This window comes from Streptomyces sp. NPDC021020 (assembly GCF_044333285.1).
Taxonomy (GTDB): Bacteria; Actinomycetota; Actinomycetes; order Streptomycetales; family Streptomycetaceae; genus Actinacidiphila.
This window is the reverse complement of sequence record NZ_JBIRQQ010000002.1, coordinates 57,672-115,342: the sequence shown is the minus strand read 5'-3', so window position 1 is coordinate 115,342 and position 57,671 is coordinate 57,672. Positions and strand designations below refer to the sequence as shown.

Sequence of the window (57,671 nt, the reverse complement as noted above, 5' to 3'; positions counted from 1 at the left end):
CCGGAGGAACCGCGGCGGTCCGGCGCGAACGACCTGTCGGGCCTGGAAGCGGGCCTGGACGCGCTGGACGCGGTCGTCGTCGAGCGGACGACCGCGCGCCAGGTGTTCGTCAAGAAGGTGCTGCCGCCGATCCTCGCGGTGGCGCTGGTGCTCGTGGTGTGGCAGCTCGCGGTGTGGGGGCACGTCGCCGACCAGACCAAGCTGCCGAGCCCCTCCGCGGTGGCCGACGAGCTGAAGGCGCGGTGGGAGGCGGGCGACCTCTTCGACATCATCTGGACCAGCGTGTCGCACGGCCTGCTCGGCTTCGCGGCCGCGCTGGTCATCGGCACCCCGCTGGGCCTGGTGGTGGCGCGGGTGCCGTTCGTGCGGGCGGCGATCGGGCCGATCCTGTCCGGGCTCCAGTCGCTGCCGTCGGTGGCGTGGGTGCCGGCCGCGGTGATCTGGCTGGGCCTGAACAACTCCACGATGTACGCGGTGATCCTGCTCGGCGCGGTGCCGTCCATCGCCAACGGGCTGGTGGCCGGCATCGACCAGGTGCCGCCGCTGTACCTGCGGGCCGGCCGCACCATCGGCGCGACCGGGGTGCGCGGGGCGTGGTACATCCTGCTGCCCGCCGCGCTGCCGGGCTACGTGGCCGGGCTCAAGCAGGGCTGGGCCTTCTCCTGGCGCTCGCTGATGGCCGCCGAGCTGATCGCGTCCTCCCCGGACCTCGGGGTCGGGCTCGGCCGCTACCTGGAGAACATGCGGGAGGCCTCCGACATGGCGGGCGTCTTCCTCGGCATCCTGATGATCCTGGTCGTCGGCATCGCGATCGACCTGATCGTCTTCAGCCCGCTGGAGCGCTGGGTGCTGCGCTCGCGCGGTCTGACCGCACGGAGCCAGTGACCGTGCTCCCCGGCCCGGACCAGCCGCCGCTGCTCGTCATCGCCCACGGCTCGCGCGACCCGCGGCACGCCGCGACGGTGCACGCCCTGACGCGACGGGTGGCGGCGGCCCGGCCGGGGCTGCGGGTGGACACCGCCTTCCTGGACTTCAACGCCCCGTCCGTCCCGCAGGCCGTCAGCCGGCTCGCGGCCGACGGCGTACGGGACGCGGTGGCGCTGCCGCTGCTGCTGACCCGGGCCTTCCACGCCAAGACCGACATCCCCGCGGTGCTGCGCGAGTCCACCGCCGCGCTGCCGTCCCTGCGGCTGCGCACCGCGGACGTGCTGGGGCCGTCGCCGCTGCTGACCGCCGCCCTGGAGCGGCGGCTGTCCGAGGCGGGACTCGATCCCGCCGACCGCCCGTCGACCGGCCTGGTGCTGGCGTCGGCGGGCTCCACCGATCCGGAGGCGGGCGCGGTGATCGCAGCCGTCGCGCGGGAGTGGCGGCACACCGGATGGTGCGCCGTGCGGCCCGCGTTCGCCTCCGCCGCCCTGCCCCGCACCGAGGACGCCGTGCGGGCGCTGCGGGCGCTGCCCGGGGTGCGGCGGGTCGCGGTCGCGCCGTACGTCATCGCGCCGGGCTTCCTGCCGGACCGCATCGCCCGCGGGGCGCGGGAGGCGGGCGCCGACCTGCTGGCGCCGGTGCTGGGCGACGCCCCCGAGCTGGCCGCGCTGCTGCTGCGCCGCTACGACCGGGCGCGGCGGCCGGCCGCCGCCGGGCAGCTGCTGTCGGCCTGAGGGCCGCGCTCCCCCGCCCCGCGACCCGAGCCTCGCGCCGTCCGGTGTCCGGCGTTTGATGTAAGGGCCACATATGAGGCGGGGGTGGGGTTAGCCCCACCCTCAAGGGGGAGATCGCCCTCCCCGAAGTCACCGGTCAGCCGGATGGGTGGGCCCCTCGCAGGCCCGTAGCGTCATTCGTGGACGGAGCGGCACCCGCCGCCACCCGCCACGGACCTACGAACCTGACACCTGACAAGGGGGACACCGTGAGTCGCGGACGCGCACACGGCAGCAGGATGGGAATAGCGGCGGCCATGGGCGCCTGGAGCGCTCGGCACCGCTGGACGGCGGTGGGCGCCTGGCTGCTCCTGGTCGTCCTCGCGGTCTTCGCGGGCCAGGCGGCGGGCCGGGTCGACGTGGACCAGGACAAGTCGATGGCCGGCGAGGTCAACCAGGCCGCCACGATCAACGACGACGCGGGCCTGAAGTCGCCGGCCGGCGAGATGGTGATCGTCCAGGCCAAGGGCGGCACGGTCAAGGCCACCGACCCGGCCTTCCGGACGGCGGTCGGCGACGTCGTCACCGCGGTCAAGGGCACCGGCAAGGTCACCGCGGTCACCTCGCCGTACGACACGAAGTCGATCTCCGCGGACGGGCGTTCGGCGCTCGTGCGGTTCGACATGCTCGGGGACGAGAAGACCGCGGGCGACCGGGTCGAGCCCGTCATGGACGCGGTGAAGAAGGTGCAGGCGCAGCACTCCGACCTGCGCATCGAGGAGTTCGGCGACGCCAGCGCCAACAAGGTGCTGGACGACGCCTTCGGCACGGACTTCAAGACGGCCGAGTATTCGGCCGTGCCGCTCGCGCTGGGCATCCTGCTGATCGCCTTCGGCGCGCTGGTCGCCGCGCTGCTGCCGGTGCTGCTCGCCATGACGGCCTTCATCGCGGCCGGCGGGGTGGTGGCGCTGGTCAGCCACTCGGTGCCGATGAGCGACACCGCCAACTCGGTGATGCTGCTGGTCGGCCTCGCGGTGGGCGTCGACTACTGCCTGTTCTACCTGCGCCGGGAGCGCGAGGAGCGGGCCGCGGGGCACGACGCCGAGACCGCGCTGAAGATCGCCGCGGCCACGTCCGGCCGGGCGGTGCTGATCTCCGGCATCACCGTGATCGTGGCCATGGCGGGCATGCTCTTCACCGGCATCGGCGACTTCAAGGCCATGGGCGTCGCCACCATGATCGTGGTCGCCCTCGCGATGGTCGGCTCCGTCACCGTGCTGCCCGCGCTGATGTCGCTGCTCGGCCACCGTGTCGAGAAGGGCCGTATCCCGTTCCTGAACCGCGGCCGGAAGCAGGCCGCCGGCCGTCCGGCGGCCCCCCGCACCAGCCGCGTGTGGCGGACCGTGCTGCGCCCGGTGCTGCGGCACCCCAAGGCCGCGACCGTCATCGCCGGCAGCGCGCTGCTGGTCGTCGCACTGCCCGCGTTCGGCATGAAGACCGCGAATCTGTCGATGCAGCAGGAGCTGGGCGACGGGCTGCCGATCATCCAGACCTACGAGCACATCGACGCCGCCTTCCCCGGCGGCCCGGCGCCCGCCCAGGTCGTGGTCAAGGCCGCCGACATCGACGCGCCCGCCGTCAAGAAGGCCATCGCCGCCTTCCAGGCCGAGGCCGTGTCCTCCGGCGCCAGCAAGGGCCCGGTGACGGTCACCGTGCACGGCCCGCAGAACATCGCCCGGATCGACGTGCCGCTGGCCGGCGGGAGCGACCGCGCCAAGGCCGAGGCGAACGTTAAGACGCTGCGCGACCACGTCCGGCCCGACACCCTCGGCAAGATCCCCGGGGTCCAGGCGCCGATCACCGGTGAGACGGCCGGCTCGATGGACTTCACCCACAAGATCACCAGCAGTGTGCCGCCGGTCTTCGCCTTCGTGACCGTCTTCGCCTTCCTGCTGATGCTGCTGTCCTTCCGGTCGCTGACCATCGCCGTCACCTCGATCGTGCTCAACCTGCTGTCGGTGGGCGCCGCGTACGGCATCCTCACCGCGGTCTTCCAGCACGGCTGGGGCGCCTCGCTGGTCGGCGCGCACGGCACCGGCGCGGTCGTGGCCTGGCTGCCGCTCTTCCTCTTCGTGATCCTCTTCGGGCTGAGCATGGACTACCACGTCTTCGTGGTCTCCCGGATCCGCGAGGCCCGCACCCGCGGCCTGTCCACCAAGGCCGCGATCGAGCACGGCATCACCACCACCGCGGGCGTCGTCACCAGCGCCGCCGTCATCATGGTCGCGGTCTTCGCGATCTTCGGGACGCTGTCGATGCAGAGCATGAAGCAGATGGGTGTCGGCCTGGCCTTCGCGGTGCTGATCGACGCCACGGTGATCCGCGGGGTGCTGCTGCCGGCCGTCATGACGCTGCTGGGCGACCGCAACTGGTACCTGCCCCGCTGGATGAACCGGCTGCCGGACATGACCCACGACGAGTCCGCGCTGCCGCAGCCGCCCGCCGCCGAGCCGCACCCGGTGCCGGAGCTGGCCGGCGCCGACGGCCGCCGCTGACCTGCGCTCCCGCACCGCGACGGCGGTGCGGGAGCCCCCGCCTCAAGCGCCGACGCGCCCCCGTACCGGCGCCGACGGCCGCCGCTGACCTGCGCTCCCGCACCGCGACGGCGGTGCGGGAGCCCCCGCCTCAAGCGCCGACGCGCCCCCGTACCGAGCCGGTACGGGGGCGCTGTCAGTGGTCGCGGTTACGGTGGGAGACATGACCGTACGGGAGAGCAGCGCAAGCGGAACGGCCGGCGCGGCAGCGGCAGGGCCGGCGGCGGCACCCGGCGCCGCGGAGGTCGAGCGCGGCCTCGAGCAGCACCGGGTGGAGCTGACCGGATACTGCTACCGGATGCTGGGCTCGGCCTTCGAGGCCGAGGACGCGGTGCAGGAGACGCTGGTACGGGCCTGGCGGGGCGCCGACCGCTTCGAGGGCCGCTCGTCGCTGCGGTCCTGGCTGTACCGCATCGCGACCAACGTGTGCCTGGACAGCCTCAACGCGGGCAAGCGCCGCGCCCGCCCGATGGACCTGTCGCCCGCCTCGCGCGCCGACGCGGTGCTGCCCGACCCGACGTCCGAGGGGATGTGGGTCGAGCCCGCCCCGGACGGCCGGGTGGTGCCCGAGGGCGGCGACCCGGCGGACGTGGTGGTCAGCCGGGAGAGCGTGCGGCTGGCGTTCGTCGCCGCGCTCCAGCTGCTGCCGCCGCGGCAGCGCGCGGTGCTGATCCTGCGCGAGGTGCTGGCCTGGAAGGCCGCCGAGACCGCCGAGCTGCTCGGCACGAGCGTGCCGTCGGTCAACAGCGCGCTCCAGCGCGCCCGCGCCACCCTCGCCGAGGCCGGCGCCTCCACGGAGGCGGGCGCCCGCGGGGCCGGGCTCGACGAGCAGCACGAGGCCCTGCTGGAGCGCTACGTCGACGCCTTCGAGCGCTACGACCTCAAGGCCCTGACCACGCTGCTGCACGAGGACGCGGTCCTCAACATGCCGCCCTTCCCGATCTGGGTCCAGGGCCACGACGACATACGGGAGTTCATGGGCACGGTCGGCGCGGGATGCGCGGGCTCGCGCCTGGTGCCGGTCGCGGCCAGCGGCCTGCCCGGCTTCGCGCAGTACCGCCCCACACCGGAGGGCGTTTTCCGGGCGTTCTCGCTCCAGGTCATCGAGACGTCGGACGGCCGGATCACCACGATGACGTCCTACCACGACGCCGACCGCCTCTTCCCGCTCTTCGGCCTCCCGCTGGAGCTGCCGGGCGATTCGCGCGGCTGAGGGCCGCCGAGGGTGGTTTCCGGTCGCCGCCGGGTACGTATTCACAGCAGTTCGGCGGCAAAGGGGCGCGAAGTGCGGGCGCCGGAGTGCAAGACTTGCCCTGGGCCGTAACACCGGTGATGCCGGTGGCATATGCGGCGGGCGGCCGGCGGTGGCTGCCCGCGGGGCGGAGCACGGAGGGTCGGGGCATGGCGGACGCGGTGTTCTCGCAGGATCGGGCACGGGCGGTACTGGACGCCGCGGGGCACCGGAACGCCGACTTGATCTCCTTCGGCGAGAACGCGGTCTTCGCCGCCGGGCGGCTGGTCATCAAGGTCGGCCGCGGCGCCGACCTGCTGGACCGCGCCCGCCGCGAGGTGCGCACCGCCGACTGGCTGGCCAAGCACGACGTACCCGCGGTGCGCTCGGCGGAGTCCGAGGTGCGGCTCGTCGAGGGCCACCCGATCACGTACTGGCAGCGGCTGCCCGAGTCGCTGCGCCCCGCCGAGCCCGCGGACGTCGCACCGCTGCTGCGCCGCGTCCACGCCCTGCCCGAGCCGGACTTCGGCCTGCCGCCGCGCGATCTGCTCGGCGGCGTCGAACGCTGGCTGCGGCTCGCGGGCGACGCAATCGACCCCGCCGACGCGGCCTTCCTGCGCGCCCGCCGCGACCGCCACGCCGCCGAGATCGCCGAGCTGGTGCCGATGCTGCCGCGCGGCCCGATCCACGGCGACGCGCTGCCGCGCAACGTCCACATCGGGCCGGACGGCCCGGTCCTGGTCGACCTGGAGACCTTCTCCTCCGACCTGCGCGAGCACGACCTGGTCGTGCACACCCTCGACCGCGACCGCTACGGCGTCTCCCCCGCCGCCTACGCCGCCTTCACCGCCGCCTACGGCTGGGACGTCGCCGAATGGGACGGCAGCGAGGCGCTCCGCGGGGCGCGCGAGACCGCGGGGTGCGCGTGGGTCGCGCAGCACGCCACCGCGAACGCTGCCGCGGGCATCGAATTCCGCCGCCGCGTCGCCTCCCTCCGCGCCGGCGACCCGACCGTCCGCTGGTTCTCCTTCTGAGCGGTTGCCGCTATCGCGCCGGGTGAGCGTTTTTAGGGGCGCGGGGAACTGCGCGCTCAGCCCACCACCGGCCGGTGGTCCGGTACGAACCGCACTGCCCCTTTCGGTCGGTGACGACCCGCGCCCCGGTGGGGCTGAGCGCGCAGTTCTCCCCCAGGCTTCGCCTGGGAGGTGCCCCCACGCACCCCTAAAACGCTCACCCCGCGCGGAAAGCGCATCCTCATGGACCTAACCTTATCAGCGGTGTAAAGATTAAGGCGGGGCCCGCCCCCGGGCCGACCGGGGGACACCGGGAGAGGGGATCCGTCATGCCCAAAAAGCCCGCCGCACAGCTCTTGCTGCTGACCAGCGTCGAGCTGATCGTCTTTCTGGACGCGTCCGTCACCAACCTCGCGATGCCGAGCATCGCCACCGCGCTCACCCTGAGTGTGGCCACCCTCGTCTGGGTCAGCAGCGCCTACCAGGTGACCTTCGGCGGCTTCCAGTTGGGCGCCGGCCGCGCCACCGACCGGCTCGGGCGGCGGCTGATGTTCCGCACCGGGCTCGCGGTCTTCACCGCGGCCTCGCTGCTCGCGGGCCTCGCCGGCAGCGGCACCGTGCTGATCGCCGCGCGTGCGGTGCAGGGGATCGGCGCCGCGATCCTGATCCCCGCCGAACTCGCCCTGCTCACCGCGGTGTTCACCGAGCCGGAGGCGTACCGGCGGGCGTTCGGGGTGTGGAGCGCGATGGGCGCGGTCGGCGCGGCGGCCGGGGTCGCGGTCGGCGGGGTGATCGTCTCGGGGCTCGGCTGGCGCTGGGTCTTCCTGGTCAACGTGCCGATCGGGGTGCTGGGCCTGCTGGCGAGCGGCCCGCTGCTGCCGCGCGACGGTATCGCCCTGCGGGGAGTGCGGCGCCGCGAACTCGACCTGCCCGGCATGCTCACCGGCACCGCGAGCCTGCTGCTGGTGGTGTACGTGGCGACCAAGGGCGCCGAGAGCTCGCTGGACACCGAGCACTGGCTGCTGGCCGGGCTCGCGGTGCTGCTCGGCGCGGTCTTCGTGGCCGTGGAGCGGCGTGCGAGGACTCCGGTGCTGCCCTTCCGGATCTTCCGGGTGCGCGACATCACCGGCTCGGTGCTGGCCAACTTCCTGATCGGCGCGGCGCATGTGCCGGTCTTCGTCTTCCTGTCGCTGTACTTCCAGGAGGTGCACGGCTATTCGGCCGCCGCCTCGGGCCTCGCGGTGCTGCCGCTGGCGCTCGCGGCCATCCCGGTGGCCCGGCTGGTGCTGCCGCGGGTCCTGAAGGCCGCCGGTCCGCGGGCGGTGCTCGCCGGCGGGACGGCGCTGCTGACGGTGGCGCTGCTGCTGCTCTCCCGGATCCCGGCGCACGCCGACTACGTGACGGACTTCCTGCCCGCCGCGCTGGTCTTCGCCGTCGCGCTGCCCGCGTGCTTCGTGGGCTCCACGCTGCCCGCGATGCGCGCGGCGAGCCCCGCCGAGACCGGTGTCGTCTCGGGCGTGGTCAACACCGCGCAGCGGCTCGGCGCCGGCCTGGGCGTGGCGGTGCTGGCGGCGGTAGCCAATTCGCGGGCCTCCCGCCATCGCGGCGGCGGCCCCGCGGACGCGCTCAACGCGGGCTTCCACAGCGCCTTCCTGGGCGCCGCGGGCCTGGCCGCGCTGGGCGTGGTGGTGGCGCTGCTGGCCCTCGGCCCGCTCCCGGAGCCGGACGCGGCGGCCGGCGACGGCGCCGAGGACGTACCGGCGGGACATCCCGGACCGCGCCCCACCACCGACCCGGCCGACGACGCGGCCCCCACCACCGACTGACTGCCCCAAGTCCAGCGGCGGACAGCCTCCGCGGGAATCCGCCGCAAGGCCCGGAGTGCGGGCGCGGGGAGTCCGACCGGCTCCCCCCGGTCACCCGGCGCGCCGCGCGGACCCCGGCGCCAGGTCACCCGGACCGGCGCCGGGCGTGCCCCTCAGGCCGCCAGGTGCAGCGGCCACTCCCGCGGGATCGCGGCGGCCGCGGCGTCGCGGCGGCGCAGCCAGGCCGTGAAGTCCTCGGCCCACGTGGCGTACCAGCCGCTCTGCGCGTGCTGGAGCTCCCACAGGTCGGCGTCGGCGGCCTCCGGGAAGCGGACGGCGAGGGCGCGGGCGACCCGGACGGCGGCGAGGGCGTCGGCGCCCGCGTCGTGCGCGTCGTCCAGCGTCACCCCGTAGACCGCGCAGGCGGCCTCCAGGGTGCGCTTGCCGCGGCGGTAGCGGTCCAGGGCGCGGTCGATGACGAGCGGATCCACCACCGGGCCCGGCCGCCCGCCCGGCGCGACCAGCGGCGGCAGCGCGTACCGCCGCAACTCCGCGTCCAGCAGGGTGAGGTCGAAGGGCGCGTTGTAGACGACCACCGGGACCTGCGCGGCCCAGTAGCCCCGGATCGCGTCGGCGACCTCGGCGGCCACCTCCGGTGCGGGGCGGCCCTCGGCGGTGGCGCGGGCGGTGCTCACCCCGTGGATGGCGGTGGTCTCCGGTGGTATCGGCACCCCGGGGTCGGCGAGCCAGGCGCGGTGCCGCACCGGCTGGCCGTCCTTCACCTCGGTGAGCGCCGCGGTGACGATACGCGCCTGCCGCGGATCCGTCCCCGTGGTCTCCAGGTCGAAGCCGACCAGCAGATCCTCATGCCAAGCCATGGCGAAAGTCCCCTTCCCGCCCGTTGTCCCCCGGTGTGTGCTCTGCCATCATCGCCTGCCCCACTGACACTCCCCCGCCCGCCCGCACCGGACGGCGCCGATCGGGCGTGGTACGGGCGGGGTTCAGGAGACGGGCCGGGCGTCGGCCCAGATGCCCTCGAACTCCTCGCGGTAGACGTCGAAGAGCCCGGCCTCGGAGTGCCGGTCGTCGGCGACCACCCGGCGCGACCGGCCGCGCAGCACCATCACCGGCACCTCCATGCCGCGGGCCCGCCGCAGGTAGGACTGCACGACGGCGAGGCCGTCGCCGCTGTCCCCGTCGACGAGGTAGGCGGTGAAGCGCGGGGTCTCGTCGAAGACCTGGATCTCGAAGGCGCCCGGGTCGCGCAGCCGGGAGCGCACCCGGCGCATGTGCATGATGTTCATCTCGACCGAGCGGGCCATCTCGCCGCGGCCGAGCCCGAGTTCGCGCTCCCGACGGCGCACCGCGCTGCTCGCGGGGTTGAGGAAGAGCAGCCGCACCCGGCAGCCGTCCTCGGCGAGCCGGATGAGCCGCCGTCCGGAGTAGTTCTGCACCAGCAGGTTGAGGCCGATGCCCACCGCGTCCAGCCGCCGGGCCCCGGCGAAGAGGTCCTCGACGGGCAGCTGCCGCTGCAGGCGCACCCGGTCGGCGTAGACCCCGACGACGTCCGAGAAGCGGTCGGCGACCAGCTCCTCCACCGCGTCCACCGGCAGCCGCTGCGCGGCGGCGCGCCCCGCTCCGGCGCCGAGCAGTTCCAGCAGCCGCGCGCACGCCCGCTCGGCCTGGTCCAGCACGGTGCGCGACAGGGCCCGGTTGCGGGAGACGACGTGCCGGGCCACCTCCAGCTCGTCCAGGGCGAGTTCGAGGTCGCGGCGGTCGTCGAAGTAGGGCTCGAAGCACGGCCAGTGCTGGACGACCAGTTCGCGCAGCTGCGGCAGGGTCAGAAAGCTCAGGACATTGTCGTCGGCCGGGTCGAGCAGGTAGCCCTTGCGGCGGCTCACCTCGTGGACGGCCACGGCCCGCTGCACCCATTCGTGCCCGGCGGGGCCCGCGGCGGCGACGACCCACTCCTCGCCGTGCACGGGCTCGTAGATCGGCCGCAGCACCGCGTTGACGACGGCCCGCAGCCGCTGCTCGACCAGATTCAGCCACACGTAGGCGCGCCCGGCGCGCCGGGCGCGGGTGCGGACCTCCGCCCAGGCGTCGGCGCCCCAGGCGAGTTCCGCCCCGATCTCCATGGGCTGGGCGAGGGTGACCGCGGTCGGCCCGTCCTCCACAGTGGTGTCCTGCCGGTCACCCTGCTCACCGCCTCCCGGGAGCATCAGACCTCCGGACGTCACCACTTCACCGCCTCCCACCCCCGTCCACGATCAAGGAAGGGTACTGCGGTGCGGGGGGCGTCGCAGCAGTATCGACCCTACTTGACTACTACCGGACAACCCCATCACTCGTACGGTCGCAGCCCGTTGTGGCTGTGTCACCCTCAGATGGGAGGGGATGCGAAGATGACGCTTCGTCACCGCACCGCACACAGTCAACCGCATCGCCACCGCCACCGCAGCCGGGAAGGACCGCGGGGTACGAGGACCACGTGGCCGGGCGCACCGCGCGACCGGGAAAACGGACAGAACGGAAGAGTCTCGACATGCAAGTCTGGCCGGGTCAGTCCTATCCCCTCGGAGCGACCTTCGACGGGGCGGGCACCAACTTCGCCGTCTTCTCCGAGGTGGCCTCGCGTATCGAGCTGTGCCTGCTGCACGACGACGGCTCGGAGACCGCCGTGGAGCTGCGCGAGGCGGACGCCTTCGTCCGGCACGCGTACCTCCCCGGGGTGATGCCGGGCCAGCGGTACGGCTTCCGGGTGCACGGCCCGTACGAGCCCGCCGTCGGCAACCGCTGCAACTCCGCGAAGCTGCTGCTCGACCCCTACGCCAAGGCGATGAGCGGCGAGATCGACTGGGACGAGGCGGTGTACGGCTACCGCTTCGGCCAGCCCGACTCGCGCAACGACCTCGACTCCGCCCCGCACACCATGTCCTCGGTCGTGGTGAACCCGTACTTCGACTGGGCCGACGACCGGGCGCCGCGTATCGACTACCACCGCACCGTCATCTACGAGGCCCACGTCAAGGGCCTGACGATGACCCACCCGGGCCTGCCGGAGGAGATCCGCGGCACCTACGCGGCCCTCGCGCACCCGGCGGTGATCGGCCATCTGGTGGAACTCGGCGTGACGACGCTGGAGCTGATGCCGGTGCACCAGTTCATCCAGGACCACCGGCTGGTCGACGCGGGGCTGGCGAACTACTGGGGCTACAACACCATCGGGTTCTTCGCACCGCACCACGCGTACTGCTCGCTGGGCGACCGCGGGCAGCAGGTGCTGGAGTTCAAGACCGCGGTGCGCGCGCTGCACCGGGCGGGCATCGAGGTCATCCTCGACGTGGTCTACAACCACACCGCCGAGGGCAGCCACCTGGGGCCCACGCTGTCGCTGCGCGGCCTGGACAACGCCTCCTACTACCGGCTCGCCGACAACCGGCGCTACTACATGGACACCACCGGCACCGGGAATTCGCTGCTGATGCGCAGCCCACACGTGCTCCAGCTGATCATGGACTCGCTGCGCTACTGGGTCACCGAGATGCACGTCGACGGCTTCCGCTTCGACCTCGCCGCCACGCTGGCCCGGCAGTTCCACGAGGTCGACCGGCTGTCGTCGTTCTTCGACCTGGTCCAGCAGGACCCGGTGGTCTCGCAGGTCAAGCTGATCGCGGAGCCGTGGGACGTCGGCGAGGGCGGCTACCAGGTGGGCAACTTCCCGCCGCTGTGGACGGAGTGGAACGGCAAATTCCGCGACACGGTACGCGACCTGTGGCGCGGCGAGAGCGCGGCACTCGCCGAGTTCGGCTCCCGGCTCACCGGCTCCTCCGACCTCTACCAGGACGACGGGCGCCGCCCGCTGGCCTCCATCAACTTCGTCACCTGCCACGACGGATTCACGCTGCGCGACCTGGTCTCGTACGACGAGAAGCACAACGAGGCCAACGGCGAGAACAACCGCGACGGCGAGAGCTTCAACCGCTCGTGGAACTGCGGCGCCGAGGGGCCCACCGACGACCGCCGCATCAACGCGCTGCGGCAGCGGCAGATGCGCAACTTCGTCGCGACGCTCATGCTCTCGCAAGGCGTGCCGATGCTCTCGCACGGCGACGAGTTCGGCCGCACCCAGCGCGGCAACAACAACGCCTACTGCCAGGACAACGAGCTGGCCTGGATCGCCTGGCCCGGCAAGGCCGGCAGCGCCGCCGGCGACAAGGAGACGGACGAGGCGCACCGGATGCACGAGTTCGTGCGGCGGATGGTGTGGCTGCGCCGCGACCACGCCGTCTTCCGCCGCCGCCGCTTCTTCCACGGGCACCCCGTGGAGGGCACCCACGACGAGCTCTCCGACATCGCGTGGTTCACCGCGGAGGGCACCCAGATGACCCAGCGCGAGTGGCAGGCCGCGCACGCCCGCTCGCTGGTCGTCTTCCTCAACGGCAACGCGATCTCCGAGCCGGGCCCGCGTGGCGAACGGGTGACCGACGACTCCTTCCTGCTGATGTTCAACGCGGCCCCCCGCGCCCAGGAATTCCTCGTCCCCGCCCACCACGGCAAGGAGTGGCAGCTCATCGTCGACACGGAGCGCCCGGACGGCGTCGCGCCGGGCACGGGTGAGCGGGTCGCCGCGGGCGACCGGCTGCTGCTCGCCGACCGCAGCCTCGTCGTCCTCCAGCGCCCGGCGGACTGACCCGGCGGCCTGCGCGCCGCCGCGAGCGGCAGCTCAAGGGGCAGGACGGGCGGATCCCGGGTAGAAGGGTGAGCATGACCCACACCGCGGCGGCGCCGCCGAGCGCCACGTACCGGCTCCAGGTACAGCCCGGCTTCACCTTCGCGCAGGCCGCGCGGGCCGTCCCGTACCTGAAGGACCTCGGCGTCAGCCATCTGCACCTCTCGCCCGTGCTGGAGGCGGTGCCGGGGTCCGGGCACGGCTACGACGTCGTCGACCACACCCGGGTACGCGCCGAGCTGGGCGGCGAGCAGGGCCTGCGGGAGCTGTCCCGCACGGCCCGCGAGCACGGCCTCGGCCTGGTCCTGGACATCGTCCCGAACCACATGGCCGTCCCGGCCCCCGAGCATCTGAACAGCCCGCTGTGGGCGGTGCTGCGCGACGGCCCGCAGTCGCCGTACGCGGACTGGTTCGACATCGACTGGGCCGCGCTCGGCGGCCGGCTGCTGCTGCCGGTGCTCGGCGAGCCGCTGCCCGACGCGGCGGACAAGCTGTCGGTGGTCGAGGACAAGACCGCGGGCGGCACCGTCCTGGCCTACTACGACCACCGCTTCCCGCTGCGCCCCGGCACGCAGGCGCTGCCGCTGCCGGAGCTGCTGGACGCCCAGTGGTATCGGCTGGCCTACTGGCGCACCGCCCGCACCCAGCTGAACTACCGCCGCTTCTTCACCGTCTCCGACCTGATCGCCGTACGGGTCGAGCGGCCCGAGGTCTTCGCGGCCACGCACGCCACGGTGCTGCGGCTGCTGCGCGACGGCGTCGTGGACGGGCTGCGCGTCGACCACCCGGACGGCCTGGCCGACCCGGCGGGCTATCTGCGGCGGCTCGCGGAGGCGAGCGGCGGGCACTGGACGGTCGTGGAGAAGATCCTGCGGCGCGACGAGCCGCTGCCCGCGGACTGGGCCTGCGCCGGGACCACCGGCTACGACGCGCTCGACCGGATCGACGGGCTGTTCACCGACCCGGCGGGCGTCGAACGCCTCGCCGACTTCCACCGCTCCTACACCGGCGCCGACGACGACCGCGGCGGCCGCTGGGAGCCGACCGTGCGCCGGGCGGCCCGGCGGGTCGTCACCCACGACCTGGCCGCCGAGGTCGCCCGGCTGCGCCGCGCCGCGGAGCGCGCCCGCGCGGCCGTCCCCGGCGCGCCGCCCTACCGGCGCGAGGTGCTGGACGACGCGATCCGCGAGCTGCTCGTGCGGGTGCCGGTCTACCGCCCGTACGTGCCGCCCGGCGGCCCCGCCCCGGCGCGCGACGAGGCGATGCTGGAGCGGGCGGCGCGCGAGGCCGCCGAGGCGGCGCCGGGCCTGCGCGGCGCGGTGGATTTCGTCCGCGACCTCGCGCTGGCCCGCCCCGCGCCGGGCGGCGAGGGCGCGGACGCCGCGGACTTCGCGGCACGCTTCGCGCAGGTCGCCTCCGCGCTGCACGCCAAGTCCGTGGAGGACACCGCCTTCTACCGCTACACCCCGCTGCTGCCGCTGTGCGAGGTCGGCCGCGACCCCGCCGCCCCCGCGACGACGCCCGCCGAATTCCACGCCTTCTGCGCGGCCCTGCTGCGCGAGCGGCCCGCGACCGGCACCGCGCTGTCCACGCACGACACCAAGCGCAGCGCCGACCTGCGGCTGCGGCTCGCGGTGCTCTCCGAGATGCCGGAGGCGTGGGCCTCGTGGATGGCGGAGCGCGACGCCCGCGAGGCGCAGCTGTCCTGCCCGCCCGCGCCCGACCGGCAGGTGCAGTACACCGCCTACCAGACCGGCCTGGGCCTCGGCTTCTGCCCTCCCGACCGCATGGGGCCCGCGCTGCTGAAGGCCGTCCGCGAGGCGGGCCTGCACACCACGTGGACCGAGCAGGACGCGTCCTACGAGCGGGCGGTCACCGACTTCGTCGCGCACGGCCCGTGCGGACCGCAGGTCTACGACATCGGCGAGTTCGCCGGGCGCCTGCACCCGTACGCCGGGGCCAACACGCTGGGCGCGACGCTGCTGCACCTGACGATGCCCGGGGTGCCCGACGTCTACCAGGGCACCGAACTGCCGGTGCACACCCTCGTCGACCCCGACAACCGGGCCCCGGCGGCGGGGCTGTCCGGCACCGGCGGCGCCCTCGCCGAACTGCTGGACGGCCGCCCGCCGCGCGACGGCGACGAGGCCAAGCTGCGCCTGACCGCGGTGGCGCTGCGGCTGCGCCGCGACAACCCGCGGTGGTACGGCCCGCAGGCCGCCTACGACCCGCTCGCCGCCGACGGCCCCGCCGCCGCGCACTGCGTGGCCTTCGTCCGCGGCGGCGGCGCGCTCACCGCGGTGACCCGGCTGTCGCGCCGCCTGGAGGAGGCGCACGGCTGGCGCGGGACGGTGCTGCCGCTGCCGCCCGGCCGCTGGCGCAGCCGGCTGAGCGGGGCCGCCTTCGAGGGCCGGGTGCCGCTCGCGAAGCTGCTGGCGCAGTCGCCCGTGGAGCTGCTGACCCGCGAGTGAGCGCGCGGGCGGGGGCCCGTCACGCCTGGACGGTCGGCAGGACGACGAGCTGCCGCAGGTTGACGTGCCGCGGGCGGCTGGTGGTGTACGCGATCAGGTCCGCGACGTCGTCGGCCGTCAGCGCCTGCCCGAAGGCCTCGAACATGCCGTCGAGCGCCTGCGACAGCTCCGGGTTGTCGATGTGGCTGCCCAGCTCGGTGTCGGTCAGGCCCGGCTCGATGTTGCTGACCCGCACCCCGCGCGGTCCGAACTCCGTGCGCAGCGACGCCGACAGCTGGGTCAGCGCGGCCTTCGTGGCGCCGTAGACGGCGTAGTTGGGGAAGACCACGTGCGCGCCGATCGAGGAGACGTTGACCAGGTCGGCGGGGCGGCCGTCGGCCGCGGCGGCGAGCAGGTCGGCGCGGAAGGCGTCGATGACGTGCAGCGCGCCGCCCAGGTTGGTGTCGATCATGCGCGCCCACTCGTCGGTGCGGCCGGCGTCGACCGGGTTGGGCAGCATGACCCCGGCGGAGTTCACCACCAGGTCGGCCGCCCCGTACGCGTCCCGTACCCGCTCGGCCGCGGCCCGCACCGACGCCGGGTCGGTGACGTCGGCGGCGACGGCGAGCGCCTGGCCGCCGTCCGCGGCGATCTTCCCGGCGAGCGTGTCGAGCCGCTCGGCGCGCCGGGCCAGCAGCGCGACCCGCGCCCCGTGCGCGGCGAGCCGCCGCGCGGTGGCCTCCCCCATCCCGCTGGCGGCGCCGGTGACGACGGCGGTGCGGCCGGTGAGGCGTTCGAAACCGAAGGTGCTCATATGAGGTGACTCCCCGAAAGTGACCCGTGTGCCGGGTGCTTGCCGTGCTGACGGATCCACTGTGCGGGGAGCCGCACGGGCCACCCAGGGCTGCGCTGTACCTGGGTCCGGCAGTACCAGGATCGGGCGCGGGGGTGGGATTAGGGTTCGGGCATGGACAACACGCTCGGGGATTTCCTGCAGTCCAGGCGCGCCGCGATCCAGCCGGAGGACGTCGGCCTGCCGCCGTACGGGCGGCGCCGCGTGCCGGGGCTGCGCCGGGAGGAGGTCGCGCAGCTCGCGGGGGTGAGCGTCGACTACTACATACGGCTCGAACAGGGGCGCGGCAAGAACGTGTCGGACGCAGTCCTGGACGCGGTCGCCCGCGTGCTGATGCTCGACGCGACGGAGCACGCGCACCTGCTGGCGCTGGCCCGCCCGTGCCGGGGCCCGGCCCCGGCGCCCGCCTCCGGCGCGGTACGCCCGGGCGTGCAGCTGCTGCTGGACCGGATGGCCGACTGCCCCGCCATGGTGCTCGACCACCGCATGGACGTCCTGGCGTGGAACGCCCTCGGCGACGCGCTGCACGGCTTCACCGCGGATCCGCTGCCGCGGAACATGCCGCGGCTGGTCTTCCTGGACCCGCAGGCCCCCGAACTCTTCCCGGAGTGGCCCGCGGTCGCCGCGGAAACGGTCCGCTACCTCCGGCTCGGCGCCGGCCGCCGCCCCGGCGACGAGGCGCTCGCCGCGCTGGTGTGCGAGCTCTCCCTCAGGAGCGAGGCCTTCCGCCGGCTGTGGGCCGACCACCTCGTGCAGGAGAAGACGCACGGCGTCAAGCGCATCAACCACCCCGTGGCCGGGGAGCTGCGCCTGTCCTACGAGACCCTCGCGCTTCCGGGCGAGCCCGACCACACGCTCGTGGCCTACACCGCCGAGCCCGGCTCCCCCACGGCCGACCGCCTCGCCCTCCTGGCCAGCTGGACGGCTCCGCCGCGGGGTATCCACTCCTGAGCCCCGCGGGGCCCTGCGCTCCGGGGTGCCCGTTGCGGTGTCCCGCGCGACTTCCCCCGGCGGGGGCTTGCCCGGGTGACTGCCGCTTGGCGTGGCATGTCGCCTTCCCTTGGCGGGGGCTGAGCGCGCGGTTCCCCGCGCCCCTGAAAACGCTCGCCCTCACCCGTGAGACCCGCCCCCGCCGGGGGAAGCGCCTGTCAAGGGCTCGCGCATGCGGCGCAGGGCAACACACCAGGGGCGCGGGGAACTGCGCGACAAGCCCCCACCGGCGGACGGTCGCGGCACCCACCGCAAGGGGCAGCCCGGCGCGTCACCGGGCCGGAGCCACCTCGCCGAGGTAGGAGATCAGCTCGGCCACCGGCGCGGAGAAAGCGGCGCGGCCCCACGCGTGGAGGGGGCGGCGCCAGGGCGGGGTGAGGGACACCGCGGGGGTGCCGGGCGGGACCGCGTAGGAGGGGACCGCCACCACGCCCGCCCCCGCCGCGGCCATCGCGACCGCCGTCGTCGTGTGCTCGGTCCGCACCGCGCCCCGGGGTGCGAACCCCGCGCGTTCGCAGGCCAGGTCGATGAAGGGCCGCCCGTCCACGACGGGCTCCATCGCGCACCGGACCCAGTCCCGCCCGGCCAGCGCGGCGAGCCGTACGGGTCCGCCGCCCGCGAGCGGGTCCCCCGGCGGGAGCACGACGACGACCTCCTCCTCGCCGATCACCGCCCGCGCCGCGGCGTCGGCGCCGTCCCCGCCGTGCCCGACGGCGAGATCCGCGACGCCCCGCTCCATCGCGTCGTCGAGATCCTCGTCCCGCGCGTATTCGCGCAGTACGAGCTGGACGCCCGGGTGGTCGCGCCGCCAGCGGGCGAAGGCGGGCGGGAGCAGCCCGGCGGCGACGGAGTGGACCGCGGCGACGTGGATCTCGCCGCCCTCCGCCCCCGCCGCGGCGCGCGCCGCCCGCTCCGCCTGCGCGGCGCCGCGCACGGCCAGCTCGGCGTGCGGCAGGAACGCCCGGCCCATCGCGGTGAGCCGCACCCCGCGCGGGAGCCGCTCCAGCAGCGGCCCGCCGACGCGCCGTTCGAGCGCCTTGATCTGGTGCGACAGCGCGGGCTGCGTGACGTGCAGCCGCTCCGCGGCGCGCGTGAAGGAGTCGGCTTCGACGACGGTGACGAAATACTCCATCTGCCGCAGGCTCACTGCGGGGCCTCCTCATAAACATCCTGCATGGACAATGCGCTGATTATGCCTTGGACTCATGATGCGCGGCCGCCGGAGACTGGCCGCATGACGAGCGAGAACACCCCGGACGCCGCCCCCGCGGAAACGGCGGACGTCATCGTGATCGGCGGCGGCACGGGCGGCTACAGCACGGCCCTGCGCGCCGCGAACCTCGGCCTCGACGTGGTGCTGGCCGAGCGGGACCTGGTCGGCGGCACCTGCCTGCACCGCGGCTGCATCCCCAGCAAGGCGATGCTGCACGCGGCGGAACTGGTCGACGGCATCGCCGAGGCGCGCGAGCGGTGGGGCGTCAAGGCGACGCTGGACGCGGTGGACTGGCCCGCGCTGACCGCGACCCGCGACGACATCGTGGCCCGCAACCACCGCGGCGTGGAGGGGCATCTCGCGCACGCCGGGGTGCGCGTGGTGCGGGCCGAGGCGCGGCTGACCGGGCCGCGCACGGTGGCCGCGGGCGGGCGGACGTACACCGCGCGGCGCGGCATCGTCCTGGCGACGGGCTCGCGTCCGCGGCTGCTGCCGGGGCTCGTCCCCGACGGGCGGCGGGTCGTGACGAGTGACGACGCGCTGTTCGCGCCGGGCCTGCCGGAGTCCGTGCTGGTACTGGGCGGCGGTGCGATCGGCGTCGAGTACGCGTCGCTGCACCGCTCGATGGGCGCCCGGGTGGTGCTGGTCGAGGCGGCCGGCCGGCTGCTGCCGCTGGAGGACGAGGAGGTGTCGCGGCAGCTCGAAAGGGGCCTGCGCAGGCGCGGCGTGGAGATCCTGACCGGCGCGCGGACGACGGGCGCGGAGCCGTACGACCGCGGGGTGCGGGTCACGGTGCTGTCCGCGCGCGGTGAGTCGCGCGTCCACGACGTGGACAGGCTGCTGGTGGCGGTGGGCCGCGAGCCGGTCACGGACGGGCTCGGCCTGGCGGCGGCGGGCCTGGCCGCGGACGCGCGCGGCTTCGTCCCGCCCGCCGGCTGGGCGCGGCTGGAGACGGCGGTGCCCGGCATCCATGTGGTGGGCGACCTGCTGCCGCCGCCCTCGCCGGGCCTGGCGCACGCGTCCTTCGCGGAGGGCCTGCTGGTGGCGGAGGTGCTGGCCGGGCGCAATCCGCGGCCGGTGGACTACGCGGCGGTGCCGCGGGTGACGTACTCCAGCCCGCAGACGGCCTCGGTCGGGCTGACCGAGCGGCAGGCCCGGGAGGCCGGCCACGAGGTGGTGGTGAACGCGATGCCGCTGACCGCGGTGGCCAAGGGCATGGTGCACGGCCGGGGCGGCAGCGTGAAGGTGGTCGCGGCGGCGGGCGGCCCCGTCCTCGGTGTCCACCTGGTGGGACCGCACGTCTCGGAGATGATCGCCGAGAGCCAGCTGATCGTGGGCTGGGAGGCCGATCCCGCGGACGTCGCCGCGCATGTCCACCCGCACCCGACGCTCTCGGAGGCGGTCGGCGAGGTCTTCCTGATGCTCGGCGGCCGCGCCCTGCACCAGACCGCCTGACACCTGCCCGCCGCCGGGCCCTGGGGTGAATCGGGTCTAGCCGGTCCTGCCCGCGGGCATGCATCCTGCGCGGGACGCAGTGGCCGGCGGCGGACGGGAGATGTGCGTGCTGTTCGAAGTGTGGGCGCCCCAGGCCCAGCGGGTGGAGGTGGCGACCGGCGGGCGCACGCACCGGCTCGGCCCCGACCCGGCGCGCGAGGGGTGGTGGCGGGCCGACCTGTCGGCACCGGCGGGCACCCGCTACGCGTACGTCCTGGACGGCGGTCCGCCGCTGCCCGACCCGCGGTCTCGGCGGCAGCCGGACGGGCCCGACGGGCCGAGCGCGGTCGTGGACCACGACGCCTTCACCTGGTCGGCGCCCTGGCCGGGGCGCGGCCTGCCCGGCGCGGTGCTCTACGAGCTGCACGTCGGCACCTTCACCCCCGAGGGCACCTTCGACGCCGCGATCGAGCGGCTGCCGCACCTGGCCCGGCTGGGCGTCACGCACCTCCAGCTGATGCCGGTGTGCTCCTTCCCCGGTACCAACGGCTGGGGCTACGAGGGGGTGTCGCTGTGGTCGGTGCACGAGCCGTACGGCGGGCCCGAGGCGATGAAGCGCTTTGTCGACGCGGCGCACCGGCACGGCCTCGGCGTCGTGCTGGACGTCGTGCACAACCACCTCGGCCCCTCCGGCAACTACCTGCCCGCCTTCGGCCCGTACTTCACCGACCGCCACCACACGCCGTGGGGCGACGCGGTGAACCTGGACGCGCCCGGTTCCGACGAGGTGCGCGCCTTCCTCGTCGGCAGCGCCCTGGCCTGGCTGCGCGACTACCGGCTCGACGGGCTGCGGCTGGACGCGGTGCACGCGCTCGTCGACACCCGCGCGCTGCACTTCCTGGAGGAGCTGTCGACCGCGGTCGACGGGCTGTCGGCGGCGGTCGGCCGCCCGCTCTTCCTGATCGCCGAGTCCGATCTGAACGACCCGCGCACCACCGCCCCGCGGGAGGCGGGCGGCCTGGGCCTGCACGCGCAGTGGAACGACGACTTCCACCACGCCCTGCACGCCGCCGTGACGGGCGAGGCGCAGGGCTACTACGCCGACTTCGCCGCCGCGGGCCCCGCCGCTGTGGCCAGGACGCTGACCCGCGGCTTCTTCCACGACGGCACCTGGTCCTCCTTCCGCGGCCGCCACCACGGCCGCCCGATCGACCCGACGACGCTGCCCGGGCACCGGCTGCTCGGCTACGCCCAGACGCACGACCAGGTCGGCAACCGCGCCACCGGCGACCGGCTGGCGCCGCAGGCGCTCGGCGTCGCCGCGGCGCTCGTGCTGACCTCGCCCTTCACCCCGATGCTCTTCATGGGCGAGGAGTGGGGTGCGGCCACCCCGTGGCAGTTCTTCACCGACCACCACGACGCGGAGCTGGGCGCGGCCATCACCGCGGGCAGGCGCCGGGAGTTCGCCGCGCACGGCTGGGCCGAGCAGGACGTGCCCGACCCGCAGGACCCGGCCACCCGGGACCGCTCGTGCCTGGACTGGGCGGAGCCGGAGAAGGACGGGCACCGCGAGCTGCTGGAGTGGTACCGCGCGCTGATCGCGCTGCGCCGCGCCGAGCCCGCCCTGACCGACCCGCAGCTGGACGCCGTCGCGGCGACGGCGGGCGGCCGTACGCTGCGGGTCGCGCGCGGCCCCTTCCGCGTCCTCGTCAACTTCTCCGACGCGCCCGCGCGGGTACCGCTGAACGCGCCCTGCGAGGTCGTGCTCGCCCGCCCGGCGTGCAAGCTGCTGCCGGGCCCCGCCGTGCAGCTGCCCGCCCGGGGGGCCGCGGTGCTGCGGACGACGGGCGCTACCGTGGACGTATGACCCACGACCGGCAGGACCGGCCCCAGGACGACACGGCCGACGAGCCGCGCGCGGACTGCGTGCTGTGCGGCGAGCCGACCGAGCACCCCGCGAGCACCCGCGGCGCGACGCACTGCCCGGTGTGCGAGTGGCAGGAGGCCCAGCGCACGGCCTGCTCGGGCTGACCGGCTCGCGGCTACGTCGTCAGGAGCGCGGTGCGGGCCGCCTCGACGTCGAAGTCCGCGGGCGGGTAGTGCGGATCCATCAGCTCCAGATGCTCCAGGAGGAGCTGGGCGACCGCCCAGTTGCGGTACCACTTGCGGTCGGCGGGCACCAGGTACCAGGGCGCGGTCTCGGTGGCGCAGCGCTCCAGCGCCGCCTCGTACGCCTCCCGGTAGGCGGGCCACAGCGCGCGGTCGGCGATGTCACCGGCGGTGAACTTCCAGTGCTTGGCCGGGTCGTCGAGCCGGGCGAGCAGCCGGCTGCGCTGCTCACCGGGGCCGATGTGCAGGAAGACCTTCAGCACGGTGACGCCGTCGTCGGCGAGCGACTGCTCGAAGCGGTTGATGACGCCGTAGCGGCGGGACCAGGTGGCGCGTGGGACGAGGTCGCGGACCCGGGCGGCCAGCACGTCCTCGTAGTGCGAGCGGTCGAAGACGCCGATCTCGCCGGGCCCGGGCACCGCCTGCCGGATGCGCCACAGGAAGGGGTGCCGCCGCTCCTCGGGGGTCGGCGCCTTGAAGGCGGTGACCCGGACGCCCGCCGGATTCAGGCCGGAGGCGACGTGCTTGACGGTGCCGCCCTTGCCCGAGGTGTCCATGCCCTGGAGGACGAGCAGCAGGCAGCGCGGGTCGCCCGCGGTGCTCTGGGCGAAGAGCCGGTCCTGCCACCGGGCGAGCAGCGGCCGTACGCGCGCGGTCTCGGCCCGCGCTCCCGCCTTGCCGCCCGCGGGGGCGCCGGGGGTCTGCCGGGTGCCGTACCCGGCCAGGTCGACCGGGCCGGGCGGGACCCGCAGCAGCGACCGCAGGTCGGGGGCCGTCGCACGGCTGCTCTTGGGGGCCATGCACCGATCGTGCGCCGGGCCGCCCCGTCCCGCCAGCGCGGGGCGGGTCAGTCCGCCCGGGCGCCGTCCGGACGCGCGGCGTCGCGGGCCAGCGCGGTGAGCCGGGAGACGGCCCGGAAGTACTTCTTGCGGTAGCCGCCGGACAGCAGCTCCGCCGAGAAGAGCCGGTCGAAGGGCACACCGGAGGCCATGACCGGGACCTCGCGGTCGTAGAGCCGGTCGGCGAGCACCACCAGACGCAGCGCGGTCGCCTGGTCGGTGACCTCGGTGACCCCGCGCAGGAAGACCGCTTCCACGCCGTCGCACAGCGCCCCGTAGCGGCTCGGGTGGACGGTCGCGAGGTGCGCGGACAGCTCCGCGAAGTCGTCGAGGGCCGCGCCGGGGGTGCCGAGGGCGGCGCGCGTCACCTGCTCGTCGGCGTAGGGCTCGGGCGCCTGCGGCAGGCCGCGGTGCCGGTAGTCCTCGCCGTCGATCCTGATGCTGGTGAAGCGCGCGGACAGGCCCTGTATCTCGCGCATGAAGTCGGCCGCGGCGAAGCGCCCCTCGCCGAGCCTGCCCGGCAGCGTGTTGGAGGTCGCCGCGAGTGTGACGCCGGCGTCCGCGAGCTTGCCGAGCAGCGTGGAGACCAGCACGGTGTCGCCGGGGTCGTCGAGCTCGAACTCGTCGATGCACAGCAGCCGGTGGTCCTTGAGGGCCGCCACGGCGGGCTGGAAGCCCAGCGCGCCGACCAGGTTCGTCAGCTCGACGAAGGTGCCGAAGGCCTTGCGTTCGCGGGGCGCCGGGGTGGCGTGCCAGAGCGAGGCCAGCAGATGGGTCTTGCCGACGCCGTAGCCGCCGTCGAGATACACCCCGCCCGCGGCGGGTGCGGGCGGGGCGGCGCGGAACCAGCGGCGGCGGGCCTGCGGGGCGTCCTGCCGGGCGAACGCGCGGAGCTTCGCGACGGCCTCGGCCTGGCTCGGCCGGTCGGGGTCCGCGACGTAGGTCTCGAAGCGGACGCCGTCGAAGCGCGGCGGGGGCACCATCTCGGCGACCAGCCGCCCCGTCTCGACATGCGGTGTGCGGCCGCTCAGGGCGACCGGGCCGAGCAGCGCGGATTCGTACGACGGCAGTGCTGTCACGACTGTCCAGCGTAGTCCCTTCGGGGGACGCCCACGCGCCGGGACACCGTGGGGCGCGCCACTTCGGGACGTGGGAGGATCGCGGGTATGCGGCGTCTGTACCCACCCGCCGAGGCGGCGGAGACCGTCGGCCCGGCGGACGCACTCGACACCCCGGGCGGCCTCGCGGAGGTCTACGCCTACCCGGCCTCGGTGGCGGAGGGACGCCCCTGGCTGCGGGCGAACATGGTCGGCTCGCTGGACGGGGCCGCGGTCGCCGACGGCAAGTCCGCGCCGCTGTCCTCCCCCGCCGACATGCGGATCTTCGGGGTGCTGCGGGCGCTGGCCGACGTGGTCGTGGTGGGCGCCGAGACCGCGCGCCGCGAGGGCTACCGGCCGGCCAGGGCGCGCAAGGAGTTCGCCGGACGGCGGGCGGCCGCGGGCCAGGCGCCGGCCCCGGCGATCGCGGTGGTCACCCGCAGTCTCGACCTGGATTTCGACAGCCCGCTCTTCCGCGAGCCGGTCGTCCCGACGCTGGTCGTGACGGGGGCGGCGGCGCCCCGCGAGCGGCTGGTGGCAGCGCGGGCGGCGGATGTCGAGGTGGTCGTCGCGGCGCAGGACGCGGAGGACGGGGCGGGGGTGGACCCTGTTCGCGTGGTCGCCGAGCTGGCCGCGCGCGGCTACCCGCGGCTGCTGCACGAGGGCGGTCCGCGGCTGCTGGCGCAGTTCGCGGCGGCCGGCGCCGTCGACGAGCTGTGCCTGACGGTGGCGCCGCTGCTCACGGGCGGCGGGGCGCCGCGCATCATGAACGGCCCCGCCGTCCCCGGCCCGGCCCGCTACGCGCCGCGGTCGGTCCTGGAGGAGGACGGCTTCCTCTTCACGCGGTACGTCCGCGCGTAGCACGCACACCTCACGCCTGTCCGCCCGCCGCCCCGGGTCCCGCACGCCGGGCGGGCCGGCAGGCGACTCGCGTAAACCCCGCGCCGCGTCGTACGCCCCCCGGGGCAAGGGTGAGCCGTAAAAAGCGGATTCGTACGTTCCGCTTGGTGTCGCTCGGGAAGACTCATAGCGGTGCCCTGTGAAGATCGGGGCAGGATGGTTTGCAGGGCGGCCGAGTGGCCCCTGAGAAAGAAGGACGCGTCCGTGTTCACGACCGTACTCATGATCGAGAAGGCGCTCGCCCCCGCCGACGTGGAGCTCGTCACCACCCTGCACGGCGACGAGCCGGTCTCGTTCGTGGTGCTGATGCAGCCCCGCGGCGACCAGGACCGGCTGCTGCGGGCGGTGGACGACGTGGCGCTCGGCCACCTGGAGGAAGCCGCGCGGGAGAACGACGTGCCGGAGGGCGAGCAGGCCCACGGGCCCGCCGAGCTGGCGCTCGCCGCCTCCGTCGACCAGCTGCACACCGCCGGGGCCGAGGCCGTCGGCGAGATCATCCAGAAGCATCCGCTGGACGTCCTCAAGGCGGTGGTCGAGCGCACCCACGCCGACGAGGTGATCGTGCTGACGGCGCCGCATTTCGTCGAGGAGTTCTTCCACCGCGACTGGACGTCCAGGGCCCGCCACAAGGTGGGCGTGCCGGTGCTGAAGCTCTTCGCCCAGCAGGACGACGACGAGTGACGGACGGGGCGGCGGCGCCCGCCCCTCGCCGGATCCCGCGGGTGCGCGGAGCGGCGTGCCCGGCAGTGCGAGAATCGGCTGACCCGTCCCGTGGACGACCCGGCCACCTCTTGGAGATGCGCGTATGAGCCCGACCGTTCCGCCCACCCTGGACCGACCGCACTTCATCGGGATCGGCGGCGCAGGGATGTCGGGCATCGCGAAGATCCTCGCGCAGCGCGGCGCGGCGGTGGCGGGCAGCGACGCGCGCGAGTCGGAGACGGCGGCCGCGCTGCGAGCGCTCGGCGCGACCGTGCACATCGGCCACGCCGCGGGGAATCTCGCGCCGGACGCCACCGCGGTGGTCGTCTCCAGCGCGATCCGCGCGGAGAACCCGGAGCTGGCGGCGGCCCGCGAGCGCGGCCTGCCGGTCGTGCACCGCAGCGACGCGCTGGCCGCGCTGATGGCCGGCACCCGCCCGGTCGCGGTGGCCGGCACGCACGGCAAGACGACGACGACCTCGATGCTGGCCGTCGCCCTCGGCACGCTGGGCCTGGCCCCCTCCTACGCGATCGGCGGCGACCTCGACGCCCCCGGCTCCAACGCCCACCACGGCGCCGGCGACCTCTTCGTGGCCGAGGCCGACGAGAGCGACCGCAGCTTCCACGCCTACGACCCCGAGGTCGCGGTGGTGCTCAACGTGGAGTTGGACCACCACGCGAACTACGCGTCGATGGAGGAGATCTACGACTCCTTCGTGACCTTCGCCGGCAAGATCCGCCCCGGCGGCACCCTGGTCGTCTCCGCCGACCAGGCGGGCGCCGTGGAGCTGACCCGGCGGCTGGCCGGCGCCGAGGGCCTGCGCGTCCTCACGTTCGGCGAGGCGCCCTCCAGCGACCTGCGGGTCACGTCCCTCACCCCGCGCGGCCTGACCAGCGAGGTCACCGCCGTCCTGCCGGACGGCCGGGAGCTGGCCTTCACCGTCTCGGTGCCCGGCCGGCACTACGCGCTCAACGCCGCCGCCGCGCTCGCCGCCGGCATCGCCCTCGGCGTGCCCGCCGAGGAGCTGGCGCCCGCGCTCGCGTCGTACACCGGCGTCAAGCGCCGCCTCCAGCTCAAGGGCGAGGCCGCGGGCGTGCAGGTCATCGACTCCTACGCGCACCACCCGACCGAGATGGCCGCCGACCTGGAGGCGATCCGCGCGGCCGCGGACGGCGGCCGGGTGCTCGTGGTCTTCCAGCCGCACCTCTTCAGCCGCACCCGCGAGCTGGGCAAGGAGATGGGCGGTGCGCTCGCGCTCGCCGACGCCTCGGTGGTGCTGGACATCTACCCGGCGCGCGAGGACCCGATCCCCGGGGTGACCAGCGCACTCATCGTCGATGCCGCGCGCGCCGCGGGCGCCGACGTGACCCCGGAACCGGACCGCGAGGCGGTCGCGGAGCTGGTGGCAGGAATGGCGAAGCCCGGCGATCTCGTTCTCACCATGGGGGCGGGCGACGTGACCGACCTCGGACCGCGGATTCTGGCCCGCCTCGGCAGCTGAGAGGACCTCCATGCCGTACGAAGTGAACAAGTCCGACGAGCAGTGGCGCGAGGAGCTGTCCCCGCAGGAGTACGCGGTTCTGCGGCAGGCCGGCACCGAGCGTCCCTTCACCGGTGAGTACACCGACACCAAGACCGAGGGCGTGTACGCGTGCCGCGCGTGCGGCGCCGAGCTCTTCCGCTCCGCCACGAAGTTCGAGTCGCACTGCGGGTGGCCGTCGTTCTACGACCCGGCCGACAGCGACGCGGTCGAGCTGATCGAGGACCGCGCCATGGGCATGGTCCGCACCGAGGTGCGCTGCGCGCGCTGCGGATCGCACCTGGGCCACGTCTTCGCGGGCGAGGGCTACCCCACCCCGACGGACCAGCGCTACTGCATCAACTCGATCTCGCTGCGGCTGGCCCCCGCCGGGGAGTGACGCGCGCGGGGGGCGGGCACCGGAGGAGTCCGGTGCCCGCCCCTTCGCGTGTGCGGGTGGTCAGCTCGTGGTGCAGGAGACGGTCGGGGCGCCGTTGCTGCCCGAGTAGTTGGCGTTGAAGCCGAAGGACGTGCTCGCGCCGCCGCCCAGATTCCCGTTGAAGCTCGCGTTCGTCACGGTCACCGTGTTGCCGGACTGGGTGTAGCTGCCGTTCCACAGGTTGGTGACGGTCTGGTTGCCCGGGAAGGTCAGCTTCACGGTCCAGCCGTTGATGGCCGAGGAGCCGTTGTTCTTGACGTTCACCGCTCCGGTGAAGCCGGCGCCCCAGTCGGAGGAGTTGGTGAAGGCCGCCGAGCAGCCGCTGCCGCCCGAGCCGCCGGTGGTGCTCCCGCCGGTGGTGCTGCCCCCGGTCGTCGTCCCGCCGGTGGTGGTCCCGCCGGTGGTGGTCCCGCCGGTGGTGGTGCCACCCGTGGTGCTGCCGCCGGTGGTGCTGCCGCCCGTGGTGGTCCCGCCGGTGGTGCTGCCGCCGCTGGAGCCGACGGTGATGTTGGAGCTGCCGGAGGAGCCGTAGCCCTCGGTCGCCAGGATCTCGTAGTTCGGGGTGCCGAGGTTCAGGCCCGCCTGCGACCACGCGTTGAAGAAGTTGGAGACCGTGATGGTGCCGCCGGTGCGCTTGGCCTGGCGGATCGCCCAGTACTGGTAGAACGTCGCGGTGCCCTCGATGGACGGCTGGTTGACGCGCTGCGTGCGGTACAGGTCGTACGTGCTGCCGTCACTGGTCACCGAGCCCAGCTTGGTCGAACCGGAACTCGGGTTGTAGTTCCCGTAGTTGTCGACGATGTAGTACTCGATGAGCGGGTTCGTCGTCCAGCCGTACAGCGACAGGTAGCAGTTGCCGTTGCAGTTCCACGTGCCCGAGTACGTCACCGGGGCGGTCGTGCCCGGGTTCCAGCCCTTGCCCGCCACGAAGTTGGTGACGTTGTTCCACGTGGTGCTGTACTGGCCGCCGGAGCCCATCGTCATCGAGGCCTGGCCGCTGTTCTGGCTCCAGAACGAGTAGAAGTACCCGTTGTTGGTGCCGGTGCTGTTCGAGTTGACGGTCGTGTCGGCGTGGGCCGCGCCGGGGAGCGCGAAAGCGACCATGACCGACGCCGCCACGGCGATGAGACCTCGGACGGCGGCCATGACGGGGCGTCTGGGGCGCATGACGCGGGTCAGCAGACTCACTGGGTTTCCTCCTAGCACGGATGTGGGGGGCGGTCGCGTGCCGTCCCCCGGCCACCGCGGGCCGGTGGGCCTCGGGCAGCAGGGACATGGCACGCACCCCGACCGCCGAGCGTGCCGCGGCCGGAGTCCCGGGCCCGAAGGGGTGCGGCCCGGATCGCCGGCAACTCGTCACCGGTGACGCGGAACAGTCTGGACCGCGCCCTCCGGGTGTCAACACTTTCGGTAGAGATTTCGAAATCTTTCTGTCCACAGGGATGCCATAGACAGGTAATTCCCGCAGGTCAGCGGGCACTTGTGGTGATCGGGCGGACTTGGACGGCCAACTCCCGCGATGACCAGGGCATGTGACGGCCGGAACAGCACGCACCGCTTCGAAAGTTTCGAGGATCGTTGCCGCAGCGCAGGACCGGTTCGCCGGGCATGGCCGGAATCGTTCGGTACGGGGGCCGCGGCGGCCGCGAGGAGGCTGTTCCGCTACTCCGCGCCGAGGCGGGAGACGGCCGCGCAGGAGAGCAGGCCCGCGGCGGCCGCGGCCGCCGCGGCGAGCGCGAGCGGCAGCAGGGGGTAGTGGACCGCGCCCGTGCGCGAGCCGGTGACCAGGCCGGTGACCGCGGCCTGCGCGGGCGACCCGGACACCAGCAGCACCGCGCCCGCGCCCAGCGCCGTGACCAGCAGCGACCAGCCCGCGCCGCGCACCAGCGGCGGATTGGTCAGCGCCCCCACCGCGCCCCCGAGCAGCACCGCCACCGCCGCGGCCATCAGCCCGGCCAGCGCCGCGGGCCCCACCGCGACGGCGGTGCTCAGATCGTCGGAATGCGCCCCGCTCACGACGGCGACCAGCGCGGTCCCGGCCGCGCCCAGCAGCGCGGCGGCGCCCACCCCGACGGCCAGCGCCCCGGCGTGCGCCCGCCCCGGCCCGACCGCGGAGGCCGTGCAGGCCCGCGCGGCGGCGGGCTCGTTCCGCACGCACACCCGCACCAGCCACGCCGTCACGGGCAGCAGCAGCGCGGCCGCGTACCCCATCGAGCCGAGCACCGGCTCCCCGCTCCTGATCCCGACGGCCATGACCGCGGCGTATCCCAGCAGGGGCGCCAGCCAGCGGTGCGAGCGGGCGAGCAGCGCGGCCTGGTAGCGCAGCAGCGCCCCTGCCCGCTGCCACGCGCCGCCCGGCGGCGGGGCGGCGGGAAGCGCCTGCCCGGCGGGGCCACCGGTACCGGCTTCCGGCACGGGGGGCGGGAGCGGGGCCGCGTCCCGTGCCGCCGCGGGCTCGGCCTCCGGCCGGAGAGTCGGCTCCGCCGGGGCGCGGGCGTCGTCGGTGGACGGCGCGGGCCGAGCGGGGGGCGGGCCCCCTTCGGCCGGAGGCGCGGGGCGGACGGCGGTGACGTGCCACGGCGGGTCCGCGGTCAGCAGGCTGCGCAGGGCCGCGTCGGAGGCCGCCGCCGGCAGGACGAGGCGGGCCGGGGGTGGGCCCGGGAGGGCGTACGGGCGGACGTCCGGGGGGAGTTCGCCCGCGCCCTCGGCCTCGATCAGCATGCGGCCCGGCAGGGGCAGGGTGCCCGCGGGGGTGCGTAGGTACGCGGTGGCCCGGCCCGCGGCGGGGTCGACCGCCACCGTGACGTCCTGCTCCCCGGCCAGCCGGCGCGGGTCGTGGTCGACGAAGACGACCGTGCCGCCCGCCGCGGTCCTGGCCCGTACCGCGGCATCCAGCGTGGCGCGGGCGGCGGTGTCCAGGCCGGTCCACGCCTCGTCGAGCACCAGCAGCCCGGGGTCGGCGAGCAGGGCCTGGACGATCGCGACCTTCTGGCAGGTGCCCTTGGACAGCTCGTCGAGCGGGGTGCGGGCGTACCCGGCGACACCGAAGCTTTCCAGCCAGTGCGCGGCGCGCTCCCGGGCGGTCGCGGCGGACAGGCCGCGGACGGCGCCGAGGTGCGTCAGGTAGCGCAGGGCGGGGAAGGGCAGCGCGGCGGGGAAGCGCTCCGGGACGTACGCGGTGGAGTCGGCGGGACGGCCGGTCACACGTCCGGCGGTGGGGCGGTCGACCCCGGCGAGGATCCGCAGCAGCGTCGACTTGCCGCTGCCGTTCACGCCCTCGACCCGCACCAGGGCGCCGCGCGGCAGCTCCAGCCCGACGTCCCGCAGCACCCACGGACCGCGCAGTCCGTAGCGCCGTCCGACACCGTCGAGTCGCAGTACGGTCGCGTGCACGGGCCCATCCTGGACCACCCGCCGCGGGCCGCCAAGCGGCGGTGGCAGACTGGGCCCGTGACCAGCCCCTTCCAGCACAGCGCCGCCGAGCGGGACGCGGCGCCGCAGTACGTCCTGCCGCTCGTCGTACGGATCGAGCGGGACGCCCCGCCGGAGCGCACCGACGCCCTGGAGACCGCCGCCCGCGCCGTCCTGACCTTGCTGTCCGACGAGCGCGCGACGGCCGAGGACGGGGAGTGGGCGCAGGCCGTCCGCGACTGGCAGGACGCCCGGATCCGCAAGGTCGTCCGGCGCGCGCGGGGCGCGGAGTGGCGGCGCGCGGAGACGCTGCCCGGCATCACGGTGACCGGCCGCGCCGCCGAGGTGCGGGTATACCCGCCGGTGCCGCTCGACGGCTGGCCCAAGGACCTCGCCAAGCTCCAGGTCTCCGGCACCGAACTCGACGACCCCGCGCCCCCGCCGCCGCCCGCCGCGGACGAGCCGGTGCTGTGGCTCAACCCCGAGGTCACGATGTCCGCGGGCAAGGCCATGGCCCAGGCCGGGCACGGGGCGCAGCTCGCCTGGTGGGAGCTGAGCGCTTCCGAGCGGGCCGGCTGGCGGTCCGCGGGCTTCCCCCTCGCGGTCCGCACCGCACCCCCCGCGACCTGGCCCACCCTCGCCGCCTCCCCCCTCCCCCTCGTGCGCGACGCGGGCTTCACGGAGATCGCCCCGGGCTCAGCGACTGTCGTCGCGGACCACCCGGCCTTGCGCACCCCCCACGCCTGACGGCGCCCCGAACAGCCCCTTGCGGTGACGCCCGCGACCTTCCCGCCGTCGTGGCTTGTCGCGCAGTTCCCCGCGCCCCTGGGTGATTGCCACGTGCGGAGGCATGTCGCGTCTCCCCCGGCGGGGGCTGAGCGCTCCGTTCTCCCCCAGGCTCCGCCTGGGAGGTGCCCCCACGCGCCCCTGGGGGTGCCCTCGCCGCGCAGGGTGAGGGTTTTCAGGGGCGCGGGGAACTGCGCGACCAGCCACCCACCCGCGGAAGATCCCGTGACAAGGGAACGCGGCACCCCGCGGGGAAAGGGACGCGGGGAACTGCGCGCTCGACCCCCCACCGGCAGAAGGTCCCGCGACGAGGGATATCGCACCCCGTGGGGCTCACGGCAGGAGGACGAGCCGCCCCCGTACGCCGCCCGCGGCGAGGCGGGTGTGGGCGGTCGCCGCCGCGGCCAGCGGGTAGGTGGCGGCCACGCGCAGGGAGACGAGGCCCGCGTCCGCGAGGGCGGAGAGTTCGGTGAGGCGGCGCCCGTCCGCGCGGATCCAGACGTTGGCGACGCGGGTGCCGCGCCGCGGCACGGGGTCGGACCCGTGCCCGACGGCCACGAACGCCCCACCGCCCCGCAGCGCTTCGAGCGCGGCCTCGCGCAGCTCGGCCGCGTCGAGGACACCGTCGACCCCGCCGGGCGCCCACGCCCGCACCGCGTCGCCGACGTTGGCGACGGAGCGGGGGACGAAGTGCTCGGCGCCCAGCTCCCGCACCAGCTTCTCGTCGTCCGCTCCGGCGAGCGCCGCGACCCGCAGGCCGCGCAGCACGGCGAGTTCCACCGCGAAGCCGCCGACGCCGCCCGCCGCGCCGGTGACCAGCAGGGTGCTGCCCGCGGGGAGGTCCAGCAGGTCGAGGCCCTGGTCGGCGGTGAGGGCGTTGAGCGGGATCGTCGCGGCCTCGGCGGCGGTCGCCTCGCGCGGGGCGCGGCCCACTGCGGCGGTGTCGAGGACGACGTGCTCGGCGTAGCCGCCGGTCGCCAGGTCCAGCCGGTCGACGCAGCCGATGACGCGGTCGCCCACCGCGAAACCGGCCCCGGCGCCCACCGCGTCGACCCGGCCCGCGACGTCCCACCCGACCCCGTACTGCGCACGCGGCGCGGTGAAGCCGACGGCGACGATTCCCCCGGCGCGCACCGCGAGGTCGACGGGGTTGACGCCCGCGGCCTCCACCGCGATGCGCACCTGGCCCGGCCCCGGCTCCGGCACCGGCTGCTCGACGACCTCCAGCGCCTCGGGCCCGCCGAACTCCCGGACGACGACCGCCCGCATGACCCCGCTGCCGGTGTTGCCCATCTCCGCACTCCTGCCTGCCGGTTGACGCCTTCCGCGGGGGCGTCCGCACCCCGCGGAACGACCCTAGGCAGCGCTACTCTCTTCCGGTAAGCAGGCACCTGGAAGTGCGTAACCCACCGGAGGGGACCGTCATGCCGACGAGGACCGCGGCCGAGCGCCGGGCGGAGGCACGGATCGCGTACGACGCGTTCCTGGCGGCCTGCCCGTCACGGCAGTTGCTGGAGCGGCTGGGCGACAAGTGGACGACGCTGGTCGTCACCGCGCTCGCCGAAGGACCGCTGCGCTACGCCGAACTGGCCCGGCACATCGCGGGCGTGAGCCAGAAGATGCTCACCCAGACCCTGCGCGCGCTGGAGCGCGACGGCCTGCTGACGCGCACGGTGACACCGGCCGTGCCGGTCCGGGTGGACTACGAGCTGACCGCTGTCGGCCGCGACCTGCTGCCCGTGCTGGCGGCCGTCAAGGACTGGTCGGAGCGGAACATGCCGGCCGTGCTGACGGCCCGCGAGGCGTACGACGGGGAGCACGCCTGACGCACGGCCGGGCCCGGCCCCCGAGAGGAGGCCGGGCCCGGAGGGGGCGGCGCTCAGGCGAGGCCGGCGACCAGGTCGGCGATCTCGCGGCGGCGCCCGGTGTAGAAAGGCACCTCCTCGCGGACGTGCCTGCGCGCCTCGGAGGCGCGCAGGTGCCGCATGAGGTCGACGATCCGGTGCAGCTCGTCGGCCTCGAAGGCGAGGATCCACTCGTAGTCGCCGAGCGAGAAGGACGCGACGGTGTTGGCGCGCACGTCGGGGTAGCCGCGGGCCATCTTGCCGTGGTCGGCGAGCATCCGGCGGCGGTCCTCGTCGGGCAGCAGGTACCAGTCGTACGAGCGGACGAACGGGTAGACGCTCACGTAGTCGCGCGCGTGCTCGTCGGCGAGGAAGGCCGGGATGTGCGACTTGTTGAACTCCGCGGGGCGGTGCAGCGCCATGTTCGACCACACCGGCTCCAGCGCGCGGCCCAGCCGGGTGCGGCGGAAGAGGTTGTAGGCCTCCTGGAGCGCCTCGGACGTCTCGGAGTGCCACCAGATCATCAGGTCGGCGTCCGCCCGCAGCCCGGACAGGTCGTACGTGCCGCGGATCGTGACGTCCTTGCCGGCGAGCTGCGCGAACAGCTCGTCGACCTCCTCCGCGTAGCCGGAGCGGTCTTCCGGGAGCGGGGCGCGGAGCCGGAAGACCGACCACAGGGTGTAGCGGATGACCTCGTTGAGGTCCTTGGCCTTCTTGCCCGCGTGGGGGGCCTTGGCGTGCGCGGCAGCGGGATCGGCGGCGGGGACGGGGGCGTCGGCAGGAGTGGAGTCGGTCATGCGGCTATTCTCCCGCGCCGCCCGTCCCGCCGGGCACCAGGGTGGCCAGCAGCCCGTCCGCGGCCCGCTGCCCGCTGCCGACGCAGGCGGGGATGCCGACGCCGTCGTAGAGCGCGCCGCACACCTCCAGGCCGGGCAGCTTGCCGACGTGCTCGCGGATCCGGGCGACCCGGTCGAGGTGGCCCACCGGATACTGCGGCAGACCGCCCTGCCACCGGGTGACCCGGGCGGCGACGGGCGCGGCCCGCAGCCCGACCGCCTGCTCCAGGTCCTCGCGGGACAGCCGCACCAGGTCGGTGTCGTCCCACGCGAGGTCGCCCTCGTCGCCGAAGCGCCCGACGGAGGTGCGCAGCACCACCGTGTCGCCGCCCGCCTCGTCCAGCCAGCCCCACTTGCGGCTGGAGAAGGTCGAGGCCTTGATCGTCCGGCCGTCGACCGGCGGCACCAGGAAGCCGCTGGACTGCGGCAGCGCCGCCAGGTCGGCGCGCCGGAAGGCCATCGTGACCAGCGCCATGCTCGCGTAGTCCACACCGGACAGCTCCGCCGCGGCGGCCGGCGACTCGCCCTCCAGCAGCCGCGCGGCGGCGGGCGCGGGCACCGCGAGCAGCACGGCGTCGGCGTCGATCGCGCGGTCGGCGAGCCGGACCCGCCAGCCGTTCGGCCCCGTGCGGTGCAGCTCGCGCACCCGCGCGCCGGTCTCGACGGCGACGCCCAGCGCCCGGCAGGCGTCGGCGACCGCGAGCGGCAGCCGCCCGACACCGCCGCGCAGCCCGTTGAAGACCGGGCCGGCCGCGGTGGACGCGGCGGCCCTGCGCTGGATCCCGCGGGCCGCCTCGATGAGCGAGCGCCCCCCGGTGGCGGCGGCCCAGAGCTGCGGCACCGCGGCCCGCAGCGAGATCTCGTACGCGTTGCCCGCGTAGACGCCGCCGAGCAGCGGCTCGACGAGCCGGTCGACGACCTCCCGGCCGAGCCGGGCGGCCACGTACGCGCCGACGGCCACGTCCCCGTCGACCGCGGTGCGCGGCAGGACGTGGTCGAACGGGATGCGGGCCAGGCCCGCGGGCGAGATCACGCCGGAGGCGGCGAGCGGTCCGAGGTCGCCGGGCACGCCCATCACATGGCCCTTCGGCATCGGCCGCAGCCGCCCGCGGGTCCACACCGTGGCGCCCAGCACGGCGGGCGGCTCCAGGTCGTCGCCGAGCCCGACCGCGCGGGCCAGGGCCACCGCCTCCGGGCGGCGGGCGAGTATCGACTCGGCTCCCAGGTCGACCGGGACCCCGGCGATCTCGTCGGCGTGCAGCTTGCCGCCGAGCCGCGCGGCGGCCTCCAGCACCGTGACCCGCACTCCCGCGCCGGCCAGCCGATGGGCCGCGGCGAGCCCGGAGATGCCGCCGCCGACGACCACCACATGGGCCGGGGGCCGCTCCTCCCCGGAGTCGCTTGCGGGTCCGCGGGATGCCGCCGCGGCCGGACCGGAGTGCGCGTCGCTCATGCGTCCACTGTCTCAGACGCCGGATCGAGTTCGGACCGTGATGGCGCCGGTACAGAAGTCGCGGAACGAGGTGCGCGACACTCCCGTCAAACCTGCACTTCCGCTCGACAACCGTGTCTCTGGGGGGATTTCACGATGAGAGTCAGTGTGAGACAGGCCGCGCCCGGTGTACCGGGCGCGTATCCGCCCGGCGCCCGCCGGGCGCACCGGGGCCGCCGCCGGGCGGCCGCGGTCGCCGCGCTGCTGCTGGCGGGGGCGCTCGCCGTCGCCGGGTGCAGCGCGTCGTCCGACCGCTCCGACAGCTCCAGCAGCTCCGGCAAGCGCGACAGCGCGGCGGGCCCGGCGGCGGCCGCGCCGGGCTCGGGGAGCAGCAGCGGCAGCACCGGCGCCGTCCAGGACGAGGGCCCGGCCGGGAAGGCCACGCCGTCCGCCGGCTCGTCCGGCTCCGACGCGGGCAAAACGCCGCGCCCGTCCGCGTCGTACCTGATCCGTACGGCGAACATGAGCGTCCGCACCCCGCACGTCAGCGACGCGCTGCGGCAGGCGAAGTCCTTCGCGGCCGACGCCGGCGGCTACTCCGGCGACGAGGACACCGCGACGGGTACGGACGGCCGCGTCACCTCCACCGTCCAGCTGCGGGTGCCGCCCGCGGGCTACGACACCCTGCTCGAACGGCTCTCCGGGCTCGGCAGCCTGCTCTCCCGCAAGGTGAGCGTGCAGGACGTCACCGGCCAGGTGGTGGACGTGCAGAGCCGGGTGAAGTCGCAGCAGGCCAGCGTGGCGCGGGTGCGCGCCCTCATGGACCAGGCGACGGGCCTGGACGACGTGGTCGCGCTGGAGAGCGAGCTGAGCACCCGCGAGGCGGCGCTGGAGTCGCTGGAGGCCCAGGAGGCGTCGCTGCGGGACCAGACCAACCTCGCCACCATCACGCTCAGCCTGAGCGAGCCGCCGGCGAAGCCCGTGCACAAGAAGGCGCCGAAGGTCCACCACGACGGCTTCTGGACCGCGGTCGGCCACGCGCTGCGCGACGGCTGGAACGCCTTCTACGTGGCCCTGCGGATCGTCCTGGTCGTGCTGGCGGTGGCCCTGCCCTTCCTGGCCGCCGTGGCGGCGCTGTGGCTGGCCTACCGCGAGGTGCGCCGCCGGTGGTGGCCCCGGCGCGAGCCGGACCCGGACGCGCCGACGCTGCGCGGGCCCGGCGCCCTGCCGCGGCACCCGCAGCAGGGGGCGGACCTCGGCGACCCGTGGCAGGCGCCCGGGGCGCCGGTGGCGCGCCGCGGCGCCGCGTCCGCGGCGCCTCCCGTACCGCCCGCGCCGGCCGCGCCGCCGGTGCCGCCGCAGGGGCCGGGGAGCAGTCCGAGGAACGGGCCGGGGAAGGAGGAGCCGCCCGCCGGGTGACCGGCGGGGGCCGGGTGCCTCAGGCCGTCTGCGTGGTGCGGTGCACGAACTCCACCAGGCGGCTGAGGGCGTCCGGGTCGGTGCTGGGGATGACGCCGTGGCCGAGGTTGAAGATGTGGCCGGTGCCCGCGGCCGCGGCGGCGTCCAGCACCTCGCGGGCCTTCTGCTCGACGGCCTCGGTCGGCGCGAAGAGCACCGCGGGGTCCAGGTTTCCTTGCAGCGCCTTGCCGGGGCCGACGCGGCGCGCGGCCTCGTCCAGCGGCACCCGCCAGTCGACGCCGACGACGTCGGCCCCCGCCTCGCCCAGCAGGCCCAGCAGCTCGCCGGTGCCGACGCCGTAGTGGATGCGCGGCACCCCGTAGCCCTCGACGGCCTTGAGGACCTTCGCGGACGCGGGCAGCACATGGCTGCGGTAGTCGGCCGGGGACACCGCGCCGGCCCAGGAGTCGAAGAGCTGGACGGCGCTCGCGCCCGCCTCGACCTGCACCTTCAGGAAGGTCGCGGTGATGTCGGCGAGCCGGTCGAGCAGGTCGTGCCACAGCTGCGGGTCGCCGTACATGAGCGCCTTGGTGCGCTCGTGGTTGCGCGACGGGCCGCCCTCGACGAGGTAGCTGGCCAGCGTGAAGGGGGCGCCGGTGAAGCCGATCAGCGGGGTCTCCCCCAGCTCTGCGGTGAGCATGCCGACGGCCTCGGTGACGTAGCCGACGTCGGAGGGTTCGAGGTCGCGCAGCCGCGCCAGGTCCTGCCGGCTGCGGAAGGGGTCGGCGACGACGGGCCCCACGCCCGGCTTGATGTCCAGGTCCAGGCCGATCGCCTTGAGCGGCACCATGATGTCGCTGAAGTAGATCGCCGCGTCCACCTTGTGCCGCCGGACCGGCTGGAGGGTGATCTCCGCGATCAGGTCGGGCCGCATGCACGACTCCAGCATCGGGACGCCCTCGCGCACCTTGTGGTACTCGGGCAGCGACCTGCCCGCCTGGCGCATGAACCACACCGGGGTGTGCGGTACCGGCTCGTTCCGGCAGGCGCGGATGAACGGGGATGCAGCGGTCTGCTGATGCGTGCTCACACCGCGCATCCTCCCACGGCGCGCGGAGAGACCGGTTACGGGGCCTCTTACGGGGCCTCGGGTGTTGTTGCGCACGCGGACGCCGGGCGCGCCCTAGTCTTCCGGGCATGGCAGCGGTGCATGGACAGGTCGGCGAGGTCGGCGAGGACAGCGGGGTCCCCTTTCCTTTTCGGCATGCGGTGGACGCGTTGCGGGGCGCGCGGGTGCGGTCGCAGGTGCGGATCGAGGAGGTGACCGCGCCGCGCCGGCTCGCCTCGTACGCCTACGCGCTGGAGGCGACGGTGCTCGCGGACGCGGACGGGGAGGAGCTGGCCGACGGGCGGGTGGTGCTGCTGCACGAGCCGCAGGGCCACGAGGCCTGGTCCGGCACCTTCCGGATGGTCACCCTCGCGCGGGCGGAACTGGAGCCGGAGATGGCGGGCGACCCGCTGCTGCCGGAGGTCAGCTGGTCCTGGCTGACGGGCGCGCTCGCCGCGCACGGCGCCGGCCACGGCGAGCCGAGCGGTACGGTCTCGCGCGCGTCGTCGCACTTCTTCGGCGGCCTGGGCGACCGCCCCGACGAGACCAGGATCGAGCTGCGCGCCTCGTGGACGCCGCAGGAGCGGCCCGGCGGGCTGATCGACGTCACCGCGCACCTGGCCGCGTGGTGCGACCTGCTGTGCGCGTGCGCGGGCCTGCCGCCGGCCGAGGACGCGCCCGTACGCGGCACGGCGGGCGTCGTACCGCTCCCCAAGCGCCGCACCTGAGGGACCGGGGCGCGCGCCCCTCCCGAGCCCGTACGCGGCCCGTACGGGCCGCTCCTGAGGGGGTGTCGGGCGGGGCGTGCGGGGCGGGCAGCTCTGGCGTTCGATCGGCCGTCCGATTTGCCGGAAATAATGTGCAACAAATCGTGATCTTTCCCTAAAGGCCGGGGCACTTGCTGCCGAAGGAAACTGTGACCCTTTCAGTCCCCCTTTGCCACAGGAGGCCCGGTGTCCGTTCTTCTCGAGCAGCCCACGAGCCTGGTCGCCTACCGCCCCAGCAAGCCGACGGCCATGGTCGTCGTGGCCGACCCCCGCGTACGCTCCACCGTCACCCGACACCTGTGGGCGCTCGGGGTTCGCGACGTGATCGAGGCCTCGTCGATCGCCGAGGCCCGCCCCCGGGTCGGTAACCCCCGCGACATCTGCGTCGCCGACGTCCACCTGCCCGACGGCTCCGGGCTCACCCTGCTCGCCGAGACCCGCGCGGCGGGCTGGCCCAACGGCCTCGCCCTCTCCGCCGCCGACGACATCGGCGCGGTGCGCAACGCCCTCGCGGGCGGCGTGAAGGGCTATGTGGTGACCGGCACCCGCAACACCCCCGGCTCCCTCGCCGGCCGCCCCGGGCTCGCCCCGCTCGGCGCGACCGCCGCCCGTATGCAGCGCCGCCCGCCGGGCGCGGGGGGCCACCCCGGCAACGGCTACCGCGAGCTGTCCGGGCGGGAGGTGGAGGTGCTCAGGCTCGTCGCCGAGGGCCAGTCGAACAAGGCCATCGGCGTCTCGATGGGCCTGTCCGCGCTGACCGTCAAGAGCCACCTCGCGCGGATCGCGCGCAAGCTCGGGACGGGCGACCGCGCGGGGATGGTCGCCGTCGCGCTGCGCACCGGCATCATCCACTGACCCGACGTGCCGCCGCAGGGGGCGTAACGTTCCGCCCCCTGGCCGGCGCACCCGCGCCGTACCGCCCGGGGAGTCCGGCGTAACCGGACGAACAGGGCAAGCCCCACCGGCGGGCGCGGCGCAAGGCTACCCTTGACAGGTGACCGACGCCCAAGACACCGCATCCGCTGACACCGCGGCGGCGCCGGTCCCGCTGCTGGACCCGCGCGAGGGAATCCCGCCGGTGACCGCAGACCCGGAGGCCCTCGCAGAGGTCGTCGCGGCCTTCGCCGCGGGTACGGGTCCGGTCGCCGTCGACGCCGAGCGTGCCTCCGGCTACCGCTACGGGCAGCGGGCCTACCTGGTCCAGCTGCGCCGCGCCGGAGCAGGGACCGCGCTGATCGACCCCGTGGGATGCCCCGACCTGTCCGCCCTGGACGCCGCGCTGAGCGGCACGGAGTGGGTGCTGCACGCCGCCACCCAGGACCTCCCGTGCCTCGCGGAGCTGGGCATGCACCCCTCCTCGCTCTTCGACACCGAGCTGGCCGGCCGGCTGGCCGGCTTCCCGCGGGTCGGGCTGGGCGCGATGGTGGAGCAGGTGCTCGGCTACGCCCTGGAGAAGGGCCACTCCGCGGTCGACTGGTCGACCCGGCCGCTGCCCGAGCCCTGGCTGCGGTACGCGGCGCTGGACGTCGAGCTGCTGGTGGACCTGCGGGACGCGCTGGAGCAGGAGCTGCGCGAGCAGGGCAAGCTGGAGTGGGCGCTGCAGGAGTTCGCGGCCATCGCCGCGGCCCCGCCGCCGCCTCCCCGGGTGGATCCGTGGCGGCGCACGTCGGGGATGCACAAGGTGCGCCGGCGGCGGCAGATCGGCATCGTGCGCGAGCTGTGGCTGGCCCGCGACCGGGCGGCCCGCGACCGCGACATCTCCCCCGGCCGGGTGCTGAGCGACGCCGCGATCGTCACCGCCGCGCTGGAGAATCCGCCGAACGTGCACGCGCTGGCCGCCCTGCCCGGCTTCGGGCACCGCATGGGCCGCCGCCAGCTCGACCAGTGGCAGGCCGCGGTGGACCGCGCCCGCGGCCTGCCGGAGCGCGAGCTGCCGCAGCCCACCGCCGCCTACACCGGCCCGCCGCCGCCCCGCGCGTGGGCGGACAAGGACCCGGCCGCGGCAGCCCGGCTGTCGGCGGCCCGCGCCGCGGTGACGGCCATGGCCGACGAGCTGCACCTGCCGCAGGAGAACCTGGTCACCCCGGACACCGTCCGCCGGGTCTGCTGGGCCCCGCCGGCCGACCTCACCCCCGAGGCGGTGGCCGCCGCGCTGGCCGACCTGGGCGCCCGCCCCTGGCAGGTCCAGCTGACCACTCCGCTCATCACGAAGGCCCTCACCGCCCGCCCCACCGCCGACCGATAACCCTTCCGGTGTGACCTGCGCCGCTTCGCGGGGTCACACTGTCCCGTTCGGTTACCCGCGAGTAGCATGTTCCGGGAGGCGAGTGAACACACATATGAGGGAGCTAGTCGTGCCGCGTACCGCGAGGGACGTCGTCTTCGTCGACGGCGTCCGTACCCCGTTCGGCAAGGCGGGCCCGAAGGGCATCTACCACGAGACCAGGGCCGACGACCTGGTCATCAAGTGCATCCGGGAGCTGCTGCGGCGCAACCCCGGCCTGGACCCGGCCCGTATCGACGAGGTCGCGGTCGCCGCGACCACGCAGATCGGCGACCAGGGGCTGACCCTGGGCCGCACCGCGGGCATCCTGGCGGGCCTGCCGACGACGGTGCCCGGCTTCTCGATCGACCGCATGTGCGCGGGCGCGATGACGGCCGTGACGACGACGGCCGGCGGGATCGCCTTCGGCGCCTACGACGTGGTGGTCGCGGGCGGTGTCGAGCACATGGGGCGGCACCCGATGGGCGAGGGCGTCGACCCGAACCCGCGCTTCGTGTCGGAGAAGCTGGTCGACGAGTCCGCGCTGTTCATGGGCATGACGGCGGAGAACCTGCACGACCGCTTCCCCGCGCTGACCAAGGCGCGCGCGGACGAGTACGCGGTGCGCAGCCAGGAGAAGGCCGCCAAGGCCTACGCGGACGGGAAGATCCAGCCGGACCTGGTCCCGGTCGCGATCCGCCGCACCACGCCCGAGGGCGGCGAGACCGGCTGGGGCCTGGCCACCGCCGACGAGCCGATGCGCCCGGGCACCACGCTGGAGGGCCTGGCGAACCTCAAGACCCCCTTCCGCCCGCACGGCCGGGTCACCGCCGGCAACTCCTCGGGCCTCAACGACGGCGCCACCGCCTCGCTGCTGGCCGCCGAGGACGTCGCCCGCGAGCTGGCGCTGCCGGTGAAGATGCGCCTGGTGTCCTACGCCTTCGCGGGCGTCGAGCCGGAGGTCATGGGCATCGGCCCGATCCCGGCCACCGAGAAGGCGCTGTCCCGCGCGGGCCTGACGATCGACGACATCGGCCTCATCGAGGTCAACGAGGCCTACGCCGTGCAGGTCCTGTCGCTGCTGGACCACTACGGCATCGCCGACGACGACCCGCGCGTCAACCCGTACGGCGGCGCCATCGCCTTCGGCCACCCGCTGGCCTCCTCCGGGGTGCGGCTGATGACCCAGCTGGCCCGGGAGTTCGAGGAGCACCCCGAGGTGCGCTACGGCATCACCACCATGTGCGTCGGCTTCGGCATGGGCGGCACGGTCGTGTGGGAGAACCCCAACTTCAACGGGAGCGCCAAGTGAGCACCACCACCGAACTCCTCAAGGGCGCGGCCGAACTCTTCCCCGGCGAGGTCGTCACGTCCGCGCACGTACGGCACCTGGAGCTGCCCGGCGCCGGGCGCTTCGCGCTGATCACCCTCGACAACGGCCTGGACCACACCAAGCCCACCACCTTCGGCCCGCAGTCGCTCGCCCACCTGGACGCGGCGATCGACCAGGTCGAGAAGGAGGCCGCCGAGGGCGCGATCACCGGTGTCGGCATCACCGGCAAGCCGTTCATCTTCGCCGTGGGCGCCGACCTCAAGGGCGTCGAGCTGCTGGGGCGGCACGAGGACGCGCTGGCCATCGGCCGCGGCGGCCACGACGTCTTCAAGCGGCTGTCGTCGCTCGCGGTGCCCACCTTCGCGTACTACAACGGCGCGGCCATGGGCGGCGGCGTCGAGGTGGGCCTGCACTGCACCTACCGCACGGTGTCCGCGTCGGTGCCCGCCTTCTCGCTGCCCGAGGTCTTCCTCGGCCTGGTGCCCGGCTGGGGCGGCTGCACGCTGCTGCCGAACCTGATCGGCGCCGACCGCGCGGTCACCGTGATCATCGAGAACTCGCTCAACCAGAACCGCCAGCTCAAGGGCACCCAGGTGTTCGAGCTGGGCATCGCCGACGCGCTGTTCGAGGCCGCGGACTTCCTGGAGCAGTCGCTCGCGTGGACCGCGTCCGTCCTGCGCGGCGAGATCGAGGTCGACCGCCCCGAGGTGGACCGCGGCGAGGCCTGGGACACCGCGGTGGCCCGCGGCCGGGCGATCGCCGACGGCAAGGTGCACGGCGCCGCCCCCGCGGCCTACCGCGCGCTGGAGATCGTCTCGGCGGCCCGCGGCGGCGACCTGCGGCAGGGCTTCGAGGCCGAGGACCGCGCGCTCGCCGACCTCATCATGGGCGGCGAGCTGCGCAGCGGCATCTACGCCTTCAACCTGGTGCAGAAGCGCGGCAAGCGCCCGGCCGGCGCGCCCGACAAGGCGCTGGCCCGCCCGGTGACGAAGGTCGGCGTCGTGGGCGCGGGCCTGATGGCCTCGCAGCTGGCGCTGCTGTTCGTGCGGCGCCTGGAGGTGCCGGTCGTGCTGACCGACATCGACCAGGCCCGTATCGACAAGGGCGTGGCCTACGTGCACGCCGAGATCGACAAGCTGCTCGCCAAGGGGCGGCTGAAGCAGGACGCCGCCAACCGCTACAAGGCGCTCGTGACCGGCCACCTGGACAAGGCCGCGGCCTTCGGGGACGCCGACTTCGTCATCGAGGCGGTCTTCGAGGAGATGGGCGTCAAGCAACAGGTCTTCGCCGAGCTGGAGGCGGTGGTGCGGCCGGACGCGATCCTGGCGACCAACACCTCCTCGCTGTCGGTGTCGGAGATGGCCGCGAAGCTGGAGCACCCCGAGCGGGTCGTGGGCTTCCACTTCTTCAACCCGGTCGCGATCCTGCCGCTGCTGGAGATCGTCCGCGGCGAGACCACCGACGACGCGTCGCTCGCGACCGCCTTCGCGGTGGCCAGGAAGCTCAAGAAGACCGCGGTGCTGGTCAAGGACGCGCCCGCCTTCGTGGTGAACCGCATCCTGACCCGCTTCATGGGCGAGATCCAGAACGTCATCGACGAGGGCACCCCGGTCGCGGTGGCCGAGAAGGCCGTGGAGCCGCTGGGCCTGCCGATGTCGCCGCTGGTGCTGCTGGAGCTGGTCGGCCCGGCGATCGGCCTGCACGTCTCGGAGACGCTGCACGCCGCCTTCCCGGACCGCTTCACCGTCTCGCCGAACCTGGCGGCGGTCGTCAAGGCCGGCAAGCGCGGTTTCTACGTCTACGACTCCGGCCGCCCCGAGCTGGACCCGGAGGTCGCCGCGCTGCTGGAGCAGGGCGACCGGGTGCTGACCGAGGCGCAGGTGCGCGAGCGGGTGCTGGACGCGGTGGCCCAGGAGATCGGGCTGATGCTGGCCGAGGGCGTCGTCGCCGAGGCCCAGGACGTCGACCTGTGCCTCATCACGGGCGCGGGCTGGCCCTTCCACCTGGGCGGTATCACGCCGTACCTGGACCGCGAGGGCGTCTCGCAGCGGGTGAACGGCAAGCCGTTCCTGGCGCCGGGCGTGGCGAGCGTGCCGGCGGTCTGACCGCCAGGTACGCGCAAAGGGGCCGGGCCACCGTGGTGGCCCGGCCCCTTTGCGTCGTTCCGGGGCGCCGGAGGTGCGTCGTGCGGTCAGCCGGCGGCCGGGGTGGAGTCGAGCGCCACGACACGCTTGATCTCGGCGTCGATCTGCGAGCGCAGCGTCGCCGGCGTCAGGGTCTTGGCGTCCTTGACGGGCTCGCCGTTGATCTCCAGGGCGGGCGCCGCACCGAGGCCGGAGGCCGCGAAGTCCTGCTGGGACTTGATGACCCAGCCCTCGTGGTCACGCTGCTCCACGCACGGCTCGAAGGTGCCGGCCTTGATCTTGTGGGCCTTGTGGGCGAGCTTCTCCATCAGCTTCTCGCTGGCCAGCGCGTCGTCCTTGGGGTCGGCGGGCTGGACCTTCCACAGCTCGTCGACGAAGGCGACGAAGCGGCCCTGGTCCTGCGCGCAGGCCGCGGCGTTGGCCGCCACCTGGGAGCCCTTGCCGCCGTACTCCTTGTCGGAGGCCGTCACCAGGTGGTACTGGAACTGCACCTGGCCGGAGGCCAGCAGCTGCTGGATGGTGGCGCCGTACTGGTCCTGGAAGGCCTTCGAGGCGGGGCTGCGGAGGTCCTCGTAGACGGTGACGGTGACCGGGACGGTCGGCCGTACCGGGATGCCCAGCTTGGGCCCTGCGGGCGTGGCCGAGGGGGTGGGCGTCGCGGTCGCGTCCGGCGCGGGCGGCGGGGCGGTGGGTTTCGTCGCCGCGGCCACCACGCCGCCGGGCGGCGTGACCTTGTCGTCCTTGCCGGCGCGGACATGGGCACCGATCAGCGCGGAGACGCCGAAGACCACGGCCATGGCCGTGACACCCACCGCGTACGGCCGCAGCCGGGCGACGGGGCCCTTGCGCTTCTTGTTCGGGGCTGCCGAACCGCCCTTGGTGCCGGGCCCCTTGGACTCCGTCATTGCTACGCCACCTCGATCATCCGCACTGCCTTCGCGCATTTCTACCATCGGCCCCGTGCCCCCGGGAAACGGGGTTCCCGGGGCGGCGGGCCGCCCGCTCCCGCCGCCGCCCGGCGCGCCGCGAAGGGCGGCCGGGAGGGGGCGGGAGCGGGGGTCAGCCCGCCTCGGGCTCGGCGGGCACCGCGTCGGCGGCCTCGTCGGCGAAACGCCCGTCGATGGTCGCCACCACGCCCGTGACCTGGCGCGCGACGGCCGGCGCGGTCAGGCCGACCGCGGCCAGCACGTCCTTGCGGGAGCCGTGCTCGAGGAAGCGCTGCGGGATGCCGAAGTCCCGCAGCGGCACGTCCACCTCGGCGTCGCGCAGCGCCTGGGCGACGGCCGAGCCGACACCGCCGGCCCGCCCGTTGTCCTCGACGGTGACGACGAGCCGGTGCCGGGCCGCGAGCGCCGGCAGCTCGGGGTCGACCGGCTTGACCCAGCGCGGGTCGACGACGGTGCTGGTGATGCCCTGGGCGTCCAGCAGCGCGGCGATCTCCAGGCACATCGGGGCCAGCGCGCCGACCGACACCAGCAGCACGTCGGGCCGCTCCCCGGTGGACGGCTCGCGCAGCACGTCCATGCCGCCGATCCGGCCGACCGCGGGCACCGAGGGGCCGACCGCGCCCTTGGAGTACCGGACCACGGTGGGGGCGTCGTGGACCTCGACGGCCTCCCGCAGCTGCGCCCTGACCTGCTCGGCGTCGCGCGGCGCGGCGATCCGCAGGCCCGGGACGACCTGCAGGATCGACATGTCCCACATGCCGTTGTGCGAGGGACCGTCGCTGCCGGTCACCCCGGCGCGGTCCAGGACGAAGGTGACACCGCACTTGTGCAGGGCGACGTCCATCAGGACCTGGTCGAAGGCGCGGTTGAGGAAGGTCGCGTAGACGGCGAAGACCGGGTGCAGCCCGCCGGTGGCGAGCCCGGCGGCCGAGACGGCGCCGTGCTGCTCGGCGATGCCGACGTCGAAGACCCGCTCGGGGAAGGCCTCGGCGAACCTGGTCAGGCCCACCGGGTGCAGCATCGCCGCGGTGATGGCGACGATGTCGGCGCGCTCCTTGCCGAGCGCGAGCATCTCGTCGCCGAACACCGACGTCCAGTCGGCGCCGCCCTCGGACAGCGGCAGGCCGCTGTCGGGGTGGATCGGGCCGATGCCGTGGAAGCGGTCGGTGCGGTCCCGCTCGGCCGGGGTGTAGCCGTGGCCCTTCTCGGTGATGCAGTGCACCAGGACGGGCCCGTGGAAGCGCTTGGCGCGCTGGAGCGCGGACTCCACCGCCTCGACGTCGTGGCCGTCGATCGGGCCGAGGTACTTCAGCCCCAGGTCCTCGAACATGCCCTGCGGGGTGATGAAGTCCTTCAGGCCCTTCTTGGCGCCGTGCAGCGTCTCGTAGAGCGGGCGGCCGATGAGCGGGGTGCGCTCCAGCACCTCCTTGGTGCGGGCGAGGAACTGCTCGTAGCCGTCGGTGGTGCGCAGCGTGGCCAGGTGGTTGGCGAGGCCGCCGATGGTGGGCGAGTACGACCACTCGTTGTCGTTGACGACGATGACGAGCGGGCGGTCCTTGGCGGCGGCGATGTTGTTGAGGGCCTCCCAGGCCATACCGCCGGTGAGCGCCCCGTCGCCGATGACGGCCACCACGTGGTCGTCGCGGCGCAGCAGCTCGTTGGCCTTGGCCAGCCCGTCGGCCCAGCCCAGCACCGTGGAGGCGTGGCTGTTCTCGATCACGTCGTGCTCGGACTCGGCCCGCGAGGGGTAGCCCGACAGACCGCCGGTGCTCTTGAGCCGGCTGAAGTCCTGCCGTCCGGTCAGCAGCTTGTGCACGTAGGCCTGGTGCCCGGTGTCGAAGAGGATGCGGTCGCGCGGGGAGTCGAAGACCCGGTGCAGAGCCACGGTCAGCTCCACGACGCCCAGGTTGGGGCCGAGGTGGCCGCCGGTCTTCGAGACCGCGTCGACGAGGAAGGAGCGGATCTCGGCGGACAGCTCCACGAGCTGCTGCGGGCTGAGCCGGTCGAGGTCGCGCGGTCCGTTGATACGGGTCAGCAGTGCCACCCGTTCCTCCTTAGCCTGTCGCTCCCGGCCGATCTGGCCTTCGCAAGAGTCTAATGTTCGGGTTACCGGCGCGTCGGGCGACCCGTGCGATGTCCGTCACGCGCCGCGCCCGCGGGGCCTCCGGGCGGCGTGTCGGCGCTCCCGGCGGGGCCCCGTCCCCGTACTTCCGCACGGCCCGGGAAACACCGGACCGCCGGGCGGTCCTGGGGGTCCAGGTCCGCCCGGCGGTCCGGGTGGTGCGTGCCGCGGGTCAGGCGCGGCCGGAGCTGCGCTGGGTGCGGCGGGAGATCGAGTCGACGACCACGGCGGCGAGGAGCACCGCGCCGGTGATCATGTCGTTGATCGAGTCGTCCTTGTTCAGCAGGTTCAGGCCCATCTGGATGGACTCGATGACCAGCATGCCCAGCAGCGCCGACCAGACGCTGCCGCGGCCGCCGAAGAGGCTGGTGCCGCCGATGACGGCCGCCGCGATGGCGAGCATCAGCAGGTTGCCGCTACCGGCCTGGAGCGTCGCGGTGTACTGCTGGGCGGCCAGGAAGAGGCCGCCGAGGGCCGCGAAGAAGCCGGAGATCGCGAAGACCGATATACGGACCATCGCCACGTTGATACCGGCGCGGCGGGCGGCCTCGATGCCACCGCCGACTGCGAAGATCTTGCGGCCGTAGGTGGTGCGGCGCAGCACGAAGTCGCAGATCACCAGCGCGGCGAGGAAGATCACCAGGGAATTCGGCACACCGGAGGACTTGTTCAGCACGTACGCCGACACGTAGGCGACGACCGCGAGCGCGACGGTGCGGAAGATGATCTCGCCGGTGGGCCGGAAGGGCACGGAGGCCTTGCGGCGGCGCTGCTGCTCGATGAGCGAGCCGACCAGCAGGGCGGCGACGGCGAGGGTGGCCAGGATGTACGCGCCGGCGATGCTCTGGTTCATGAAGAAGGAGCGCTGGCCCAGCGTGTGCAGCAGGCCCTTGTCCTGGATCGTGAGGCTGCCCGTGCTGCGCAGCAGGTACTTCATGACGCCCGCCCAGCCGAGGAAGCCGGCCAGGGTGACGACGAACGCCGGGACGCCGATCTTGGCGAAGAAGAAGCCGTGGAAGGCGCCGATGACGATGCCGGTGAGCAGCGTCAGCAGGACCGCGAGCGTCGGGTTGACCCCGTGCTGGACGGTCAGGATGGCGAAGACCGTGGAGGCCAGACCGCTGACCGAGCCGACCGCCAGGTCGATCTCGCCGAGCAGCAGCACGAAGACCAGGCCGATCGACAGCATGCCCGTACCGGCCATGAAGAAGCCGATGTTGACCATGTTCTGCGAGCTCAGGAACAGGCTGTTCTGGACCTGGAAGACGGTCCAGATGATGATCAGCGCGACGATCACCGGGAGCGAGCCCAGCTCGCCGCCCTTCAGCTTGCGCTTGAACTCCGTGAGATAGCCCTTGAGGCCCTCTTCCCGGACCAGCAGCCGGGGGTCGACGGTCGCGACGGCCGGCGGCGGAACCTCGTCCACCGGCTTGCTCATCGTGGTCTTGTCGCTCACTGGGCTGCCTCCGCGTTGCGCGCCAGACGGCGGGTCACGGCGTTGTCCGTGGCGCCGGTGATGGCCGCGATGATCTCTTCGTTGGTGGTGTCCTTGACCGGGAAGGCACCGTTGTTCCTGCCGAGGCGCAGCACGTGAACGGTGTCGCAGACCGCCATGACGTCGGCCATGTTGTGGCTGATCAGGATGACGCCGAGGTTGCGCTCGCGCAGCCGCTCGACGAGGTCCAGGACCTGCGCGGTCTGCTCGACGCCGAGGGCGGCCGTGGGCTCGTCGAGGATGACGACCTTGGGGTCGCCGATCAGCGCGCGGGCGATGGCGACGACCTGGCGCTGGCCACCGGAGAGGCTCGCGATCGGGATCCGGACACTGGGGATCCGGATGGACAGTGTGTTCAGAAGTTCGCGGGAGCGCTGTTCCATCGTGACCTCGTCGAGGCTGCCGAAGCGCAGCAGCTCCCGGCCGAGGTAGAGGTTTCCGACGACGTCGAGGTTGTCGCAGAGCGCGAGGTCCTGGTAGACGGTCGCGATACCGAGCTGCTGGGCGTCCTGCGGGCGGTTGATGTGCACCGACCGCCCCTCCCACTCGATGACGCCCTCGTCCACGGGGTGCACACCCGCGATGGTCTTGACCAGGGTCGACTTGCCGGCTCCGTTGTCGCCCACCAGGGCGACCACTTCTCCGGGGTGAACCTCCAGGTCGACGTCGGTGAGGGCCTGGACCGCACCGAATCGCTTGGAGACTCCGCGCAACGCCAGCACGGGCGTAGCGGACACGTGAACCATCTCCTTCGCCGCCTGACCGGCGGGGATGCCGCGTGCTGCGTCGAACAGCCGCGGAGGGAGTGCGCAATGCACGGGTTACAAGATTACAAAGTGAACAGGGAAGGGGTAGACCCCCGTTCACCGGAAAGCTCCGGCCGCAACCGTTTCCGTCCGGTGCCCGCCCCGTTAGCGGGGTGTTTTGTGCGGGGCGGGCACCGGACAGGTTCACGGGGACGGTTCAGGCCGTGGAAGCGGCCTGAACCGTGCGGGCCGGATCAGCCGTCGGGTCAGCTGATGCCGGCGGCGGTGCACTTGGCGGCGTAGTCCGCGGTGCAGATCTGGGCGGCGGTGTACAGACCGTCCTTGACGACCGTGTCCTTGATGTTGGCCACGGTGACCGACGTCGCCGGCAGGAGCTTGGCGGGCACCTCGGTGCCGGTCAGCTGCTTGGCGGTGGTGTCGGCGACGGACTTGAAGTCCTTGCCCTGGAGCAGGTCGACCGCGATCTCCGCGGCGGCGTCCGCCTCCGGCTGGTAGGCCTTGTAGATCGTGGCGGTCTGGGTACCCGCCAGGATCCGCTGCAGACCGTCGAGCTCGGCGTCCTGACCGGTCAGCGGCGGGTTGATGCCGGCGCCCTTGAGGGCGGTGGCGACACCGCCGGCCATGCCGTCGTTCGCGGAGTAGACGCCCGCGATCTTGTCCTTGCCGATCAGCTGGATGGCGGCCGTCATCTTCTGGTTGGCGATGTCGCCCTTCCACAGACCCGACTGCTCGTAGGCGATCTTCACCTTGCCGTCGAGGATCTTGTGGGCGCCTTCCTTGAACATGGCGGCGTTCGGGTCACCCGGGTCACCGTCGATCATGACAACGTTGGCAGACGGCGTCGCCTTGGCGCCCATCGCGTCGAGCAGCGCCTGTCCCTGCAGCTCGCCGATCTTCTCGTTGTCGTAGGAGACATACGCGTCGATCGGGCCCTCGGCGAGGCGGTCGTAGGCGACGATCTTGATGCCCTTGTCCTTCGCGGACTGGATCGAGGACTTGATGCCCTTGGAGTCCTGCGCGTCGACGATCAGGACCTTGACGCCCTTGGCGATCATGGTGCTGACCTGCTGGGCCTGCTTGGCCGGGTCGGCGGCGGCGTTCGCGTACTCGACCGAGCAGTCGGGGCACAGCTCGCCGATCTTCTTGGTGATCAGCGGCCGGTCGAACTTCTCGTAGCGAGTGGTCGCGTTCTCCGGCAGCAGCAGGCCGATCGACTTGGCCGAGCTGCTCTTCGAGGAGGACTTGTCGGAGCCCTTGTCGTCGTCGCCGGCCTTGCCGCACGCCGCCAAGCCGAGGGCGAGCGAAACGGCCGCCGTGCCGATGACGATCCGACGCGTCATTGCGTTCATCTGAGGTTGCCTCCCTGACAGGGCCGCAACACCGCGGCCGAGGTGCTCGTGAGTCAACTCCGGCTGACGGCCTGTCGTCAAGAAGTAAACACTTAACGAGATGGCAACGGCGCGTTTCGTTAGCAGCGTGAACGCTCAGTTATGCCGAAAAGGCCGGTGTGTCGACCGGGTGGTTGCCGTCCAGCAGGGTTGAATCGCCCATTTCGCTCAGAACCAGGGCAAGAGCCCCCAGGACCTCCGCCCGCGCCCCCAGGGCACCCGGCACCACGGACAGCCGCTGGGCGGCGCTGGGGATGGCGTAACGGGACACCGATTCCCTTATCGGGCCGAGCACCAGCTCACCGGCCTCCGCCAGGTCGCCGCCGAGGACCACCCGGGAGGGGTTCAGCAGGTTGCACAGGCTCGCCACGCCCATCCCGATGTGCCGCCCGACGTCGCCCGTCACCCGGCGGCAGCCGGGGTCGCCCTCACGGGCCAGCTGCACCATCCGCGGGATGGTCAGCCCCTCCCCGTGGCTGCCGCGCAGCAGCTCCAGGACGTAGCGGGCGGCGGTGAAGGTCTCCAGGCAGCCGCGGTTGCCGCAGCGGCAGACCGGGCCCGACTCGTCCAGCGTGATGTGGCCGATCTCGCCCGCCGTGCCGCCGGGACCGCGGTAGATCCGGCCGTCTATCACCAGGCCGGCGCCGACGCCGCTGGCGACCTTGATGTAGGCGAGGTCCTTGACCCCGCGGCCGCCGCCCCAGACCAGCTCGCCGAGCGCGCCGAGGTTGGCGTCGTTGTCGACCTGCACCGGGACGCCGAGCCGGTCGGACATCTCCTGGCGCGGGTTGATGCCGCTCCAGCCGGGCAGGATGGCCGTCGAGCCGAGCGCGCCCGTCTCCACGTCGATCGGCCCGGGCACCCCGAGGCCGACGCCGAGCACCTTGCCGGGGCTGATCCCGGTGGATTCCACGAGCCGCGCGACCAGCTGCTCCGCGCGGTCGAAGCCCTGCGAGGCGGAGGCGTCCACGTCGATCGGCTCGGACTGCTCGGCCAGCACCTGGTGGGCCAGGTTGCCGACGGCGACCCGCAGGTGGGAGTGGCCGAAATCGACGCCCACGACGATACCGGCGTCCCCGGACAGCGCCACGCTGCGGGCCCGCCGACCTCCCGAGGAGGTCGGCGTGACCTGCACCGTCCCGTTGTCCCGCAGCTCACGTACGATGTTGGACACGGTCGCGGCCGACAGGCCGGTGCTGCGGGCGATCTCCGCCTGGGTGAGCGATCCGGCGAGCCGCACCGCGCGCACGACGCGCTCCAGATTGGCCCGGTGCAGCGACGACTGCGAACCCGGTGTCTCCACGACATCCACTCCTGCCCGGCAGGCGGCCCGTGTCCGCTTGCCCGCACGGGACGGGGCCGGTCCGGTGCGGCCGGATGGGTCCGGATGGACCCTTGAGGCAGCAGCACACCAGTTGGACCCCGTCGTCTACAACATGTGAACTCTAAGTTGAGTGTTTGGCGTGATGTCCCGTCAAGGGGGAGAACCACACCGTTATGGGAATCGCCCGTTCCGCGGGAACGCGGGAACGCCGAGCGGCGGCCCCGTCCGAGGACGGGGCCGCCGGTCCTGCGGCCGGTTTCCGGGTCCGTTACTTGAGCGCCCCCGCGGTGAGTCCGGCCTGCACCTGGCGCTGGAAGACCACGTAGACGGCCAGCACGGGGAGCATGGCGATCGACAGGCCGGCGAAGAGTCCGCCCCAGTCGCCCTGGTAGCCCTGCTGCACGGCCAGGTCCGCCAGACCCTGGGTGAGTACCCATTTGTCCGTGTTGCCCTGGTTCAGCACCAGCGGCAGCAGGTACTGGTTCCACTGCCCGAGGACGTTGAAGATCCCGATGCTGATGATGCCGGGCTTGGCCATCGGCACCATGATCTGGAAGAACGTCCTGGTGTGCGACGCGCCGTCCACCAGTGCCGCCTCCGCCACCGAGGTGGGCAGGGTGCGGAAGAAGGAGGTCATGAAGAAGACCGTGAAGGGCAGCGAGTACGCGATGTAGACCAGGATCAGGCCGGGCAGCGTGTTGATGATGCCGAGGTTGGTGGTCACGAAGAACAGCGGCACGAGCACCATCACGACCGGGAAGGCCATGCCGGCGACGAAGATGAAGTAGAGCAGCCGGTTGCCCGGGAATTCGAACCGCGCCAGCACGTAGGCGGCCATCGACCCGAAGAGCATCGTGCCGAAGGTGGAGAAGCCGACCACGATGATCGTGTTGATGAAGTACCGGCCCATGTGGGCCTTCGTCCAGGCGTGGGACCAGTTGTCGAAGTGGAAGTGGGTCGGGAAGGACAGCGGGTGGCTGAGGATGTCGCCGGAGCTCTTGAAGGAGCTCCACAGCGCCCACAGCAGCGGCAGGCCGACCATCAGACCCCACACCAGCAGGAAGATGTGGCTGAAGGCGTTCAGCACACCGCCCTCGCTGTAGCGCCACTTCCAGCGGGAGGCGGAGGTGCTGGGCGAGCCCGGTTTGCGGGGTGCCGACTCCGGGAGCTCGTCGATCGTCTCGGTGGTCATCGCGGAACCCCTAGAACTCGATGCGCTCGCGGCGCGACAGCCGCAGCGTCAGTACGGCGAACAGCAGTGTGACGATCAGCATGGCGACACCCATGGCTGCCGCCAGGCCGTATTGGCTGTTGTCCCGGAAGGCGGTCTTGTACAGCAGCAGCGGCACCACGTCGGTCTTCTCGTCGGGACCGCCGTAGTTGACCGACATCAGCTGGACGAAGGCGAAGGCGTCCATGGCGATGATGCCCATGTACACCCATCCGGTGGCCACCGTGTCCGCCAGCAGCGGCAGCGTGACCTTGAAGAAGGTGACGGCGCGGCCTGCCCCGTCCAGCAGCGAGGCCTCGTAGATCTCGGTCGGGATGGAGGCCATGCCCGCCGAGAAGAGCACCACGTAGAAGCCGACGTTCGCCCACACCATCACGGCCATGATGCAGCCGAGGGCCAGGTGCGGGTCGCCGAGCCAGGACTGGGTCAGCGAGCTCAGGCCGACGTTCGACAGCAGGGCGTTGAGCACGCCCTCGTCCGGGTCGGGGTTGTAGATCTGCTGCCACAGGATGGCGATCACGGTGACCGACAGCACCTGCGGGAAGAAGAAGATGATCTTGTACGCGCCCGAGCCCCGGACGCCGGTGACCGACGCGCCTCTGCGCCGGCCACCGACGTTGAGCATGAAAGCGAAGAACAGACCGAGTGCCAGCGTCACGACCGGCACGATCAGCAGCAGCAGCACGTTGTGCCACAGCGACTGCCAGAAGAGGTGGTTGTGAATGATCTTCCGGTAGTTCTCGAACCCGATGTAGTGCTTGTCGGGTGTGAGTCCGGTCCAGTCCGTCATGGAGATCTGGAAGTCCTGGACGAATGGCGAGATCACGAAGACCCCGTACAGCGCTACAGGAATCGCCAGAAATCCGATGATGAACCGGTACTTGCCGTGTCGCATGTCGCCGGTCGCTCTCGTCTCAGCCGTTAGAGGGGAATGCGGATCAGACGTGCTTGAACTTGGGCACGGACGAGTCCTTCTTGGTGTCGTCGCAGGCCTTCTGGGCCTGCTCGATCCACTGCGCCGACTTGATCTGCCCGGTCAGCAGCTTCGCGGTCAGGTTGCCGAGGGTCTCGTTGTTGAGCTTCTTGTACCAGTCCTGGATGCGCGCGTTGAGCACATTGGGACCGGCGGCCTTGAGCGCCGCGCTCGCCGAGGCCAGACCCGGGGTGAGGGTCAGCCCTTCGGAGGAGCCGGAGACGCAGGTGAGCGACTTGATGGTGTTCGTGAAGTTGTCCGTCTGCTGCTTCGACAGCATGATGCGGAGCAGCTCCATACCGCCGGTCGGGTTCTTGCCGTTGGCGGCGACGATGAACGGCTCGCCGGCCGCGGCGTAGACGGTGCCGAAGGGCAGCTTGTCGCTCGGGCCGCCGCCGACCAGCGGGCCGACCGCGAGGTCGAAGTCCTTGGGCATGGTCGGGGCGGCCTCGTTCTCCACCCACGAGCCGTCGGCCACCAGGGCGGCCTTGTACTTCGTCCAGTCGGTCTGCATCTGGATGTGGGTCTTGCCCTCGGAGCCCGTGAGGAACAGCTTCTTGGCCGCCAGCTCCTCGTAGTACTCGATGACCTGCTTGACGGCGTCGACCTGGAGGGCGCCGTCCTCCAGGTCGTCGATCGCGTTGAGGACGTCCTTGCCGCCGACCTTGCCGAACTGGTGGAACATGTCGAAGTGCACGTAGTACGGGTACTTGCCCGGGTACGTGAACAGCGCGATGCCCTTGCTCTTGGCCTTGGCGCCGAGCGCGATGGCCTCGTCGAAGGTCTGCGGGTACGTCCAGCCGTTCTCCTTGAACAGCTTGTTGCTGTACCAGCTGCCGTAGACGGTGAAGGCGTAGTTCAGCGCGTACATCTGCTGCGAGCCGAACTGGCCCTGCTCGACCGTGCCGGCGATCAGGACGTCGCGGACCTTCTTCGACGGGTCGTCGATGGTCGGCGCGTCCAGCAGCGGGGTGAGGTCGAGGAGCTTGTTCTCCTTGGCCAGGGCCGCGGTGTCGAGGTTGTCGGCACCGGAGTTGTCCATGAAGTCCGGCGGCGTGTTGTTGGCGAAGCGCGGCTGCAGCTTCGGGCCGATGCCCTGCGTGCCGGTGTGCTTCACCGTGGTGCCGTAGGTCTTGTTGTACTGCGCCTCGGCGGCCTTGATGTAGTCGTCGCCGAAGCCGCCCTTGAAGACGAATGCCTCAAGCGGCGCGCCGTTCTTGACACCCAGCGGATTGGCGGCCGACTTCGTGCCGGCCGGGGCCGGCTTCTTCTTGTCGGAGTCCCCGCCGCTCGACGTGGCGCACGCCGTCAGCACCGACGCCGACGGAATCGCCACCACGCCGATCGCCATCGCCCGCTTGATTGCATCGCGCCGGTTGATCTCGGATCCCATGCTCAAGTCCTCGCCTTCTCCAGGACTCATGCGGTGCAGCGACACCCGCCGACGACCGCGAACGTTGAAGCTTGAGTGAAACCGTGCATCCAGTGAGGCAGGGACGCTATCCGAACACCGACTGCGCCGGCTTGCCGATCCCCCCGCCCGAACCTGCTCAGAAGCAGGTTCCTTGGACGCCGACAGGTATAGTCCACTTCTCTCCGGCAGGGCAAGATCAAGTGCGTGTTTGGACGGCAAGCTTTCCCGAGTTGAGACCTGTCCGAAATATGGGACGACAAAACTGCAGGTCAGGGCGGTGCCAGCGAGTCGATGGCGGACGATCGACTGATTGGCTCGCGCAAAACGGACGGACCGCGTCCCCCGACAAGGGGAACGCGGTCCGTGTTACTCGTGAGTTACAAACGCCTTGGAGGCACTGTCCTACTGACGGATCAGCGACCGCAGGACGTACTGCATGATGCCGCCGTTGCGGTAATAGTCCGCTTCGCCCGGCGTGTCGATGCGGACCACCGCGTCGAACTCCACGCCGGTGTCCGTGCTGACCTTCACCGTGCGCGGGGTGCTGCCGTCGTTGAGCGCGGTGACGCCCGTGACGGAGTACGTCTCCTCACCCGTCAGGCCCAGCGTCAGGGCGCTCTCGCCCTCCGGGAACTGCAGCGGGAGCACGCCCATGCCGATCAGGTTGGAGCGGTGGATGCGCTCGTAGGACTCGGCGACGACCGCCTTGACGCCCAGCAGCGCGGTGCCCTTGGCCGCCCAGTCGCGCGACGAGCCCGAGCCGTACTCCTTGCCCGCCAGGACGACCAGCGGGATGCCCTGGTCGATGTAGTTCCGCGAGGCGTCGTAGATGAACGCCACGGGTGCGTCCGCCTGGGTGAAGTCGCGCGTGAAGCCGCCCTCGGTGCCGGGCGCGATCTGGTTGCGCAGCCGGATGTTGGCGAAGGTGCCGCGGATCATGACCTCGTGGTTGCCGCGGCGCGAGCCGTAGCTGTTGAAGTCGCGGCGCTGCACGCCGTGCTCGGTGAGGTACTGGCCCGCCGGCGTGTCGGCCTTGATGGCGCCGGCCGGGGAGATGTGGTCGGTGGTGACCGAGTCGCCGAGCTTGGCGAGCACCCGGGCGCCGGCGATGTCGGTGACGGGCGCCGG

At 73.4% G+C, this 57,671-nt stretch carries 46 protein-coding genes (2 of these 46 cut by a window edge); 24 read left to right on the top strand and 22 right to left on the bottom strand.

The genetic code is table 11. The features are described 5' to 3' along the window. The 6 genes from ACH4SL_RS04900 to ACH4SL_RS04875 all read left to right on the top strand — a co-directional run. A protein-coding gene (locus ACH4SL_RS04900; RefSeq protein WP_398441994.1) for an ABC transporter permease crosses the window boundary here: on the top strand, window positions 1–885 show its 3' portion. 84 nt of this gene lie to the left of the window's left edge; only the last 885 of its 969 coding nucleotides appear in the window; the start codon falls outside the window, past its left edge; the stop codon is at window positions 883–885. 2 nt (window positions 886–887) lie between these two features. Beyond that, on the top strand, window positions 888–1,661 hold the full coding sequence (locus tag ACH4SL_RS04895) for a sirohydrochlorin chelatase (RefSeq protein WP_398442673.1): 774 nt from the start codon (window positions 888–890) through the stop codon (window positions 1,659–1,661). Between the two features lie 278 nt (window positions 1,662–1,939). Further along, window positions 1,940–4,195: an MMPL family transporter gene (locus ACH4SL_RS04890; protein WP_398442672.1), complete on the top strand. Its 2,256-nt coding sequence runs from the start codon at window positions 1,940–1,942 to the stop codon at window positions 4,193–4,195. Between the two features lie 202 nt (window positions 4,196–4,397). Continuing rightward, complete coding sequence (locus tag ACH4SL_RS04885) at window positions 4,398–5,447, top strand: sigma-70 family RNA polymerase sigma factor (protein WP_398441993.1); 1,050 nt, start codon at window positions 4,398–4,400, stop codon at window positions 5,445–5,447. A gap of 188 nt (window positions 5,448–5,635) precedes the next feature. After that, window positions 5,636–6,499 (top strand): aminoglycoside phosphotransferase family protein, encoded by an 864-nt coding sequence (locus tag ACH4SL_RS04880; RefSeq protein WP_398441992.1) that lies wholly within the window; start codon window positions 5,636–5,638, stop codon window positions 6,497–6,499. Between the two features lie 308 nt (window positions 6,500–6,807). Next, on the top strand, window positions 6,808–8,304 hold the full coding sequence (locus tag ACH4SL_RS04875; protein ID WP_398441991.1) for an MFS transporter: 1,497 nt from the start codon (window positions 6,808–6,810) through the stop codon (window positions 8,302–8,304). 152 nt (window positions 8,305–8,456) lie between these two features. Here ACH4SL_RS04875 and ACH4SL_RS04870 read toward each other — a convergent pair whose 3' ends face one another. Both ACH4SL_RS04870 and ACH4SL_RS04865 read right to left on the bottom strand, forming a co-directional pair. After that, window positions 8,457–9,161 carry an exonuclease domain-containing protein gene (locus ACH4SL_RS04870; protein WP_398441990.1) on the bottom strand — a complete coding sequence of 235 codons (705 nt, stop codon included), beginning with the start codon at window positions 9,159–9,161 and terminating at the stop codon, window positions 8,457–8,459. A 123-nt stretch (window positions 9,162–9,284) separates the two neighbouring features. Continuing rightward, window positions 9,285–10,505 carry an SAV2148 family HEPN domain-containing protein gene (locus ACH4SL_RS04865; protein WP_398441989.1) on the bottom strand — a complete coding sequence of 407 codons (1,221 nt, stop codon included), beginning with the start codon at window positions 10,503–10,505 and terminating at the stop codon, window positions 9,285–9,287. 323 nt (window positions 10,506–10,828) lie between these two features. Between ACH4SL_RS04865 and glgX the strand changes: the two genes are divergently transcribed. Continuing rightward, the gene (gene glgX, locus ACH4SL_RS04860) at window positions 10,829–12,976 is read left to right on the top strand and encodes a glycogen debranching protein GlgX (RefSeq protein ID WP_398441988.1); all 2,148 of its coding nucleotides are present in this window, start codon (window positions 10,829–10,831) and stop codon (window positions 12,974–12,976) included. A gap of 74 nt (window positions 12,977–13,050) precedes the next feature. Then, window positions 13,051–15,486: a malto-oligosyltrehalose synthase gene (gene treY, locus ACH4SL_RS04855; protein ID WP_398441987.1), complete on the top strand. Its 2,436-nt coding sequence runs from the start codon at window positions 13,051–13,053 to the stop codon at window positions 15,484–15,486. Window positions 15,487–15,505: 19 nt separating this feature from the next. On the opposite strand, the gene ACH4SL_RS04850 is transcribed toward treY, so the two are convergent. After that, the gene (locus tag ACH4SL_RS04850; RefSeq protein ID WP_398441986.1) at window positions 15,506–16,279 is read right to left on the bottom strand and encodes an SDR family oxidoreductase; all 774 of its coding nucleotides are present in this window, start codon (window positions 16,277–16,279) and stop codon (window positions 15,506–15,508) included. Between the two features lie 153 nt (window positions 16,280–16,432). Here ACH4SL_RS04850 and ACH4SL_RS04845 point away from each other — a divergent pair, with 153 nt between their 5' ends. Beyond that, window positions 16,433–17,269, top strand: a complete 837-nt coding sequence (locus tag ACH4SL_RS04845; RefSeq protein ID WP_398441985.1) for a helix-turn-helix transcriptional regulator — start codon at window positions 16,433–16,435, stop codon at window positions 17,267–17,269. A 310-nt stretch (window positions 17,270–17,579) separates the two neighbouring features. On the opposite strand, the gene ACH4SL_RS04840 is transcribed toward ACH4SL_RS04845, so the two are convergent. Further along, entirely contained in the window at window positions 17,580–18,455 is an 876-nt protein-coding gene (locus tag ACH4SL_RS04840) for a LysR family transcriptional regulator (protein WP_398441984.1), read from the bottom strand. An 87-nt stretch (window positions 18,456–18,542) separates the two neighbouring features. On the opposite strand from ACH4SL_RS04840, the gene ACH4SL_RS04835 reads away from it, so the two are divergent. The 3 genes from ACH4SL_RS04835 (at window position 18,543) to ACH4SL_RS04825 (ending at window position 21,986) form a co-directional block, all read left to right on the top strand. Beyond that, a complete protein-coding gene (locus tag ACH4SL_RS04835) occupies window positions 18,543–19,976 on the top strand; it encodes an FAD-dependent oxidoreductase (RefSeq protein ID WP_398441983.1) in 1,434 nt (477 codons plus the stop codon). Between the two features lie 106 nt (window positions 19,977–20,082). Further along, a complete protein-coding gene (gene treZ / locus ACH4SL_RS04830; protein ID WP_398441982.1) occupies window positions 20,083–21,822 on the top strand; it encodes a malto-oligosyltrehalose trehalohydrolase in 1,740 nt (579 codons plus the stop codon). Continuing rightward, a complete protein-coding gene (locus ACH4SL_RS04825) occupies window positions 21,819–21,986 on the top strand; it encodes a hypothetical protein (RefSeq protein ID WP_398441981.1) in 168 nt (55 codons plus the stop codon). The genes treZ and ACH4SL_RS04825 overlap by 4 nt, the downstream gene beginning before the upstream one ends. Window positions 21,987–21,997: 11 nt before the next feature. On the opposite strand, the gene ACH4SL_RS04820 is transcribed toward ACH4SL_RS04825, so the two are convergent. Both ACH4SL_RS04820 and zapE read right to left on the bottom strand, forming a co-directional pair. After that, the gene (locus ACH4SL_RS04820) at window positions 21,998–22,864 is read right to left on the bottom strand and encodes a PPK2 family polyphosphate kinase (protein ID WP_398441980.1); all 867 of its coding nucleotides are present in this window, start codon (window positions 22,862–22,864) and stop codon (window positions 21,998–22,000) included. Window positions 22,865–22,911: 47 nt separating this feature from the next. Next, the gene (gene zapE / locus ACH4SL_RS04815) at window positions 22,912–23,982 is read right to left on the bottom strand and encodes a cell division protein ZapE (RefSeq protein ID WP_398441979.1); all 1,071 of its coding nucleotides are present in this window, start codon (window positions 23,980–23,982) and stop codon (window positions 22,912–22,914) included. An 87-nt stretch (window positions 23,983–24,069) separates the two neighbouring features. Between zapE and ACH4SL_RS04810 the strand changes: the two genes are divergently transcribed. From ACH4SL_RS04810 to msrB, 4 genes are all read left to right on the top strand, one after another. After that, on the top strand, window positions 24,070–24,861 hold the full coding sequence (locus ACH4SL_RS04810) for a pyrimidine reductase family protein (protein WP_398441978.1): 792 nt from the start codon (window positions 24,070–24,072) through the stop codon (window positions 24,859–24,861). A 243-nt stretch (window positions 24,862–25,104) separates the two neighbouring features. After that, the gene (locus tag ACH4SL_RS04805) at window positions 25,105–25,581 is read left to right on the top strand and encodes an indole-3-glycerol phosphate synthase (protein WP_398441977.1); all 477 of its coding nucleotides are present in this window, start codon (window positions 25,105–25,107) and stop codon (window positions 25,579–25,581) included. 124 nt (window positions 25,582–25,705) lie between these two features. After that, window positions 25,706–27,103, top strand: a complete 1,398-nt coding sequence (murC, locus tag ACH4SL_RS04800) for a UDP-N-acetylmuramate--L-alanine ligase (protein ID WP_398441976.1) — start codon at window positions 25,706–25,708, stop codon at window positions 27,101–27,103. A 10-nt stretch (window positions 27,104–27,113) separates the two neighbouring features. Beyond that, a complete protein-coding gene (gene msrB, locus ACH4SL_RS04795; protein ID WP_398441975.1) occupies window positions 27,114–27,521 on the top strand; it encodes a peptide-methionine (R)-S-oxide reductase MsrB in 408 nt (135 codons plus the stop codon). Window positions 27,522–27,581: 60 nt separating this feature from the next. On the opposite strand, the gene ACH4SL_RS04790 is transcribed toward msrB, so the two are convergent. Both ACH4SL_RS04790 and ACH4SL_RS04785 read right to left on the bottom strand, forming a co-directional pair. Beyond that, window positions 27,582–28,748 carry a glycoside hydrolase family 11 protein gene (locus ACH4SL_RS04790; protein ID WP_398441974.1) on the bottom strand — a complete coding sequence of 389 codons (1,167 nt, stop codon included), beginning with the start codon at window positions 28,746–28,748 and terminating at the stop codon, window positions 27,582–27,584. 474 nt (window positions 28,749–29,222) lie between these two features. Then, window positions 29,223–30,953 carry an ATP-binding cassette domain-containing protein gene (locus ACH4SL_RS04785; protein ID WP_398441973.1) on the bottom strand — a complete coding sequence of 577 codons (1,731 nt, stop codon included), beginning with the start codon at window positions 30,951–30,953 and terminating at the stop codon, window positions 29,223–29,225. 57 nt (window positions 30,954–31,010) lie between these two features. Between ACH4SL_RS04785 and ACH4SL_RS04780 the strand changes: the two genes are divergently transcribed. After that, on the top strand, window positions 31,011–31,718 hold the full coding sequence (locus ACH4SL_RS04780) for a peptidyl-tRNA hydrolase (RefSeq protein WP_398441972.1): 708 nt from the start codon (window positions 31,011–31,013) through the stop codon (window positions 31,716–31,718). A gap of 372 nt (window positions 31,719–32,090) precedes the next feature. On the opposite strand, the gene ACH4SL_RS04775 is transcribed toward ACH4SL_RS04780, so the two are convergent. After that, window positions 32,091–33,026, bottom strand: a complete 936-nt coding sequence (locus tag ACH4SL_RS04775) for an NADP-dependent oxidoreductase (RefSeq protein ID WP_398442671.1) — start codon at window positions 33,024–33,026, stop codon at window positions 32,091–32,093. 155 nt (window positions 33,027–33,181) lie between these two features. On the opposite strand from ACH4SL_RS04775, the gene ACH4SL_RS04770 reads away from it, so the two are divergent. Then, on the top strand, window positions 33,182–33,583 hold the full coding sequence (locus tag ACH4SL_RS04770) for a winged helix-turn-helix transcriptional regulator (protein WP_398441971.1): 402 nt from the start codon (window positions 33,182–33,184) through the stop codon (window positions 33,581–33,583). A gap of 53 nt (window positions 33,584–33,636) precedes the next feature. Here the strand turns inward: ACH4SL_RS04770 and hemQ are convergent, their stop codons facing one another. Further along, the gene (gene hemQ / locus ACH4SL_RS04765) at window positions 33,637–34,398 is read right to left on the bottom strand and encodes a hydrogen peroxide-dependent heme synthase (RefSeq protein ID WP_398441970.1); all 762 of its coding nucleotides are present in this window, start codon (window positions 34,396–34,398) and stop codon (window positions 33,637–33,639) included. 4 nt (window positions 34,399–34,402) lie between these two features. Beyond that, window positions 34,403–35,890, bottom strand: coding sequence for a protoporphyrinogen oxidase (gene hemG / locus ACH4SL_RS04760; RefSeq protein ID WP_398441969.1), 1,488 nt, complete (start codon window positions 35,888–35,890; stop codon window positions 34,403–34,405). Window positions 35,891–36,025: 135 nt separating this feature from the next. Between hemG and ACH4SL_RS04755 the strand changes: the two genes are divergently transcribed. Beyond that, a complete protein-coding gene (locus ACH4SL_RS04755; RefSeq protein ID WP_398441968.1) occupies window positions 36,026–37,288 on the top strand; it encodes a DUF4349 domain-containing protein in 1,263 nt (420 codons plus the stop codon). A gap of 19 nt (window positions 37,289–37,307) precedes the next feature. Here the strand turns inward: ACH4SL_RS04755 and hemE are convergent, their stop codons facing one another. Then, the gene (hemE, locus tag ACH4SL_RS04750; RefSeq protein WP_398441967.1) at window positions 37,308–38,366 is read right to left on the bottom strand and encodes a uroporphyrinogen decarboxylase; all 1,059 of its coding nucleotides are present in this window, start codon (window positions 38,364–38,366) and stop codon (window positions 37,308–37,310) included. 98 nt (window positions 38,367–38,464) lie between these two features. On the opposite strand from hemE, the gene ACH4SL_RS04745 reads away from it, so the two are divergent. The 5 genes from ACH4SL_RS04745 (at window position 38,465) to ACH4SL_RS04725 (ending at window position 44,843) form a co-directional block, all read left to right on the top strand. Further along, entirely contained in the window at window positions 38,465–39,103 is a 639-nt protein-coding gene (locus tag ACH4SL_RS04745; RefSeq protein WP_398441966.1) for a DUF3000 domain-containing protein, read from the top strand. Between the two features lie 225 nt (window positions 39,104–39,328). Then, window positions 39,329–39,997, top strand: coding sequence for a response regulator transcription factor (locus ACH4SL_RS04740; protein WP_031512873.1), 669 nt, complete (start codon window positions 39,329–39,331; stop codon window positions 39,995–39,997). 139 nt (window positions 39,998–40,136) lie between these two features. Then, on the top strand, window positions 40,137–41,387 hold the full coding sequence (locus tag ACH4SL_RS04735) for an HRDC domain-containing protein (protein WP_398441965.1): 1,251 nt from the start codon (window positions 40,137–40,139) through the stop codon (window positions 41,385–41,387). A 109-nt stretch (window positions 41,388–41,496) separates the two neighbouring features. Then, window positions 41,497–42,717, top strand: a complete 1,221-nt coding sequence (locus tag ACH4SL_RS04730) for a thiolase family protein (protein WP_398441964.1) — start codon at window positions 41,497–41,499, stop codon at window positions 42,715–42,717. Then, window positions 42,714–44,843, top strand: coding sequence for a 3-hydroxyacyl-CoA dehydrogenase NAD-binding domain-containing protein (locus ACH4SL_RS04725; RefSeq protein ID WP_398441963.1), 2,130 nt, complete (start codon window positions 42,714–42,716; stop codon window positions 44,841–44,843). The genes ACH4SL_RS04730 and ACH4SL_RS04725 overlap by 4 nt, the downstream gene beginning before the upstream one ends. Window positions 44,844–44,929: 86 nt before the next feature. Here ACH4SL_RS04725 and ACH4SL_RS04720 read toward each other — a convergent pair whose 3' ends face one another. The 10 genes from ACH4SL_RS04720 to acnA form a co-directional block, all read right to left on the bottom strand. Continuing rightward, the gene (locus ACH4SL_RS04720; protein WP_398441962.1) at window positions 44,930–45,787 is read right to left on the bottom strand and encodes a DsbA family protein; all 858 of its coding nucleotides are present in this window, start codon (window positions 45,785–45,787) and stop codon (window positions 44,930–44,932) included. A 154-nt stretch (window positions 45,788–45,941) separates the two neighbouring features. Next, window positions 45,942–47,873 (bottom strand): 1-deoxy-D-xylulose-5-phosphate synthase, encoded by a 1,932-nt coding sequence (gene dxs, locus ACH4SL_RS04715; protein WP_398441961.1) that lies wholly within the window; start codon window positions 47,871–47,873, stop codon window positions 45,942–45,944. A gap of 250 nt (window positions 47,874–48,123) precedes the next feature. Then, window positions 48,124–49,389 carry a sugar ABC transporter permease gene (locus tag ACH4SL_RS04710; RefSeq protein ID WP_398442670.1) on the bottom strand — a complete coding sequence of 422 codons (1,266 nt, stop codon included), beginning with the start codon at window positions 49,387–49,389 and terminating at the stop codon, window positions 48,124–48,126. Window positions 49,390–49,403: 14 nt separating this feature from the next. Further along, window positions 49,404–50,192, bottom strand: coding sequence for an ATP-binding cassette domain-containing protein (locus tag ACH4SL_RS04705; RefSeq protein ID WP_031512879.1), 789 nt, complete (start codon window positions 50,190–50,192; stop codon window positions 49,404–49,406). A gap of 266 nt (window positions 50,193–50,458) precedes the next feature. Continuing rightward, complete coding sequence (locus tag ACH4SL_RS04700; RefSeq protein WP_398441960.1) at window positions 50,459–51,562, bottom strand: sugar ABC transporter substrate-binding protein; 1,104 nt, start codon at window positions 51,560–51,562, stop codon at window positions 50,459–50,461. Between the two features lie 139 nt (window positions 51,563–51,701). Continuing rightward, window positions 51,702–52,904: an ROK family protein gene (locus ACH4SL_RS04695; RefSeq protein WP_398441959.1), complete on the bottom strand. Its 1,203-nt coding sequence runs from the start codon at window positions 52,902–52,904 to the stop codon at window positions 51,702–51,704. 289 nt (window positions 52,905–53,193) lie between these two features. Then, window positions 53,194–54,117 carry a carbohydrate ABC transporter permease gene (locus tag ACH4SL_RS04690; RefSeq protein ID WP_398441958.1) on the bottom strand — a complete coding sequence of 308 codons (924 nt, stop codon included), beginning with the start codon at window positions 54,115–54,117 and terminating at the stop codon, window positions 53,194–53,196. A gap of 10 nt (window positions 54,118–54,127) precedes the next feature. Further along, window positions 54,128–55,051 carry a carbohydrate ABC transporter permease gene (locus ACH4SL_RS04685; protein ID WP_398441957.1) on the bottom strand — a complete coding sequence of 308 codons (924 nt, stop codon included), beginning with the start codon at window positions 55,049–55,051 and terminating at the stop codon, window positions 54,128–54,130. Window positions 55,052–55,094: 43 nt separating this feature from the next. Beyond that, the gene (gene ngcE / locus ACH4SL_RS04680; RefSeq protein WP_398441956.1) at window positions 55,095–56,522 is read right to left on the bottom strand and encodes an N-acetylglucosamine/diacetylchitobiose ABC transporter substrate-binding protein; all 1,428 of its coding nucleotides are present in this window, start codon (window positions 56,520–56,522) and stop codon (window positions 55,095–55,097) included. Window positions 56,523–56,945: 423 nt separating this feature from the next. After that, window positions 56,946–57,671, bottom strand: partial view of an aconitate hydratase AcnA gene (gene acnA, locus ACH4SL_RS04675; protein ID WP_398441955.1) — the end only. Its footprint extends 1,992 nt past the window's final position; only the last 726 of its 2,718 coding nucleotides appear in the window; its start codon lies off the right edge, out of view — the gene reads right to left on this strand; it ends in the stop codon at window positions 56,946–56,948.

Bases quoted from the DNA above. Each gene is read 5' to 3' on its own strand.
- ACH4SL_RS04890 (WP_398442672.1), top strand. From the start codon at position 1,940: ATGGGAATAGCGGCGGCCATGGGCGCCTGGAGCGCTCGGCACCGCTGG.
- ACH4SL_RS04885 (WP_398441993.1), top strand. From the start codon at position 4,398: ATGACCGTACGGGAGAGCAGCGCAAGCGGAACGGCCGGCGCGGCAGCG.
- ACH4SL_RS04880 (WP_398441992.1), top strand. From the start codon at position 5,636: ATGGCGGACGCGGTGTTCTCGCAGGATCGGGCACGGGCGGTACTGGAC.
- ACH4SL_RS04875 (WP_398441991.1), top strand. From the start codon at position 6,808: ATGCCCAAAAAGCCCGCCGCACAGCTCTTGCTGCTGACCAGCGTCGAG.
- ACH4SL_RS04870 (WP_398441990.1), bottom strand. From the start codon at position 9,161: ATGGCTTGGCATGAGGATCTGCTGGTCGGCTTCGACCTGGAGACCACG.
- ACH4SL_RS04865 (WP_398441989.1), bottom strand. From the start codon at position 10,505: ATGCTCCCGGGAGGCGGTGAGCAGGGTGACCGGCAGGACACCACTGTG.
- glgX (WP_398441988.1), top strand. From the start codon at position 10,829: ATGCAAGTCTGGCCGGGTCAGTCCTATCCCCTCGGAGCGACCTTCGAC.
- treY (WP_398441987.1), top strand. From the start codon at position 13,051: ATGACCCACACCGCGGCGGCGCCGCCGAGCGCCACGTACCGGCTCCAG.
- ACH4SL_RS04850 (WP_398441986.1), bottom strand. From the start codon at position 16,279: ATGAGCACCTTCGGTTTCGAACGCCTCACCGGCCGCACCGCCGTCGTC.
- ACH4SL_RS04845 (WP_398441985.1), top strand. From the start codon at position 16,433: ATGGACAACACGCTCGGGGATTTCCTGCAGTCCAGGCGCGCCGCGATC.
- ACH4SL_RS04835 (WP_398441983.1), top strand. From the start codon at position 18,543: ATGACGAGCGAGAACACCCCGGACGCCGCCCCCGCGGAAACGGCGGAC.
- ACH4SL_RS04825 (WP_398441981.1), top strand. From the start codon at position 21,819: ATGACCCACGACCGGCAGGACCGGCCCCAGGACGACACGGCCGACGAG.
- ACH4SL_RS04820 (WP_398441980.1), bottom strand. From the start codon at position 22,864: ATGGCCCCCAAGAGCAGCCGTGCGACGGCCCCCGACCTGCGGTCGCTG.
- ACH4SL_RS04810 (WP_398441978.1), top strand. From the start codon at position 24,070: ATGCGGCGTCTGTACCCACCCGCCGAGGCGGCGGAGACCGTCGGCCCG.
- murC (WP_398441976.1), top strand. From the start codon at position 25,706: ATGAGCCCGACCGTTCCGCCCACCCTGGACCGACCGCACTTCATCGGG.
- msrB (WP_398441975.1), top strand. From the start codon at position 27,114: ATGCCGTACGAAGTGAACAAGTCCGACGAGCAGTGGCGCGAGGAGCTG.
- ACH4SL_RS04775 (WP_398442671.1), bottom strand. From the start codon at position 33,026: ATGCGGGCGGTCGTCGTCCGGGAGTTCGGCGGGCCCGAGGCGCTGGAG.
- ACH4SL_RS04770 (WP_398441971.1), top strand. From the start codon at position 33,182: ATGCCGACGAGGACCGCGGCCGAGCGCCGGGCGGAGGCACGGATCGCG.
- hemQ (WP_398441970.1), bottom strand. From the start codon at position 34,398: ATGACCGACTCCACTCCTGCCGACGCCCCCGTCCCCGCCGCCGATCCC.
- hemG (WP_398441969.1), bottom strand. From the start codon at position 35,890: ATGAGCGACGCGCACTCCGGTCCGGCCGCGGCGGCATCCCGCGGACCC.
- ACH4SL_RS04755 (WP_398441968.1), top strand. From the start codon at position 36,026: ATGAGAGTCAGTGTGAGACAGGCCGCGCCCGGTGTACCGGGCGCGTAT.
- hemE (WP_398441967.1), bottom strand. From the start codon at position 38,366: ATGCGCGGTGTGAGCACGCATCAGCAGACCGCTGCATCCCCGTTCATC.
- ACH4SL_RS04745 (WP_398441966.1), top strand. From the start codon at position 38,465: ATGGCAGCGGTGCATGGACAGGTCGGCGAGGTCGGCGAGGACAGCGGG.
- ACH4SL_RS04720 (WP_398441962.1), bottom strand. From the start codon at position 45,787: ATGACGGAGTCCAAGGGGCCCGGCACCAAGGGCGGTTCGGCAGCCCCG.
- ACH4SL_RS04710 (WP_398442670.1), bottom strand. From the start codon at position 49,389: ATGAGCAAGCCGGTGGACGAGGTTCCGCCGCCGGCCGTCGCGACCGTC.
- ACH4SL_RS04705 (WP_031512879.1), bottom strand. From the start codon at position 50,192: ATGGTTCACGTGTCCGCTACGCCCGTGCTGGCGTTGCGCGGAGTCTCC.
- ACH4SL_RS04700 (WP_398441960.1), bottom strand. From the start codon at position 51,562: ATGAACGCAATGACGCGTCGGATCGTCATCGGCACGGCGGCCGTTTCG.
- ACH4SL_RS04690 (WP_398441958.1), bottom strand. From the start codon at position 54,117: ATGACCACCGAGACGATCGACGAGCTCCCGGAGTCGGCACCCCGCAAA.
- ACH4SL_RS04685 (WP_398441957.1), bottom strand. From the start codon at position 55,051: ATGCGACACGGCAAGTACCGGTTCATCATCGGATTTCTGGCGATTCCT.
- ngcE (WP_398441956.1), bottom strand. From the start codon at position 56,522: ATGGGATCCGAGATCAACCGGCGCGATGCAATCAAGCGGGCGATGGCG.